Below are 43,403 nucleotides of genomic sequence, written 5' to 3'. Positions count from 1 at the left end.
GGGTGGGTGTGCGCTGTTGGGGCCGGGCCGCCCTCGGGCCGCTTTCCGGCGTTCGCCGGGGTGCGGATCCCGCGCCCCCGCAGCAGCCTGAAGTCATGGCACATCCACCGGAGCACCCGCACATCGTCGTCCACTCCCCCGCCCTCGACGGATCCCGCCGGGTCACCTCCGGCGACGAGACGCTCGGCGTCGCCTCGCACTCCGACGACGTCGCCGAGCTGCTGCGGCTGGCCGACCTGTACGTGACCGACGTCGAGGACAGCGAGATGGTCGAGTGGCAGGGCGGCGGCCCGGACGACTGGCCGGGGCTGCACGAACACCACGAGCACCACGACGGCTGAACGCGCGTAGGCGCCCTCCACAGCGGGCACAACCCGGGCAATACCGGGGCGCACGGGGGTGGTGTCATGGATGACGGATGGCGGGTCCAGCTCGAACCGCACGAGGTCGCGCTGCTGCGCGGCGGCCCCCGCGCCGCCGTGACGGTCGCCGTGGTGGACCTGTATCTGCGGGGCGCCGTCGACGCCGGCCCGGCAGGCACCGTACGGGCCCGGCGGTCGGAGCCGGGGACGGCCACGACCGCGCTCCCGCCGCTGGCGGAGGCGGTGCGGTGGACTCTCGACGAAGAGCCCCTCGGCATACGGAAGCTGACCCGGCACCCGGACGTCCGCCTGGCTGTGGCGCTGATGCGCATCCCCTTGGCGGAGGACGGGTTGCTGCGCTACCCGCTGCTCGGTCCGACCCGTGCCGCCCGCCGCCGGGTGCGGCTCCTGCGGGAGCTACACCCGCTGCCCGCGAGCCGGCGTGGTCTGACGGCCGAGGACAGACTCCTCGCCGTCGCGCTGCACGACGTGGCCGCCTTGCGTGTCCTCCTGCCCCGTTTCGCCCTGCGGGCCGGGCTCGTCGAACGGGTCGAGGTGGCCGACAAGGGCATGCTGAAGCACTCCCGGCGCGACGGACGCGGCGGCTCAGGAGGGGGCATGGCGTACTACTGCGGCGGTGGGGGCGGAGGCGGCGGCTCCGACTGAGCGGCGGACACGGCCCGACACACCGGAGAGCGGCCCGTCCTCGTGGGCACGGGCCGCTCTCGGCAGTCGGTGGATACGCGTCAGACCTTCAGCGGCCGGATCGCCGTCGGGGCGTGCCCGGGCTCGGTCGCGACCTCCTCGAACTCCACCACGTTGCCGATGTCGTTGGTGCCCGACATCGAGATGTTGGTGATTCGCTCCAGGATCGCCTCGACGACGACCGGCACCCGGTGCTCGGCGGCGAGCTTCTTGGCCTGCTCCAGCGCCGCGCCCAGCTCGTTCGGGTCGGTCACCCGGATCGCCTTGCAGCCCAGGCCCTCGGCGACCTTGACGTGGTCGACGCCGTAGACGCCCAGCTCGGGCGAGTTGATGTTCTCGAACTCCAGGTTGACCTGGAAGTCGATCTCGAACGCGCGCTGCGCCTGACGGATCAGGCCCAGGTAGGAGTTGTTGACCAGGACGTGCACGTACGGGATCTTGTGCTGCGCGCCGACGGCCAGTTCCTCGATCATGAACTGGAAGTCGTAGTCGCCGGAGAGCGCCACGACCTGGGCGTCGGGGTCGGCCTTGGCGACGCCGAGCGCGGCCGGGACGGTCCAGCCGAGCGGGCCGGCCTGGCCGCAGTTGATCCAGTGCCGCGGGCGGTAGACGTGCAGCATCTGGGCGCCGGCGATCTGGGAGAGGCCGATGGTGGAGACGTACCGGGTCTCCGGGCCGAAGGCCTTGTTCATCTCCTCGTAGACGCGCTGCGGCTTGATCGGGATGTCGTCGAAGTGCGTACGGCGCTGGAGCGTGGCCTTCTTCTCCTGCGCGGACGCGGCCCACGCGGAGCGGTCGGGCAGCTTGCCGGCCGCCTTCAGCTCCTTGGCCACCTCGACGAACAGCTCCAGCGCGGCCTTGGCGTCGGAGGCGATGCCGTAGTCCGGGGCGAAGATCTTGCCGATCTGGGTCGGCTCGACGTCGACGTGGACGAACTTCCGCCCCTCCGTGTAGACGTCGATCTTGCCGGTGTGGCGGTTGGCCCAGCGGTTGCCGACGCCGAGGACGAAGTCGGACTCCAGGAAGGTCGCGTTGCCGTAGCGGTGCGAGGTCTGCAGGCCGACCATGCCGGCGTTCAGCTCGTGGTCGTCGGGCAGCAGGCCCCAGCCCATCAGGGTCGGCACGACCGGGGTGCCGGTCAGCTCGGCGAACTCCACCAGCAGATCGGCGGCGTCGGCGTTGATGACACCGCCGCCGGCCACGATCAGCGGGCGCTCGGCGGCGTTGAGCATGCCGATCGCCTTCTCGACCTGGGCGCGGGTCGCGGCCGGCTTGTAGACCGGGAGCGGCTCGTAGGTCTCCGGGTCGAACTCGATCTCGGTCAGCTGGACGTCGATCGGCAGGTCGATCAGGACCGGGCCGGGGCGGCCGGAGCGCATCAGGTGGAACGCCTGCTGGAAGACGCCGGGGACCTGGGCGGCCTCCAGGACGGTGACGGCCATCTTGGTCACCGGCTTGGCGATGGAGGCGATGTCGACGGCCTGGAAGTCCTCCTTGTGGATCACCGCGGTCGGCGCCTGGCCGGTGATGCACAGAATCGGGATGGAGTCGCCGATCGCCGAGTACAGGCCGGTGATCATGTCGGTGCCGGCCGGTCCCGAGGTGCCGATGCAGACGCCGATGTTGCCGGGGTGGGTACGGGTGTAGCCCTCGGCCATGTGCGAGGCGCCCTCGACATGGCGGGCGAGGGTGTGCTGGACGCCGCCGGACGCCTTGAGCGCCGCGTAGAAGGGGTTGATCGCCGCGCCCGGCACACCGAACGCGTCGGTGACACCCTCGCGCTTGAGAATCTCAACTGCCGCTCGGGCAGCGGTCATACGAGCCATCGAGTACTCCTGCTCCGGCTGTCGGATTCGCACTCCCGTCGCGCCCCGCGGTGAGCTTCTTCCGTAGCAACTTCCGTATAGCGAAATTTGTTTTCTACGATCTGGAAGTAATGTAAGTGGGCAGCCGAGGGCAGTCAAGAGAGGACGATGGGGTCATGTCCGAGACCATCTCGGTGTGCTGCACGGCCTGCGGGCGTCGGCACCGCTACACGGCACCCTCGTATCCGTGCGCGTGCGGGGAGCCCGTCGCGCCCGCGCTCGATCCGCACGGGGCCGCGACCGCGGTCACCCACCGGGCGTGGGACGAGGAGTGGGTCGGCGTGCGCTGCGCGGCCTGCGGGGAACGCAGCCGGTGGCCGCGGCCGGAGCTGGGGTGCCCGTGCGGGACGGTGCTGTGCGTGCCGGTGGACGACGCGGCCCCGGGCCGGTCCGGGCGCGCCCCCGGGTCACGGGTCCCGGCCCACCGGGCGGTCCCGATCCGCACCGCGCGCGACGCGGTCACCGCGGCCGTGCTGTATCTGCGCGGGCTGGGGCACCGGGACGTCCGCCGCGCAGACCAGCGGCCGCTGTCCGGCATCGGGCTGGCCGCGGCCGGCCTCGTCGTCCAGGTGGATCCGACGGTGGGCCCGGCCTCGGTGCGGGACCTGGAGTGCCTGTGGCTGACGGGCATGGCGGAGTCCGCCCAGTGCGTCTACTTCTCGCTCGCCGGGTACGCCGAGGACGCGCGCGCCCGCGCCGATCTGCTGGGCGTCGCGCTCTTCGTCCTCGAGCCGACGGGTGTGCCGCGTCCGGATAACGCGCCGGCCGTGGCGCTGGACGCCACGGCCGACTGAGAGGTGCTGCTGGGGAGTACCGCGGTGACTACCTCGCCGCGTACCCGAAGGTGGTGCCGACGGCGGGGAGCCCGCCCTGTCCCGGCTGGTAGGCGGTGACGGCGGCGGTGGGCTCACCGAGGGTCACGTTGGACATCGGCAGGGCGTAGAGCGCGCCGCGGGCGCCCGGGCCGTAGGGCATGCCGACGTACAGGTGGGTGCCGGTGAAGTGGATGCTCGAACCCAGACGCTGGTTCGCCCCCGGGGCGCCGGGGATGCCGTCGCCGTCGCCGGACTCGATCCACTTGTCGTTGGCGCCGGGCGCGCCCAGCATCGAGAAGACGTGGACCGCGCCGGACGACTTCGCGGAGCCGATCGCCTCGTCCGGGACGCCGATGGCCATCCTCATGGTCGCCGCGGTACTCACGGCGCGCGGCGCCGTGTTGATCGCGGTCAGGGTGGAGCCGAAGTGGTCGCCGGCCTCGGAGGTGCCGGAGACGTCGTCGTCGGCGGTGCCCGAGGAGTACCCGTCGAGCTGGGTGTAGGCACCCGCGGCGGTGACCCGGAAGGTGATCACGCCGCCCGTCTGCGCCTTGCTGACGCCGTCCACGTTCAGCGCCTCGCCCGGCGAACCGACCGCGAGGATCGACTCGTTGGCCGTGGTCGCGCCGGAGGGACGGTACGGGGCCAGCGCCAGGGCCGCGCCGAAGCGGTCACCGGCCTCGGCACCGCCGGAGACGGTGTCCAGGTCCTGGTCGAGGCCGAAGATCGCGGTGGGCCGCTTCTCGCTGTTCAGTACGTGCGTGAAGACCGCCAGGTTGCCGGCCGTGTCGTCGCCGCCGATGTTCTCGTCGGGCGCGCCGATGGCGAGGTGGTTGCCGTCGGCGGCCAGTACGGCGCCGAAGCCGTCGCCCGCCTCCACACCACCCGGGACGCCCAGCTTGTCCTGGTGGACGGAGACGTTGGTGGTGCCGCGCACGTAGAACGCCTCGCCCGCCTTGGCGGCGTCGCCGAGGCCCTCACCGGGCGTGCCGATGACGACGAAGGGCTCACCGGCGGCGGTGGTGCCGGCCACCATGGCCTGCCCCATCAGGTCACCGCTCTCCGGGGTGGAGGCGCTGATCGAGCCGTTGCCCTCGGCCTGCTGGAAGTGCGTGTTCTTGGTGGCGCCGGTGCCGAGGCCGCCCGGGGCGCCGTACAGGAGGTCGGCCATGCCGGCGTCCGTGGCGTCGCCCAGGTTCTCGCCCGGGGTGCCGACGGCGAGGTCGGTGCAGCCGTCCTCGTTGTAGTCGACGGTGTCGATGGCCTGGCCGAAGAGGTCGTTGCCCTCGGCGCCGCCCGGGATCCAGTCGAGGTCCTGGTTGAGCTCGGCGGTGCCCTTGCCGCCGCCGTACACGACGCGGACGAGGCCCGCATTGGCGCTGCCGCCGACGGTCGCCTCGGGGTCGGCGACGGCGATGTCCGCCACGCCGTCGCAGTTGAAGTCGGTGATCCGGTTGGCGCCGGCCTTGGACGCCACCCAGGAGCCGAGGTCGTCGACGCGGGTGACGACGCCGCCGGTGCGGGTCTCGGCGGCGTCGATGCCGAAGCAACCGCCCTGGTAGGAGCGGCTGCCGAGGGCGGCCAGCTGCTTGGTGCCGTTCACCGTGCGGACCAGCGGGCCACCGGTGTCGCCCATGCACGCGGCGACACCGTCCTTGCCGGTCACGGTGGCGGTGGTGGCGGCGGCCGCGTCCACCGAGAAGACCCCGGTGTGCAGGTTCAGCGGCGCCCACTCGGTCTTGGAGCGGCCGTAGCCGGCGAGCGTCAGCTCCTCGCCCGCGGTGGGTGCGGCGGTGGCGAGCGCGATGGGGGTGACGTTCGTGACCGGGCGGTTCAGCCGGGCCAGGACCACGTCGCGGTCGGTGCGCGGGACCAGCTCCACGACCTGGCGGACCGCACCCCCGGTGCCGGTGAGGTCGGCGCGGCCGATGGTCGCGGTGGTGGTCTTGGCCGGCTTGCCCGCGGGCACGGCGAGGCTCTCGGCGGGCTTGTCGGCGAAGCAACTGGCCGCGGTGAGCAGCCACTCGGTGTCGACCAGGACGCCGGAGCAGCCGCGGTCGTGGTCGCCGACCACGATCTGCGCGGCGTAGGAGTGCGTGGTGTCGGAGGCGGAGGCGGCGGGTCCCGTCACGGCGCCCGCGGGCACGGCGGTCAGGACGAGGGGCCCCGCGGTCAGGGCTGCGGCCAGTGCGGCGAGGCGCACGGGTCTGGTGTGTCGCATGGTGGGGTTCCTTGGTGGCAGATCCGTCAAAGGCGTTCGGCTGGGCGCTACTTGGAGGTCCTGATCTCCACGAGCAGGTGCTCACGGTTCTGCTCGTCGGCGCTCTCGCCCACCGAGGTCCAGGTGTTCTTCTCGATGTCGAAGGACTTCTCCTCGTCCCCGACGGTCATGTCCACCTGCGTCGCGTAGTCGTTGCCCCGCATGACGTAGACGGCGGGGATCTCCAGGGTCAGCCAGCCCGAGTCGCCGACCGTCTTGAAGCAGATCGCCTGCGACTCACGGCGGGCCATGACCTGGAGGAGACCGGTGCCGCTGGAACAGTCGGCCAGCGTGATGTGGCCGTCTCCGCGCTTGAGGACGATGCCCTGCTCCTCAAGGATCTTGTCGGCCTGCGGGTAGGCGAAGTCCTCGACGGCGTAGCCGGGAGCCTCGTCCGCCACGGCCACCGCCGGGCCGTCGGCCGCCGGCCGGTCACCGGTCGCCAGCGCGGCCCAGGCCAGTCCGCCGGCGACCGCGGCGCCCAGCACACGCGCAATGGTGGTGCGTACCTTCATCGCAGTCCAAATCTTTTCTTTCGGCCGGACATCTGTCATCCGGCTCCCCTGAAAGGCATGAAGGCTCCGCAATTGAAAGAGGGCCCCCGAGCCCTCGCGGAAATGCAGAAGGGAGGTGTTCCACATTCCGCGTCCCCGCTTGAGCCTGTCCATGCCACCTCCATCTTCGATCACTGTCCACGTCATGAACTGCACTAAATCGGGCGCGAGTTGAAGATCCCGTGTGACTCTCGACACCTTACGGAAAGGTTGTACGAACAGCTGTGGAGAGCATGTGAAGAAGCAACCGGCCCGCGCAACAAGACATCTGGCAGACCATCAATTTTGCCCGGCGGCAACTCATTTAACGACCGGCACCCATTGATATGGTCACCTCCGGCTCTCATCCCTGCCTTTTTCTGTCGAACCGAACGCCAGGAGAAAACCCTTATGCAGACGTCGTTCTGGAGTCGCAGACGGCTCCTCGGCGCAGCGGCCGCCGTCACCGCTGTCGCCGCCACCCCGCTGTCGTTCACCCGCCCGGCGAGCGCCGCGGCCGGGGACGCGCCGGCCGACCCGCTCGCCCTGCCGGACACCGAGCGGGCCAAGGTCGTCCAGGCGTGGGCCACGGGCGGCAAGGCCACCAAGGCCGCCGCGGCCTATGTGCTGTACGGCACCGACGCCGAGGTGCGGACGTTCCTCGCCGAGACCCTCCCGAAGGTGACGGTCGAGGACAACCGGGTCGCCGTCGCCCGGTACCTCGCCCGCTCCGGCAAGGGCCTGCGCCGCGAGGCGGTCGCCGCTCTGGACAACGGGGACGCCGCCATCGCGGCCTTCCTGGCGGAGGGGTTCAAGCCCGCGCTGCTGGAGGACCTGAGCGTGGCGGCCTCCATCGTCTCCTCCACCGGCGACAAGGCCGTACGGCGCGACGCCTCCGCCGCCCTCGACACCGGCACCCAGGCTGCGCTGGAGACGTTCCTCACCGACGGGCAGTACGACGCCCGACTGGAGGACGCCAGGGTCCAGGTGTCCGCCATGCTGTTCGAGGCCGGGCCCGAGGTGCGGAAGTACGCGGACCGCGCCCTGAGCGGTACGGCCACGGAGGTGCAGTGGTTCCTCGACACCGGGCAGCACATCGCCCGGGCCCGGGACCAGGAGGCGGCGACCATCGCGGAACTCGTCGCGGTGGTCGAACGGGAGGGCAAGCGCGCCCAGGCCGAGACCGACCAGGCCGTGGAGGCGTCGGCGCGTGCCCAGACCGCCGCCGAGAAGGCCAAGGAGGCGGCCGAGAAGGCCGCCGCCGAAGCGGCGGCGGCCAAGGACGACGTGGCGAAGTCCGGTGCGGCGGCCCGCAAGGCCGCGAGCGCCGCCCAGGGCGCCGCGAAGGCCGCCCGCAGCGCCATCAGCGCCTCCCAGACCGCCGTCACCGCCTCGCGCCGCGCCTCGTTCGCCGCGGCCGCCGCCGCGCAGGCCGCGGCCACCGCGGGCAACGCGGCGGCCCGCGCGTACCACGCGGCGATCGCCGCTTCCAAGGACGCCACCAAGGCCAACGCGGCGAAGAACGCGGCCGTCGCGGCGCGCAACGGTGCCGCACGGGCCCGCACGGCGGCCAAGGCCGCCGACTACGCGGCCACCGCGGCCTCGCAGGCGGCCGGTGCCGGCTCCGCCGCCGCGTCCGCCGCGCGCAACGCGGCCTCCGCCGCCAACTCCGCGGCCCAGGCCGCCTCCGCGGCGGGCGCCGCCCAGTCCGAGGCCGCCGAGGCCCGCCGCCAGGCCGCGATCGCGAACAGCGCCGCCAACCGCGCCACCAACGCGGCCTCGACCGCACAGGCCCTGGCCAACAAGGCGGCGTCGGCCGCGCGCACCGCACGCGACGCCGCCAACTCCGCCGCGACACACGCCGACAAGGCCGCCGACGCGGCCGAGGAGGCGGTCAAGTACGCGGGTCAGGCCATCGACTACGCCAACAAGTCCACCGCGCACGCGGCCGAGGCGATCAAGGCCGCCGAGACCGCGACCAAGGCCGTCGAGGACGCCAGGGCGGTCGAGGAGGCGGCCCGGGCCGCGGAGACGGCGCGCCTGGAGGAGGACAGGAAGGACGGCCTGGAGGAAGCCAGGCTGCTCGCCCAGCTGGAGGCCGAGGACCGGGCCGCGCAGGCCAACCGGCGCACCCAGGACGAGCAGACCTCGCAGGACCTCAAGGACCGGATCGCGAGCGCCGAGCAGGCGCTGGCCGGCGGTGACCTGGGGCTGGCCGCGACGCTGGGCCGCAAGGCGGCCGTCGGCATGGCCGCCTCGAAGGGCGCCTGGGCGCGCGAGGCCGCCCAGTTCGCGCTGGCCGGCGCGGACGCGGACGTGCACGCCTGGATCGACGCCGACCGGGCGATCGCCGAGGAGCAGGACGACCGGGAGACGGCGCTGCACGTCGCGGAGGTGTCCTCGGCCACCGTCGGAGACGCCGTGCACGCGGCCCTGACGAGCGACCTGGCCGACGCCGTGAAGACCTTCCTGACCGACGGTCTGATCACGGCCTCGGCCGAGGACAGCCGGGTCAGCATCGCCTCCATCCTGTCCACCGAGCCCGGCCCGGCCGTCACCGCCGCGGCCAACGCCGCCCTGGACGCCAACACCCCCCAGGCGCTGCGGGACTTCTTCGACCGGGACTACGCCGAGGCGGTCCGGGACGACGACGGCGTCGCCACCGCCGCACTGCTCACCTCCGGCGGCATGTACACCAAGGCGTACGCGGAGGTCGCCCTGGAGGGTCCGACGTGGATGCGCCGGAACTTCATCACCCTCGTCCAGCACAAGGCGGCCCAGCTCGACCACGACTCGGCCACGCACATCGCGGCGGTCCGGGGTGCGATCGCCGCCGCCGCGAAGATCGCCTACAAGGCGCAGGAGGACGCGCAGCTCGCCTCGAAGGCGGCCGCGGAGGCGCGCAACGCGGCGGACAAGGCCAAGGAGTGGGCGGACAAGGCGCTCGCCTCCGCGAAGCAGGCGGACACCTACGCGGCGCAGGCCGACCAGAACGCCGACGACGCGGACAAGTCCGCCGCGGCCGCGCAGGCGTCCGCGAACCGGGCGAAGGCGGCGGCGGCGACCGCCCGCAAGGCGGGCCGTTCGGCCAACTACTCGGCGAACCGGGCCATCGACTCGGCCCGCAGCGCCATGCGCTCCTCCTACAGCGCCCAGTCCTCGGCGAACAGCGCGCGCCAGTCCGCGATCGCCGCGGGCAAGGACGCGCGGGAGGCGGCCGCGGCGGCCACCGACGCCCGCCGCATCGTCACCCAGAAGCGCAGGGCGGAGGCCGCGGAGGCGGCACGCAAGGCGGCCGAGGCGGCGCGCAGGGCCAAGGAGGAGGGGCGCAACCCCGCCGACAGCCCGACGCACGACAAGACCAACTCGGGCGGCTCCGCGGGCGACAAGGACGAGTGGTGGAACGACGCCCAGTTCTACGCCGACGCGTTCAACTGGATCAGCATCGGCTCCGGGTTCCTCGCCGCGGGCGCCGCCTTCATCGCGCCGTGGACCGGCCCGTTCGCACCGGCCGTCGCCGCGGCGGCGGGGGTGCTCGGCTGGGTCTCCCTGGGTTCGGCCGCGCTCAGCACGCTGTTCACGGGCATCGAGCACGGCTTCGGCAGCTCCGAGTTCGCGGGGTCCCTCGTCGGCACGAGCCTGGGGCTGCTCACGTTCGGTCAGTCCAAGTGGATCGGGGCCACACTGGAGGGCGTGGTGTCGCCGGTCGCCAAGCGGGTCACGCAGCTGGGCAGCGACATCATCTCGCCCATCACCGGTACGCTGAGTTCCCTTTTCGGGTGATCACGGGTTCCGGGTGATCACAGGATGACCGCAGACCGCTGATCCGACCGGGGTCGGGTACCGGACCGCCGAGGCCGGTGCCCGCCCCCGGGCAGGGGGACACCACCATGCTCACGTCCGTACCCCTCGTCTGGCTGGCGCTGCTCGCCGTGGCCGCCACCGCGCTGTCCAGCTGGCTGCTGGGCAGCTGGATCCCCTTCCGGAAGTTCCGCATCGCCTACCCGGTGACCATGGTCACCGGCGGCGTCCTCCTGGTCGTCGTCTGCCGCCTGAACGGCTTCGGCCTGAGCGAGGCGCTCGTCATGTACGCCTGCGCCCACATCGGCCTGACCCTCGGCATGCTCCCCCAGCGCAAGCTGTTCCGGGAGGTGCTGGAGCGGTGGCGCAGGGGCGAGGCGACGGACCACCTCACGCCCCCGCGCCGCCACCTCGCCTTCCTCGCCGTCAGCGTGGTCGGCGTCCTGTTCGCGGGCTTCGCCCTGACCCGCTGACCCGCTGACCCGCTGACGGCTGACGGCTGACGACGGCTGACGGCTGACGGCGAGGAGGGCCTACTCCCCGAGCAGGGTCCGCACCCGCTCCTGCCCCACCGCAAGCAGCAGCGTGGGCAGCCGCGGGCCGGTGTCGCGGCCCACGAGCAGGTGGTAGAGCAGCGCGAAGAACGTCCGCTGGGCGGTCTTGATCTCCGGCGGCAGTTCCTTGGGCGTGGCGTCCGCGGAGAACCCGGCCTGCACCTTGGGCACGCCGTAGACGAGGTGGGTGAGCCCGTCCAGGGACCACTGGCCGGCCAGCCCGTCGAGCAGCAGCCGCAGCGACTGCCGGCTCGGCTCGTCGAGCGACTTCAGCAGCTCGGCGTCGGGCTCCTCGCGCACGATGGTGCGCTGGTCGGCGGGGACGTGGGTGTTGATCCACGCCTCGGCCTTGTCGTAGCGCGGCCGGGCCTCCGCCAGCGTCGCCAGGGGGTCGGCCGGGTCCAGCTCGCTGAGGATGCGCAGCGCCTGGTCCTCGTGCCCGGCGGTGATGTCGGCCACCGAGGCGAGCGTGCGGTACGGCAGCGGCCTGGGCGTCCTCGGCAGCTCACCCGTGGCGGTGCCCACGGCACGCGCGTGCGCGGCGACGTCGGCGGGCAGCGCGCCGCCGTCGGCGACCTTGGCGTCGAGGCGGTCCCACTCGTCGTAGAGCCGCTGGATCTCCTGGTCGAAGGCGATCTTGAAGGACTGGTTCGGGCGGCGGCGGGCGTACAGCCAGCGCAGCAGCTGCGGCTCCATGATCTTGAGGGCGTCGGCCGGGGTGGGCACCCCGCCCTTCGACGAGGACATCTTCGCCATGCCGCTGATGCCGACGAACGCGTACATCGGCCCGATCGGCTGCTCGGCGCCGAAGATCCCGACGATCTGCCCGCCGACCTGGAACGACGACCCGGGCGAGGAGTGGTCGACGCCGCTGGGCTCGAAGACGACACCCTCGTACGCCCAGCGCATCGGCCAGTCGACCTTCCAGACCAGCTTGCCGCGGTTGAACTCGCTGAGCCGGACCGTCTCGGAGAAGCCGCACGCGGTGCAGGCGTAGGTCAGCTCGGTCGAGTCGTCGTCGTACGCCGTGACCGTGGTCAGGTCCTTCTCGCAGTTGCCGCAGTACGGCTTGTACGGGAAGTACCCCACGGAGCCCTGGCTGCCGTCGTCCTCGGCGGCGGCGCCGGAGCCCTCGGCGGCCTCCAGCTCGGCCTCGTCGACGGGCTTCTGCGACTTCTTGCCGCCGCCCGCGGTCTTCGGCTTGGTCCGGTACTGGGCGAGGATCGCGTCGATGTCCCGCCGGTGCTTCAGGGCGTGCAGGATCTGCTCGCGGTAGACCCCGGAGGTGTACTGCGCGGTCTGGCTGATCCCGTCGAACTCCACGCCCATCTCGGCGAGCGACTCGACCATCGCGGCCTTGAAGTGCTCGGCCCAGTTCGGGTACGGGGAGCCCTTCGGGGCGGGGACGGAGGTCAGCGGCTTGCCGATGTGCTCGGCCCAGGACTCGTCGACGCCCGCGATCCCGGCGGGGACCTTGCGGTAGCGGTCGTAGTCGTCCCAGGAGATCAGGTGCCGGACCTCGTGCCCGCGGCGGCGCACCTCGTCGCCGACCAGGTGCGGGGTCATGACCTCGCGGAGGTTGCCCAGGTGGATGGGTCCTGACGGGGAGAGCCCGGACGCGACGACGACAACCGGAGCGGTAGCGACTGATGTCTTCGCGCCCGGGGCACGGCGCTCCGACTCGGCGATGACCTCGTCCGCGAAACGGGAGACCCAGTCGGTGGTCTCTGTGCTCTGAGCCACGATCGGCACGTCCTCTTTCCCGAAGTTTGCTGAATTTCTGCTCGGCCGGCCGGTACGTCACACGGCTGACCGTTCCATTCTCCCAGCCCGGCCCGCATCCGCGAAAACCGCTTTTCACCGCGTGGGATACTCGGCTTCTGTACTACTCCACGAACCCGAGCAGAACGGCAGCCACTCCATGGCCTCGGTCACGTCCCTCAGCGACTCCGTCCAGCAGCACCTCGCGTCCGCCCTCACGGCCACCCGGCCGGAGGCCGCCGGCGTCGACCCGCTGCTGCGACGAAGCGACCGGGCGGACTACCAGGCCAACGGCATCCTCGCGCTGGCCAAGAAGGCCAAGGCGAACCCGCGGGAGCTGGCCACCGAGGTCGTCGCGCACATCACCACCGGCGACCTGATCAAGGACGTCGAGGTCTCCGGCCCCGGCTTCCTGAACATCACCGTCGGCGACCGGGCGATCACCGAGAACCTGGCCGCGCGGTACGCGGACGACACCGGCCGCCTCGGTGTCCCGCACGCCGAGCACCCCGGCACCACGGTCGTCGACTACGCCCAGCCGAACGTGGCGAAGGAGATGCACGTCGGTCACCTGCGCTCCGCGGTCATCGGCGACGCCCTGCGCGGCATGCTCGACTTCACCGGCGAGAAGACGGTCGGCCGGCACCACATCGGCGACTGGGGCACCCAGTTCGGCATGCTCATCCAGTACCTGTTCGAGCACCCCGGCGAGCTGGCCCCGGCCGAGGACGTCGACGGCGAGCAGGCCATGTCCAACCTGAACCGGGTGTACAAGGCGTCGCGTGCCGTCTTCGACTCGGACGACGAGTTCAAGGCGCGGGCCCGGGGGCGGGTCGTCGCCCTCCAGTCCGGTGACAAGGAGACGCTCGAGCTGTGGCAGCAGTTCGTGGACGAGTCGAAGGTCTACTTCTACTCCGTCTTCGAGAAGCTCGACATGGAGATCCGCGACGAGGAGATCGTCGGCGAGTCCGCGTACAACGAGGGCATGCCCGAGACCGCCCGCCTCCTGGAGGAGACGGGCGTCGCCGTGCGCTCCGAGGGCGCGCTCGTGGTGTTCTTCGACGAGATCCGCGGCAAGGACGACCAGCCGGTCCCGCTGATCGTGCAGAAGGCCGACGGCGGCTTCGGCTACGCGGCCTCCGACCTCACCGCGATCCGCAACCGGGTCGTCGACCTGCACGCGACCACGCTGCTGTACGTCGTCGACGTACGCCAGTCGCTCCACTTCAAGATGGTCTTCGAGACCGCCCGCCGGGCCGGCTGGCTGAACGACGACGTCACCGCGCACAACATGGGCTACGGCACGGTGCTCGGCGCGGACGGCAAGCCCTTCAAGACGCGTGGGGGCGAGACCGTGCGCCTTGAGGACCTGCTGGACGAGGCGGTGCAGCGCGCCGCGGAGGTCGTACGGGAGAAGGCGCGGGACCTCACCGAGGACGAGATCCAGGAGCGGGCCGCCCAGGTCGGCATCGGCGCCGTGAAGTACGCGGACCTGTCGACGTCGCCGAGCCGCGACTACAAGTTCGACCTGGACCAGATGGTCTCGCTCAACGGCGACACCAGCGTGTACCTCCAGTACGCCTACGCCCGTATCCGGTCCATCCTCCGCAAGGCCGGCGAGGTCCGTCCCGCGGCCCACCCGGAGCTGGACCTGCACGAGGCGGAGCGGGCGCTGGGCCTGCACCTGGACGCGTTCGGCGACACGGTCTTCGAGGCGGCCGCGGAGTACGCCCCGCACAGGCTGACGGCGTACCTGTACCAGGTGGCGTCGCTGTACACGTCCTTCTACGACAAGTGCCCGGTCCTGAAGGCCGAGACGCCGCAGCAGGTGGAGAACCGCCTCTTCCTGTGCGACATCACGGCCCGCACCCTGCACCAGGGCATGGCCCTGCTGGGCATCCGGACGCCCGAGCGCCTCTGACGACGCGTCAGGCGCAGGACGCCGGCCGGGCAGCCGTCAGTCGAGCAGCCGCAGGTCCTCGGGCGCGTCGATGCCGAAGTCCTCCGCCAGTACGCGGCGGGCCTCCGTCTCGTCGGCCGGTTTGTGTTCGGTGGCCGTGCCGTCGGTGCGGGTCGTGGTGACGCGGCCGGATTCGAGGAGCAGGTGGGCGTCCCGGGTGAGGCGCTGGACGTAGGGGCCGCGGGCGAACGGGGCGCGGGGGTTCGTGGCGACGTGCCAGTTGATGACCTCGTAGTCGGGCTGCTCGAAGGGCTCGACGGTGAAGGCGTACTGCGCCTCCCAGCCCCCGGCCCCGTGCGCCTCCAGCACCCACATCTCCAGTGGCCCCCGGTGCGGCGGGTGCACCAGCCGGTGCACGCGTCCGGCGTCGTGGAACTCGGTGTCCGCCGTCAGCGGCACCGGTTCCAGCAGGGAGCCGATGGCGCCGAAGCCGACGTCGGCCAGATACGCCTGCGGGTCGCCGGGGATCTCGACCAGCAGGGCCATGTGCGTGCGCGGGCGGTCCTCGAAGCGTTCGGCGCCGACGGCGACCCGCGCGGTGAGCCGGGTCACCCCGAAGCCCAGCGTCTCCAGGGCCGCCGCGAACAGCGTGTTGTGCTCGTAGCAGTAGCCGCCGCGCCGGCCGCCGCGCACCAGCTTGGCCATCAGGTCGGCGAGCCGGAGGGAGGGCGCCCTGCCGCCGAGGGCGTCGAGGTTCTCGAAGGGGATGGCCCGGAGGTGGGCGAGGTGCACCCCGCGGAGCGTGGCCGCGTCGGCCCGCCGCTCCCCCTCCCAGCCGATCCGGGCGAGGTACGCGTCGAGGTCGGACGGTGTCGTCGTCCGTGCGCTGTCAGCCATGACCTCACCGTACGGCCGGGTACGGCGCCACTGCCTCGGCTCCTGGTCCTAGGACCAGGGCCTACGCCCCCCGCAGCCCCGCCCCCAGTCTCCGCAGCCCCTCCGCGATCTCGTCCGGCGTCTGCGTGACGAAGCACAGCCGCAGGGTGGCACGGTCGGGGGTGCCCGCGTGGAAGGGGGCGCCGGGGACGTACGCCACGTCGTGCCGGACCACCTCGGGGAGCAGGGCGGCGGTGTCGTATCCCTCGGGCAGGCGGGCCCACAGGAACATGCCGCCCTCGGGACGGGTCCACACCGACCCCGCCGGGAGCGCGTCCGCGAGGCCCGCGAGCATGGCGTCCCGGCGGGCCCCGTAGGCGGCGGCGACGTGCGCGACGTGCGCGTCCAGGTCGCGGTCGGCCAGGTACCGGGCCGCGGCCAGCTGGTTGACGGTCGGGGTGTGCAGGTCGGCGGCCTGTTTGGCGACCGCGCAGGCCCGGAGCAGGTCGGCGGGCGCCCGCAGCCAGCCCAGGCGCAGGCCGGGTGCCATGACCTTGGAGAAGGAGCCGAGCAGCACGGTCCGGTCCCGGGCCCCGTCGCAGGAGGCGATCCACGGCACCCGCTCGCCCTCGAAGCGCAGTTCCCCGTACGGGTCGTCCTCGACGATCCACAGGCCGCACCGCCCGGCGACCTCGGCGACGGCGGCCCGGCGGGCGGCGGGCATGGTGCGCCCGGTCGGGTTCTGGAAGGTGGGGACCGTGTAGAGCAGCTTGGGGCGCTCGCGCACCACCAGCTCCTCCAGCGCCCCGGGGTCGATCCCGTCCTCGTCACCGGGGACGGCGACGACCCGGGCGCCCGCGAAGCCGAAGGCCTGGAGCGCGGCCAGGTAGCAGGGGCTCTCCTGCGCGCTGCCCCCGTACCCGGCGGCGCGGTTCGGCGAGGCCCAGTCGGTGCCGCCCGTCGCGGAGTCCAGCAAGCCGCAGTCGCTGACGACCCTGGCCCCCGGCGAGTCCGGCTACGCCGGCGTGCGGCTGTCGTCCGGCGACGGCAGCGGCGAGGGCGGCTACGACACCGAGACCCTCACCCTCCCCTTCGAGGACGGCTCCATCGCCCGGGTCACGCTGCCCTCGGGCGGCGTGTTCGTCGACAGCGCCCTGACGGTCACGTACTGGCAGACCAGCGCGGCGGACGCGCTCGAGTACTGAAGGGGTACGCGCACCCGCACCCCGTGCGTGAAGGGCCGGCACAGGTCGCTCAGCGCAGTGTGCGAGCGGCCTCGGTTGCCCAGTAGGTCAGGATGTTGCGGGCGCCCGCCCGCTTGATCCCGGTGAGCGACTCCAGGATGGCCCGGTCGCGGTCGATCCAGCCCTTCTCGGCGGCGGCCTCGATCATCGAGTACTCGCCGGAGATCTGGTAGGCGGCGACGGGCACGTCCGAGACCTCGGCGACCTTGGCGAGGATGTCGAGGTAGGGGCCGGCCGGCTTGACCATCACCATGTCGGCGCCCTCCTCCAGGTCGAGGGCCAGCTCGCGCATCGCGTCCCGCGCGTTGGCGGCGTCCTGCTGGTAGGTCTTCCGGTCCCCCTTCAGCGAGGATCCGACGGCCTCGCGGAAGGGCCCGTAGAAGGCGGAGGCGTACTTCACGGTGTACGCGAGGACGGCGACGTCCTCCCGCCCGATCTGGTCCAGCGCGTCCCGGATCACGCCGATCTGGCCGTCCATCATCCCGCTGGGGCCGACCACATGGGCGCCCGCGTCGGCCTGGACCTGGGCCATCTCGGCGTACCGCTCCAGGGTGGCGTCGTTGTCGACCCGCCCCTCGGCGTCGAGCACACCGCAGTGCCCGTGGTCGGTGAACTCGTCGAGGCAGAGGTCGGACATGACGAGCAGCTCGTCCCCGACCTCGGCCCGCACGTCACGCAGCGCGACCTGGAGAATCCCGTCCGGATCCGTCCCCGTCGTCCCGACGGCGTCCTTCTTCTCCTCCTCCGGCACGCCGAACAGCATGATCCCGGAGATCCCCGCCTCGACCGCCTCGGCGGCGGCCTTCTTGAGGGTGTCCCGGGTGTGCTGCACGACCCCGGGCATCGCCCCGATCGGCACCGGCTCCCGCACGCCCTCGCGCACGAAGGCGGGGAGGATGAGGTCGGCGGGGTGGAGCCGGGTCTCGGCGACCATCCGACGCATCACGGGGGTGCTCCGCAGCCGCCGGGGCCGGGTGCCGGGAAAGGATCCGTACGTCGTCATGACTCCTACGCTACGCCCGCCCCGCCCATGCCTTTGCCGACGGGGAGTCGGGCCGGGATCCACCAGGAAGGTGCTCCGGCGCCTGTCCGATTCGTTCAAGACCGCGGTGACGGCGGCCCGCTAGCGTCGCTGCCATGAACGGCACCGGCAGGCAATCGCGCCACGTCAGCATCCACATCGACCGCACCGTCGACGAGGTCTACGCCTACGCCTCGGACCCGGCCAACCTGCCCGCCTGGGCCCACGGTCTGGGCGGGTCCATGGAGCAGGTCGGGGCCCGGTGGGTCGCGGAGTCCTCCCCCATGGGACGGGTCGAGGTCGCCTTCGTCCCCCGCAACGAGCTGGGTGTACTCGACCACCACGTCACGCTGCCCTCCGGGGAGACCGTCTACAACCCGGTCCGCGTGATCGCCGACGGCACGGGCAGCGAGGTGGTGTTCACCATCCGCCGGCAGCCCGGGACCGGCGTCGCCGACTTCGAGCGTGACGCCTCCACGGTCGCCGCCGACCTGGCCCGCCTCAAGGGACTGCTGGAGTCGGTCTAGGGCGTGGCGGATGGCCCCACGGGCGGCCACGGCACGTCGGCCAGCAGCGGAAGCAGCACTTCCTCCTCGTAGTCGAGGTGTGCGTTCAGCTGTGCGGACATCTCCGCCAGTTCGGCCCGGAAGCGCAGTGGATCGGCGACGGCGATGTCGGCCAGCAGGTCCGCCAGCCCGCCCTGGATGCGGGCGACCGTGCGGTGCTCGTCGGCGAGCCGGTCGAAGACGTCGGCCAGGTGGGGATGGTGACGGGCGATCCCCGGGAACAGGTGCCCGTCCTCGCTCACGTGATGGAACTCCAGCGCCTGGCAGAACGCGAGGCAGCGCTGCCTGATCTGGAGCCCGAGCCCCGGCGGCGTACCGACCGGCCCCGGGGACGCGAAGTGCGCCTCGGCCTCGGTCCGTACCTGCCGCAACTGCCCCCGCAGCCAGGTGTGCACCTCCAGAAGCTTGTCGGCGAGGGTACGGACCTCTCCCGGCCCCTCCCACCCGTCGGGCTCGGCCCGCTCCAGCACGACCACCGGCAGCGCCCGGGCGGTCCGGGCCTGGTAGTCGCCGTAACCGGGTTCCGCCCGCACGACGTGCGCGAACAGTTCCTCGCGCCGGGGCCCCTCGGCGGGCACCGCGAGCGCCTCGAAGGAGCGGGAGCCGATCTCCACGCCGACGACGGGATGGGCGAGCAGGTTGTGGTACCAGCCGGGGTGGCGTGGCGAACCGAGGTTGGAGGCGACGACCAGGAGGGCGCCGCCGTGGCGGACGTAGCCGAGCGGGGTGGTACGCGGGCGTCCCGTCCGGGCGCCGGTGGTGGTGAGCAGGAGCAGGTTCCCGTCCTCGTGGGCGACGGGCTGCTGGAATGACGTGGGCATACGGTTCTCGGGTCTCCGGGAAAGTGCGAGAGGGACGACGACGTGCTGAGGCGCTACGTCGTGTCAGGGCGCGGAGTAGGAACGCATCACGGACCCTTTGAGTGAGGGCGCTCGCCCGATCGCCGGCCGGCCCACTGCTCTTTGACCGGCGCCACGCGGCACCACCCTCATTACACGCACCCGCCCCGCCGCCTGTCAACGCACCTCCAGGCGCCGCCGGTTGCCCTACGCGACCCGGACGACGTGCTTGCCGCGCACCCCGCCGGCCTTTAGGGCCCGGTGGTCGTCGGCGACACGGTCGAGCGGGTGGACGGTGTCGACGACGGGAACGACGTCACCGCGTTCGGCGAGGCGAGTGACCTCGGCCAGCAGCGCGCTGTCGGGATCGCCGCTGAAGGCGCGGATACGGCCCCTGCCGTGCACGGCGGACGCGAGGACGCCGGCGATCCCCGCGAGCGGCCGGTCGAAGTCGATGGTGACGGCGACCATGGCCGGGGTGCACCGGCCTGCGGGGCGTCCGTAGCCCTGCTCGGGCCGGGCGGCTCAGGCTGCCAGAAGTGCGTCGGCGTCCATGGGCCGGTAGGACCGGCAGTCGCGGCAGCGACCGGGTTGCGCGGCCCGGAAGGCCCGCTCACAACCGTCGCAGGTCTGAAAGGGGTCGGGCCCGCTCACGGCGGCGGCGGTCGGGCGCGGTGACGGTGTCCGGACGGCGGGAAGAGGCGGAGGCAGCAGTTCGCCCAGCCGATACGCGAGCACACCGGCCGCACGCCTCATGTCCACAGGCAGGTCGAAGGTCAGGACACGATGGATGACATCGGCCGTAGCCCCCCGTTCGAACCAACGGATGACACTCGGAGCCAGGGTGTTCACGTCTCGGGACGAGAGGGTGAGGCGGTCGTCGGTACGGCGCAGTCCCGTCAGGAGAGCGACTGCCTTGTCGTGGTGCCGGGACCCCCGCGACGCGGGAGGAACCGCCGCCCCCGCGCATCTGCGCAGCTCCGGGGCGACGGCGGGCCGCACCCTTGCAGCCACGGGCTCACCGCACTGAATCGGCGCCCGAGTCGACTCCTGGGCTTGGTCACCCTCCGGTGAGGGTTCATGCGCTCCGTCTGACGAGCGGGGAGCCACATCCCCGCCCTCCCGCACCACCGCCACGACGTGTCGACGTACGACGGGCGCGACCGCCCGCTCGGGCGTGTGGTGGGCGTACGTACGCGTGACCAGACGCCCCGTCTCCGAACGCTCACGCACCCGCTCCAGATAGCCGTGCTCCTCCAGCTCCCGCAGCCCGGAGGCGATTCGCTCACGCCCCTCCGGGAAGCGCTCGGCAAGGGAGCGGATGTCGACGAGGGCACTCTCCGGCAGCGACAGGATGTGTGTGGCCAGCCCGATCGCGGTCAGCGACAGCTGACGGTGCTGGGCGAGGTGATTACCGATGACGACGTACTGACCCGACTGGTACGTGCGTACGTGGATGACACCGGAGTGGGTGGTGGACCGGCGAACACCCTGACTCGGGCGCGCGGCAGCGTTAGTCTTCTGCTCAGCCATGGGGAAGGGTCGTCTTCCTTGTTGGTCAGGCCCTCGTCCTGGGATTGCCGTCCCGGCGGGGGCCGACGCATGTGCGTGGGATATTCCAGAGGCATGAAGCCCCCTCGTGCAGAGACTGCACGCAGCACTGGCCCCCGCGCCACCCATTCGGCCGCTTTTCACCCGCCCGTGTGATCGAGGCCGGGTTTGGTTGGTTGGGTAGGTAATTTCCCAGGGTTCTTAGGTCTTTTACCGCCCGAAGCCCCGGAGCCCGACCCACCGGGTCCCGTCTTCCCGGGCTCCGCTGTCGCGCCCGCCGGATCCGGGTGCCTACAGCGACCTACGTAGTCCCCTCGCGGCGGAACCTCTCCTGATCGCCCACTGCTACGGTCACGTGGCGCGAGCCTGGTGGGCCTGGAACCGTCCTGAGCAAACCGCCAGAGCTCTGCTGGACGCACACCGGGTCAGCCCCGGCGAGGTACGGGACCGACCTGCGATCCGCAGCATCGTGGCCGAACTGACCCAGCGACACCCGCGGGTCACCGGCGTGCGGGCACTGCACGTAGCCGTCACACGGGCCAGCTGACCCGACCCAAGTTGTCAGGGGGCAAGGTCCAGCTCGGCCCAGACGGTCTTCAACGGCCCCGGGCCGCACCGAACGCCCCAGCGGTCCGCCAGCTCCTCGACGAGAAGCAGCCCGTACCCCGACTCCGCGTGCGCGTCGACGGTCGTCCGAGGACTGACCGGCAGCCGGTCACCTCGGGTGTCGGTCACCTCGATACGGAGTGTGCCCGGCGGGATGACGGAGAGCGCGAGCCGGAAGCTCCGGCCGGGGACGCGGCCGTGGAGGGCGGCGTTCGTCGCGAGTTCGGCCACGATCAGCCGGGCCGGGTCCAACGGCAGCTCCCACGCGAGCAGTTTCTCGGTCGCGAGCAGCCGGGCAAGTCGCGCGCCACGGCGCGTCGCCGACAGGGGCACGAGAACTGGTGCAGCGGAACGCGCTGGGTGGAGATTCCCTGATTCATGTCACCCAGCGTGTTCAGGCGTGCATACGCTGTGAAGGCGGCTGTCCCGTGCGGTCGGTGTCTGTCCGTGGCGCGTCCGGTTCCGTCCGGGCTGCCCGGGGTGACCGATGGTGGGCGTCGGAGGTTGGTCCGGGGAAGGGCGCACGGCGGGAGGGCGACGGCATGGGTGAGTGGGAAGCGGGGCTGGACGACGAAGAGGCCGGGGCGGTGATGCGGACCGTCGTACGGCAACTGAAGCTGTGGCGTGAGTCGGCCGGCCTCACCCAGGCGGAGTTCGGGGTCGCCATCGGATACGGGGAGGAACTGGTCTCGTCGGTGGAGCGGGGGCGGCGGATTCCTCGGCCGGAGTATCTGGACCGCGCGGACGAGGCATTGGGCGCGGGCGGCAGGATCGCCACGATGAAGGGGGACGTGGCGGAAGCCCGGTACCCGAAGAAGGTCCGGGACGTGAAGCGCCTGGAGGCCGAAGCCGTCGAGATGTGCTCCTACAACAACTCCGTCATCGACGGACTGTTGCAGACTGAGGATTACGCGCGTGCCGTGTTCGGCTCCCGGCGACCACAGTTCGGTGAGGACGAGTTGGAGCAGAGGGTGGTCGCTCGACTGTCTCGTCAGGAGGTCCTCTGCTCCCCAACGGCGCGCCCGCTGCTCAGCTTTGTGCTGTGTGAAGCAACGCTACGTCGTTTGATCGGAGGCAGGACGGTCATGCGTGCTCAGCTCGAACGGTTGCTGGAGGTGGCTCAGCTGCGGAACGTGGATCTTCAGGTGCTGCCTCTGAGCCGGGAGGAGAATTCGGGCCTCGGCGGCCCCTTCCGACTGCTCAAGCTCAAGGATGGAGTATCCGTAGGCCTCAACGAGGTTCAGCTCACCAACCGCGTGATCACTGAGCCAAGAGAGACCACGGTCCTCGACATGCGCTATGGGATCATCCGGGCGCAGGCTCTCACACCGCGGGAGTCGCTGGCCCTCATCGAGAAAATGCTGGGAGAGTCATGACCCTCAAGCCCTCCGACGGAGCCGATGGCAAGCTGGAGTGGATAAAGAGCAGCTACAGCTCGGACGACGGGCCGTCCTGCGTCGAGGTCGCCGCCGCTCCGACAACCATTCATGTGCGCGACTCCAAGGTTCCTCACGGCCCCCGCCTCGCTCTCACCGCCACTACCTGGGCGTCCTTCCTGCCATACGCTTCCGAACGCTGACGGAGCGAGCCCACCTGGCCCACACCGAAACCAGAGGTGCGGGCCAGGCCTGCCTTCACTCGACGCCCGGAGTCGCCTCCGCCTCCGGGCGCTCACCCCGGGCCTGCTGCAACGTCTCCGCGATCGCGGCGAACTCCTCCAGCGCGACCTGAAGGTCCTCGACGATCTCCGCGGCCAGCACCTCGGGCACGTAGAGCTTGTGCGCGTCGTCCCAACTCGGAAATCCAGGTCACGGAGACAGGCAATGTCGGGGTTGGCCTTATCGAGAGCGACCGGCTCCTCGTACGTTGCCGCTGCCATGTCTCCCTCCAGATGGCCCTGGCTGTCGCGTCGACGCAAAGCTTTGCACCGCGGGCGCCACGTGAGCGCCCGTACGACACCCGCGCCCGCTTGATCTGTGGCCGACTCGATGAGGCTCAATGCCTTGATGAATCCCGGCGACACAGACGCCCCTCTGGATCCGCTGCACGTCCCGTTCCACTCTGCTACCTTGAACTGTCACATTGTCACTTGATGAGAGTAAAAGTTTGAGCCCCACGATCCGAGTGGACGACGAGGTGTACGAAGAGCTGCAGAAGCGAGCGAAGCCCTTCGTCGACACGCCGAACAGCACTCTCCGCCGAGTCCTCGGCCTCCCGGAAAGGGCAACGCAATCGGGAAACACAGCCGTCGCGTCCTCATCGCCGGAACCGGCGCTCCGTCCCCTCCTGGCGGACGGGCGGCTTCGCCCCGGGCAGCGGCTGGTGTGGCGGCGGCGAAACCTCAACCTGGTGCACTATGCCGAAGTGCTCGCGAACGGCACGCTCCGGCTGGAGGACGGTTCCGTGCATGACACCCCCTCGGGCGCGGCAACGGCGCTCGCGGGCAACTCCCAGAACGGCTGGAAGGCCTTCGCCACTGAGGGCGGCATCCTGTTGAGGGACATGCGATGAAAACGAGCACCGCGACCGCCCGCGCCTACGAAGGCACGACACTCGGAGGTGGATCATGGCAGGCGTGACCAAGCCCAAGGTCGGTCGTGTCGCGCCGCTGGATCTGGTCGAATGGGCCAAGAGCGGGCGCATTCGGATTCCGCGCTTCCAGCGTTCGTACCGTTGGGAAGCCTCCGACTCGGAGCGGCTCTTCGACAGCATCCTGCGTGGCTATCCCATCGGCAACCTGCTGATGTGGCGCAAGCCCGCACCAGCCGCCGAGATCACCTTGGGCGAACTCCGGTTCGACGCGCCGGAACGGTCCGACGCGTTGTGGGTGGTCGACGGACAGCAGCGTCTGACCACGCTCATCGGTGCGCTCACAGCATCCGAACAAACGGTGGACCGTCGGTTTCGCATCTTCTACGACCTCCGCGAGAAGGACGCCCGCAAACGGTTCCTGTCCGCGCCGCACTCTCAGAAGGTGCGTGATCACTGGTTGCCGGTCTGGGTCGCCGGCGACAACCGGCGGCTCATCGCCTGGCAACGTCAACGGTCGTGGCTCACCAGCGAGGAGTACGACCTCTGCGACTCGGTGGCGACTGCCATTCGCACCTACGAGATTCCCATGTACGAGATCGAGGGCGACGACGAGCAGGCGCTGCGCGAGATCTTCGACCGGATGAACACCTTCGGCAAGACTCTGAAGAAGGCCGAGATCTTCCAGGCGCTGCACTCCACTCCCCTCGACGTGCAGCCGTCCGATCTGGATGCGCTGCGCGAGCGGGTCGCAGCACTCGACTTCGGCGACTTCAGCCCTCAGTTGCTCATGCAAAGCGTGATGGCGACACGTGGCGGCAAGGTCGACCGCGACTTCCGCCAGGAGTTCAAGAACGACGAGGACCGGCAGCAGGCCTTCGCCCGGACCGAGAAGGCTCTTCGCCTGGTGGTCGACTGGTTGCGCAGCGAGGCCGGAATCCCTCACCTACGCTTGCTGCCGTACGCCCTTTACGTCCCCGTACTCACCCGTTACACCGCTCTGTTCGGCCACCCGACAGGCCGAGGCAGTGAGCTCTTGCGCCGCTGGGTATGGCGGGGAGCAGCGGTCGGCGCGGCCCCACAGGGAAACACCGTCGCTCTGCGGCGCAACGCCAGCGCTGTACATGACGATCCTGTCGCCAGTGCCACCCGGATACTGGGCCTGCTGCCGATCGGTGGAGAACTCTGGAAACCGGATCTGACCCAGACAGCGTTGAACCGGACACAGGCGAAGATTAACGTGCTCGGTCTCCTGTCGGCTCATCCTGTCCTCCTCGCGCAGGCCACGGACTCGGACGGGAACCACTACCCGACGGGCACACGGCTCGGCGACTCCCGACTGTTGGTGGACATGCTCAACAGCGGGCGTTCTCCGCTGCAGTCACTCGTCTCCGACCGAACCATGGCCGGCAAGGTGCTGCATCCTGCGAACAAAACGGGGTTCGGCTACTTCTCGGAGTGGTGGGACCCGGCTGTCCTTCGATCGCACTGCATGGACGAACGGTGTGCGGAGCTACTCAACCTGCATGACGCCGAAAGCACTGACGAATTCCTGACCCGCCGCGCCAAGATCATGACCACGGTCATCTCGGATCATGTGCAGCGCATGGCCTTGTTCGGATTCTCCGACGGACCGGAGGCCGAGGCCCTGTTCGACGAGAGCCTCTGGGGAGACACCACCGATGCAGCGTGATGTAACCGCGACGGTCTTCCTGGGGGACCGCCCTGTCGGCGTGCTGGGCTACCACAAGGGCAACACATGGTTCGAGTACACGGACCTGACTGCCGTTCACCCGATTCTCGGGCAAGGATTCGAACGTGATCCGCGCAAGCGCCGGACAGCGAGTGGCAGTGTGCCAGAGTGGTTCGCGAATCTGCTCCCTGAGCAGGGCAGCGGGCTCCGGCGTCTGGTGGCCGCCGAGTTGGGTAAGCAGCGGATCCACGACTTCGTACTGCTGAACCATCTCGGTGAGGATCTGCCCGGCGCGGTGCGCGTAGTACCGGACTCCCCGCTGGACGACCTCCCCGATCATGACCAGCCCGAAGCATGCAGCCATGACCACGCGCTGCGTTTCTCACTGGCTGGCGTGCAGCCCAAGTTCTCGATGCGTTTCGCAGGCAAGGCGCTGGTGCTTCCGACCACTGGGTCCGGCGGCGACTGGATCGTCAAACTCCCCGACGAACGCTTTCCCGCCGTCCCAGCCAACGAATACTCCATGCTGCACTGGGCAGCTCTGTCGGGCATTGACGTGCCCGAGGCCGCTCTCGTCCCCGGCTCAGCGGTCAACAACCTGCCCGATGGGCTGGCCGATCCCTCGGAGCCCGTACTCGCGGTCCGTCGCTTCGACCGGACAAGCGAGGGGCGGGTCCATCAAGAAGACTTCGCGCAAGTGCGTGAAGTCGCCGCAGACTCCAAATACGATCGCGCCAATTACGCTGGCCTCGGCCGTGTCGTCACCGCGGTCTGTCCGCCCGAGGACGTCGTCGAGTATGTACGTCGGCTCGTAGCCATGATCGTCATGGGAAACGCGGACGCACACCTGAAGAACTGGACATTGCGATACCCGACCGGAAGACAGGCCCGGCTTTCACCCGCATACGATCTGGTCTGCATCGCCGCCTACCCGAAGGCCGACCAGAAGCTGGCTTTCCCTCTGAGTGGAACCACCAACTGCGAACTCGTCAGTCTCGACAGCTTCCGCGCACTGTCACCGTCGCTGATGCTTCCCGAAGAACAGATCGCATCGACGGTGCGCGATAGCGTTGCAGCCCTGGCCACCTCCTGGCCTCAGGTGAAACAGGATTGCCCCGTCCCCGACATGGTCGCCACGGCAATCGACGAACGTCTCGAACGGCTTCCACTGATGCGCCCCTGATGTGACGACCACGGAGATCACGCGCGACGTGATCGGGATGTTGGAGGCAGACGAGGAGGGGCGCCCCCCAAGGGGACGCCCCGCCTCACCTCACGTAGAAGACCGCCGCCTCCGCGCCCCCGGACGCCGTTCGCTCGGACGGGTCACCGGGTCGCCCGCCTCCACGGCCGCCGCGCGGCGCCGGGCGCCGAAGTCGGCCAGGGCCTCCGCCAGCTTCAGGACCGACGGCTCCGGAGCCATGACGTCGACCCGCAGGCCGTGCTCCTCGGCCGTCTTGGCCGTCGCCGGGCCGATACACGCGATCACCGTGACGTTGTGCGGCTTGCCCGCGATGCCGACCAGGTTGCGGACCGTGGACGACGACGTGAAGAGCACCGCGTCGAAGCCGCCGCCCTTGATCGCCTCCCGGGTGGTGGCCGGCGGCGGTGAGGCGCGCACCGTGCGGTAGGCCGTGACGTCGTCGACCTCCCAGCCCAGCTCGATCAGCCCGGCGACCAGGGTCTCCGTGGCGATGTCGGCACGGGGGAGGAACACGCGGTCGATGGGGTCGAAGACCGGGTCGTAGGGGGGCCAGTCCTCCAGGAGACCGGCCGCCGACTGCTCGCCGCTCGGCACCAGGTCGGGCTTCACGCCGAAGGCGATCAGGGCGTTGGCCGTCTGCTCGCCCACCGCGGCGACCTTGATCCCGGCGAAGGCTCGGGCGTCGAGCCCGTACTCCTCGAACTTCTCCCGGACCGCCTTCACCGCGTTGACCGAGGTGAACGCGATCCACTCGTAGCGGCCCGTGACCAGGCCCTTGACCGCCCGCTCCATCTGCTGCGGGGTGCGCGGCGGCTCCACCGCGATGGTCGGGACCTCGTGCGGCACGGCGCCGTAGGACGTCAGCTGGTCGGAGAGCGACGCCGCCTGCTCCTTCGTCCGCGGTACGAGGACCTTCCAGCCGAACAGCGGCTTGGACTCGAACCACGACAACTGGTCGCGCCGGGCGGCGGCGGAACGCTCGCCGACCACGGCTATCACCGGGCGGCCACCGTCCGGGGACGGCAGCACCTTCGCCTGCTTCAGGGTCTGGGCCACTGTGCCGAGCGTCGCCGTCCAGGTGCGCTGCCGCGTCGTCGTACCGGCGATCGTCACCGTCAGCGGCGTGTCCGGCTTGCGGCCCGCCGACACCAGCTCGCCGGCGGCCGCGGCCACCGAGTCCAGCGTCGTCGAGACCACGACCGTGCCGTCCGAGGCACCGACCTCGGTCCAGCAGCGGCCGGAAGCCGTACGGGCGTCCACGAACCGCACGTCGGCGCCCTGGGCGTCGCGCAGCGGCACACCGGCGTACGCGGGCACGCCGACGGCGTTCGCGATACCGGGGACCACCTCGAAGGGCACCCCGGCCGCGGCGCACGCCAGCATCTCCTCGGCGGCGTACGCGTCGAGCCCGGGGTCCCCGGTCACCGCACGCACGACCCGCCTGCCGCCCCGCGCGGCCTCCATGACAAGATGTGCGGCATCCCGCACAGCGGGGACGCCCGAGGTCGTTGACGCTCCGTCAACTACCTTCAGCTGGGGCGCGCCTGTGCCCGGATCCGACGGATCGGCATCCGTGTGCACTTCGGCCACGCCCTGCCGCGCGTGCGTACGTACGACGTCGAGCACCTCGTGCTCGGCGACGAGAACGTCCGCGTGCGCCAGCGCCTCCACGGCGCGCAGAGTCAGCAGTCCCGGATCTCCGGGTCCGGCACCGAGGAAGGTGACGTGCCCGTGTTCCGGACCGGCGGGAAAGGCGGTGGGGCTCAATGTGCTCGCTCCCCCATCAGACCGGCCGCGCCCTGGGCGAGCATCTCGGTGGCGAGTTCGCGACCGAGTGCGAGTGCCGCCTCGTGCGTTTGGGGCACGGGACCGGTGGTGGACAGCTGCACCAGCGTCGAGCCGTCGGTCGTGCCGACGACGCCGCGCAGGCGCATCTCCTTGACAGTCTGCCCGTCGGCCAGAAGGTCGGCCAAGGCGCCCACAGGGGCGCTGCAGCCGGCCTCCAGGGCGGCGAGCAGTGACCGCTCGGCCGTTACGGCGACCCGCGTGAACGGGTCGTCGAGTTCGCCGAGCGCGGCGATCAGCGAGGCGTTGTCCGCCGCGCACTCGATCGCCAGTGCCCCCTGGCCGGGGGCGGGCAAAACCGTGTCGACCGACAGGAAGTCGGTCACCTCGTCGCTGCGGCCCACCCGGTTCAGTCCGGCGGCGGCCAGCACGACGGCGTCCAGCTCACCGCTGCGGACGTATCCGATGCGGGTGTCGACGTTGCCCCGGATCGGGACCGTCTCGATCTCCATCCCGTGGGTACGGGCGTACGCGTTGAGCTGCGCCATGCGGCGCGGCGCGCCGGTGCCTATGCGCGCCCCGCGCGGGAGGTCGGTCAGCTTGCGCGCGTCCCGGGCGACGACCACGTCCCGCGGGTCCTCGCGCTCCGGTACGGCGGCCACCACCAGGCCCTCGTGCTGCGCGGTGGGGAGGTCCTTGAGCGAGTGAACCGCGAAGTCCACCTCGCCCCGCAGCAACGCGTCGCGCAGCGCGGCGACGAACACGCCCGTGCCGCCGATCTGCGCCAGCTGTTCACGCGAGACGTCCCCGTACGTGGTGATCTCGACCAGCTCAACGGGCCGACCGGTCACCTGGCTCACGGCGTCCGCCACCTGCCCGGACTGGGCCATGGCGAGTTTGCTCCGCCTCGTCCCCAGCCTCAGTGCCTTCTCAGTCATGCCGGCCCTCGGTTCTTCTCAGTGCTGTTCTCGGCGCGGGAGACGGAGGCCACCGTCTCCTGGTCGAGGTCGAACAGGGTGCGCAGCGCGTCCGCGTACCCGGCACCGCCGGGCTCGGCCGCGAGCTGCTTGACCCGTACCGTCGGCGCGTGCAGCAGCTTGTCGACCACACGCTTGACGGTCTGGGTGATCTCGGCGCGGTGCTTGTCGTCGAGGCCCGGCAGCCGCCCGTCCAGCCGGGCGATCTCGCCCGCCACGACGTCGGCGGCCATGCTGCGCAGCGCGACGACGGTGGGCGTGATGTGCGCGGCCCGCTGGGCGGCGCCGAACGCCGTGACCTCGTCGGCGACGATGCGGCGGACCATGTCGACGTCGGCGGCCATCGGTGCGTCGGCGGAGGCGTCGGCGAGGGACTCGATGTCGACCAGGCGCACCCCGGCCAGCCGGTGCACGGCGGCGTCGATGTCGCGCGGCATGGCGAGGTCGAGGAGGAAGAGCACGGGCTGCGGGCGCGGCGGCTCGGCGACCGGCTCGGGCCGGCGGCGCTCGGGGATCCGGCCGACGCTGGCGGCGGTCGCGGCGAGCGCGCCGATCAGCTCGGCGTCCGCCTCCGGCCCCGGCCGCCCGGTCTCGCGCGGCCGGTCCACCGCCGCGCCGCCCGCGGCCCAGGCCCCGTGCTGTTCCAGCGTCGCGGCGTCCATGCCGGCCACGGCGGCCTCCCCCATGACGGAGAAGCCGGTCGGCACGGCGGACAGGTCGAGCGGACAGTTCTCGTCGGCCCCGGCGCCCGCCGACGAGCGCGGTGCTCCGGCGGCCTCCGGCTCGTCGCGTACGCCGGTGGGGCCGGCCTCGGCGGCGGGGGCGCCGGTGCGGCCCTCCACCGTCGCGGCGACGGAGCCGGCGGTGAGGACGAGACCGGTCGCGCCGGTGCAGGAGACGGCCACGTCGGCACGTGTCAGCTCGAACGGCACCGAATCCATCGGTACCGCGCGGGCCAGCACGTCCGTGTCGTCGCCCTCGGAGAGACGTTGTCCATATTGCTCTTCGAGCAGGAGTGCGAGGCGCTCGGCGCGCTCGAAGGTGCGGTTGGCGACCACGATCTCGGCGACCCCGGCCCGCGCCAGCGTCGCGGCGGCCAGCGACGACATCGAGCCGGCGCCGATGACCAGGGCCTTCTTGCCCCGCGCCCACGTCTGGGGGTCGGCCCCCGCGGATAGCTGCTCCAGGCCGAAGGTGACCAGGGACTGCCCGGCGCGGTCGATGCCGGTCTCGGAGTGGGCGCGCTTGCCGACCCTGAGGGCCTGCTGGAACAGGTCGTTCAGGAGGCGTCCGGCGGTGTGCAGGTCCTGGGCGCGGGCCAGGGAGTCCTTTATCTGGCCGAGGATCTGCCCCTCGCCGACCACCATCGAGTCGAGCCCGCAGGCCACCGAGAACAGGTGGTGGACTGCGCGGTCCTCGTAGTGCACGTACAGATAGGGAGTGAGCTCCTCCAGGCCGACCCCGCTGTGCTGGGCGAGCAGCGTGGACAGCTCGGCGACACCGGCGTGGAACTTGTCCACGTCGGCGTACAGCTCGATGCGGTTGCAGGTGGCCAGCACCGCGGCCTCGGCGGCCGGTTCGGCGGCGACCGTGTCGTGCAACAGCTTGAGCTGCGCGTCCTCGCCGAGTGACGCCCGCTCCAGGACGCTGACGGGGGCGCTGCGGTGGCTCAGCCCGACGACGAGGAGACTCATGCCGGCATCACGGCGGGTACGTCCCCGTCGGGTCCCTGATCGGTGGGGCGCTGCTTGCGGGCGACGGCGGGCGGTGCGACGCCGTCGGAGGCGGCCTCCTCGCCGGCCTTGCGCTGCTCGTGGAAGGCGAGGATCTGCAGCTCGATGGAGAGGTCGACCTTGCGCACGTCGACGCCCTCGGGGACGTTCAGCACGGTCGGCGCGAAGTTCAGGATGGAGGTGACACCGGCGGCCACGAGCCGTTCGCAGACCTGCTGGGCGGCACCGGCGGGGGTCGCGATCACGCCGATCGACACACCGTCGTCCTGGATGATCTTCTCCAGCTCGTCGGTGTGCTGCACCGGGATACCGGCGACGGGCTTTCCGGCCATTCCCGGATCGGCGTCGATGAGCGCGGCGACCCGGAAACCGCGGGAGGCGAACCCGCCGTAGTTGGCGAGCGCGGCGCCGAGGTTACCGATACCGACGATCACTACCGGCCAGTCCTGGGTGAGGCCGAGTTCGCGGGAGATCTGGTAGACGAGATACTCGACGTCGTACCCGACGCCCCGGGTCCCGTAGGAGCCCAGGTAGGAGAAGTCCTTGCGGAGCTTCGCGGAGTTGACCCCGGCCGCGGCCGCCAGCTCCTCGGAGGAGACCGTGGGTACCGAACGCTCGGAGAGCGCGGTGAGGGCGCGGAGGTACAGCGGAAGCCTGGCGACGGTGGCCTCGGGAATCCCTCGGCTGCGGGTCGCCGGTCGGTGTGTTCGGCCAGTTGCCACGGTGCTCCTGCGGGTAGAGCGGGGCTGTAGGCGGTCATACGTCCCTACATGACCGCCCCGTCGAATGCAGGCTATGTCTTTGTGAACGCGTGCACAAAGATGGTGTCCGATTTGCCCGGCCAACGTGACCGGGGTCACGCGCCCCCGGCGCACGGGACGGGAACCGGCGCATGCGCACCCTCGTTCCTCACTCATCGGGGGCAAAGCCGTACACGCTCCTCACGATCAACGCCCCCGAGACCTGGTCACCATCGATCCTAAGCGACCATACGGACTACTTGGACTGGTCGGTCAGTGCCTTGCGCAGCCGTTCCTCGTTCACACGCCAGAAGGTGTGCTGCCGGCCGTCGACCAGGACGACCGGGATCTGCTCCCAGTACTGGTCGTGGAGTTGGCGGTCCTGGGTGATGTCCTTCCCCTCCCAGGGGACACCGAGGTCGGCACAGACCTTCTCCACGACGAGCTGTGCGTCATCACACAGATGACAGCCGGGTTTGCGGATGAGGGTGACGAGATGGTTCTCGGAATGCTCAGGGGACTGGGCGGAGTGCGGGGCCCCCGGGGTCTGCGGGGCCTGCGCGGGCTTGCGGCGGAAGAGGGGACTCATGCCGGCCATTCTCCCGCGCCCTTTGACGAACCGGTCGCCCAGAGTTCACAGCCTGCGAACCTCTCGACTCCGAAGGCCCCGAACAGACTGGCTATGCTCACGGGCATGGCCGCTCTCGGATGGCTCTCTCCCCGTAGGCGCTCCGCCACGGCGCGGAGTGTGTTGGCAGGCGAGGCCTCGGCGGAGGCAGCCCGCAAGTCCGCGCAGTCCACACCGGAGACCGCGCCGCCCGACTCCGGCACGGAGCCGGAGTTCCCGGTCCACGGCGACGACCGGGCGGCGGCCTTCTTCGACCTCGACAACACCGTGATGCAGGGCGCCGCGATCTTCCACTTCGGCCGGGGCCTGTACAAGCGGAAGTTCTTCGAGACCCGCGACCTCGCCCGGTTCGCCTGGCAGCAGGCGTACTTCCGGCTGGCCGGGCTCGAGGACCCGGAGCACATGCAGGACGCCCGCGACTCCGCGCTCTCCATCGTCAAGGGCCACCGCGTCTCCGAGCTGAAGTCGATCGGCGAGGAGATCTACGACGAGTACATGGCCGAGCGGATCTGGCCCGGCACCCGCGCCCTCGCCCAGGCCCACCTGGACGCCGGACAGAAGGTCTGGCTGGTCACGGCGGCCCCGGTGGAGATCGCCCAGGTGATCGCCCGCCGCCTCGGCCTGACCGGCGCGCTCGGCACGGTGGCCGAGTCCGTCGGCGGCGTCTACACCGGCAAGCTGGTCGGCGAGCCCCTGCACGGCCCCGCGAAGGCGGAGGCGGTGCGGGCCCTGGCGACAGCGGAGGCCCTGGACCTGTCCCGCTGCGCCGCCTACAGCGACTCGCACAACGACATCCCGATGCTGTCCCTGGTCGGACACCCGTACGCGATCAACCCGGACTCCAAGCTGCGCAAGCACGCCCGCGAGCTGGAGTGGCGCCTCCGCGACTACCGCACCGGCCGCAAGGCGGCCAAGGTCGGCATCCCCGCGGCCGCGGGCGTCGGCGCGGTGGCGGGCGGCACCGCGGCGGCCATCGCGCTGCACCGCCGCCGCCGTTGACCCGAGCCATGTGACGTACCCGCCGGACGCCCTCTCCAGTCCCGGTTCCTCGCACTGCCTCACATCGGCCACAACACGCTCCGTAGCCACACGGAACCCGAACCGTTTCGGTCATTTACTGATCACTCTGCCGCATCTGATCGAGCGTCAATCGGGCACAGAAGCGACGTAATCGATGATTTGAGCAACTGGGCGTAGCAGCGCCTGCACGAAGCGTTATTCTCCTCAGACGCATTCCGGTACCCCACCTTCGCTACGACGGGTGAAAGGTTCCGAACTGCACGTGATGGAAGCTCTGCCTCTGGGAGTCCCGTGTACCCACACGTCGGGGTTGACACCTCGGGCCTGGCTACGCTGCGCGCAACGGTCAAATCAGCCCAAGACCTGTTGTGCGGCTTCGTCCCCACCGCGTATGCCGTCCCCGCCGTCTCCGCCCTCGCCGCCGCCGCCGCGCCCGCCGGTCCGTGCTACGCACTGGCCGAAGGAAGCGCGGTCGTCGGCAGACGCACGCGGTCGTCCTCGTCCGGGGCCGCCGCCACCACCCACCGCCGCCCCGCCGCGGACAGCGACAGCGCCCGCATGATGGACCTGGTCGAACGGGCCCAGGCCGGTGAGGCCGACGCCTTCGGGCGGCTCTACGACCAGTACAGCGACACCGTCTACCGGTACATCTACTACCGGGTGGGCGGCAAGGCGACCGCCGAGGACCTCACCAGCGAGACCTTTCTGCGGGCCCTGAGGCGCATCGGCACCTTCACCTGGCAGGGCCGTGACTTCGGCGCCTGGCTGGTGACCATCGCCCGCAACCTCGTCGCCGACCACTTCAAGTCCAGCCGCTTCCGGCTGGAGGTCACCACCGGCGAGATGCTCGACGCCAACGAGGTCGAGCGGTCCCCCGAGGACTCCGTCCTCGAATCGCTCTCCAACGCCGCCCTGCTGGAGGCGGTACGACGGCTCAACCCGCAGCAGCAGGAGTGCGTGACCCTGCGCTTCCTCCAGGGCCTCTCGGTCGCCGAGACCGCCCGCGTCATGGGCAAGAACGAGGGCGCCATCAAGACGCTCCAGTACCGGGCCGTGCGCACCCTCGCCCGGCTGCTCCCGGACGACGTCCGCTGACCCTCCGCGTTTCTCAAATCACCGTCGGTGAAAGTCTGTTGGGACAGCGGTCCGATCATCCACCGTCCGTAACCCATGTGCCGCGCCGCTCGTTGTGCGGGATGCAGGCTCCCTGTGGTCGCTCCCCGGCCGACTCCGATCACCCGATCGGATGGTTCCGATCGGGGCGTGCAACCCTCAGAACCCCCTGGGGAGTCGACCGTCATGACGAGAGGAGGTGCCGCCAGTGATCGCGAACGTATCGGCACACCGGCGGGCGAACGCCTTCGCCCAGGCTCTGGAGGAGCAGTCCGATCCCGGGGCGGCGGCCGAGCAGTCCGGAGGACCGGCAACCGCCGGGGCCACCGCGGATCCGACCGGGCAGGGTCATCTGGTGACCCTCGCCCACGGTCTGGAGACGCTGCCCCGGCCGCAGCTGGATCCCGAGGTCAAGGTCGTCCAGCGGGCCCAGCTGGTGGCCGCGTTCGAGGCCATGCTGCAGGAGGGCACCGCGGGCGGCGGGGCGGGGGACACATCGGTCCCGGAGCAACGCCGGGCGCGCGGCAGCCACCGGGCGGCGCCGCTGAGCAGGTTCCGGCCCCGTTCGCGGCTGGCCAAGGGCCTCACCGCGGGCGGACTGAGCGTGAGCGTGGCCGCGGGAGCCTTCGGCGGAGTCGCCGCAGCCAGTTCGGACGCCCTGCCCGGCGACTCCCTCTACGGCCTCAAGCGGGGCATAGAGGATTTCCGACTCGGCCTGGCCGACGGGAACGACGAGCGCGGCCGGGCCCACCTGGACCGGGCCTCGACCCGGCTCGGCGAGGCCCGACGGCTGATGGAGCGCGGCCGCAGCGGCCCCCTCGACCACGAGTCGCTCGGCGAGATCCGCCGCGCCCTCTCCGGCATGCGGCACGACGCCTCCGAGGGACACCGCCTGCTCAGCGCGGCCTACGCCCACGACCCCGACTCGCTGGCCCCCATGCAGGCCCTCTCCTCCTTCTCCCGTTCCCATCGGGAGACCTGGGGAGCGCTGCGCGAGCGGCTGCCCGTGCAGCTGGGGGACGTCAGTGAGCAGGTGTCGTCGGTGTTCGACGCCATAGACGACGACGTGGCCCCGCTGCAGTCCATGCTCCCGCGGCCGCCCTCGCAGGACGACGACCGCGGCACCGGCGGCCGGCCGGGCGGTTCGGGCCCGGCGACCACGGACACTCCCGGCACCGACCGCTCGTCGGCCCCGGGCACCGGCGACTCCGGCACGTCCGACCGCGGCCGCACCGACAGCCGCGGTCCCAGCGAGTCGTCCGACTCCGGCCGGGAGGACGACGGGCTCCTCGGCGGCGGCACCGGCGGCCTGCTCGACCCGCCCGAGGAGGACTCCGGCCCCGCCTCGCCGTCGACGGGCGACAACACCCCGCCCACCGAGCCGGACGTCACCCTCCCGCCCCTCCTCCCGGGCCTCCTGCCCGGCCTGGGCATCGAGGCGGAGGACGCGGACTGACACCCCGGGTACGGCGGTGGGGTGCCCCACCGCCGTACCCGGTCCAGTCTCAGAAGAACACCGACCGCCGCTGCACCAGCAGCCTCTCCCGTTTGCTGCCCTCGCACCGCTCCGCGGGCTTCGGACAGCTGCGCCGGACTCCGTCCGTCGGCTCACCTCACCCCACGCGTCGTACCGGCCTGTTGGAATCACGCGTCAGAAGAACACCGACCGCCGCTGCACGAGCAACTTGTACAGCGTGTGCTGAATCTGTTCCCTCACCTGGTCGGTCAGGTTGAACATCAGCATCGGATCCTCCGCCGCCTCCGGGGCGTACCCGTCCGTCGGGATCGGCTCGCCGAACTGGATCGTCCACTTCGTCGGCAGCGGCACCGCGCCCAGCGGCCCCAGCCACGGGAACGTCGGCGTGAGCGGGAAGTACGGGAAGCCCAGCAGCCGCGCCAGGGTCTTGGAGTTGCCGATCATCGGGTAGATCTCCTCCGCCCCGACGATCGAGCACGGAATGATCGGCGCCCCCTGCCGCAGAGCCGTGGAGACGAACCCGCCCCGCCCGAACCGCTGCAGCTTGTAGCGCTCGCCGAACGGCTTGCCGATGCCCTTGAAGCCCTCCGGCATCACCCCGACCAGCTCGCCCTGCGCCAGCAGGCGCTCGGCGTCCTCCGCGCAGGCCAGCGTGTGCCCGAGCTTGCGCGCCAGCTCGTTGACCACCGGCAGCACGAACACCAGGTCCGCCGCCAGCAGCCGCAGATGCCGGTCCGCCGGATGATGGTCGTGCACGGCGACCTGCATCATCAGCCCGTCCAGCGGCAACGTCCCGGAGTGGTTGGCGACGATCAGCGCACCGCCCTCGGCCGGGATGTTCTCGACGCCCTTCACCTCGACCCGGAAGTAGTTCTCGTACACCGGCCGCAGCAGCGACATCAGCACCTGGCCGGTCAGTTCGGCGTCGTACCCGAAGTCGTCGACCTCGTAGTCCCCGGTGAGACGGCGACGCAGGAAGGCCAGCCCACCCGCGATCCGCTGCTCCAGGCCGCCGTCCGCGTCCTCCTGAGGCACGGGGGCGTCGTCCTGCTCCGCGGCCCCCCGCACGGGCAGCGGCCGCACCTCCCGCACCGGCGCCGGCTCCGCCGTACCCTTGCGCCGGCTTCCCGCACCGCGGCGCCGCGCCGGGCGCGGTACCGCGTTACCGCCGCTCGCACCCCCCGCACCGCTCCCCCGCGACCGGTCGTCGTCGAACGGAATGACCTTGGCGTCCGCCATCGTTGATGCGCTCCTCAGTTGGCGCTCTGCGTCGGAAGGTGGCCGTTGTCCCGCCGGGACAACTCCGCGATCCGGTCGACGGCCCCCGCGAGGGCCTCCGGCGGCAGCAGCCCGGCACCGCGGCTGCGCGCGAAGTCCGCGAACGCCCCGGCCGTCGTGTACTTCGGCCGAAAACCCAGCGTCTCGCGCATCTGCGTGGTGTCCACCACCCGCCCGTGGGTGAGCAGCCGGATCTGCTCGGGGGAGAAGTCCGTCATCCCCAGCGTACGCACGAGCGTGCCCGCCCAGGTGACCGCCGGCAGCAGCAGCGGCACCGTGGGGCGCCCCAGCCGCCGCGAGCACTGGGACAGCAGCAGCACGCCGTCGCCGGCGATGTTGAAGGTTCCGCTGTTCAGCGTTCCCCGCCGCGGCTCGTGCGAGGAGATCCGCAGCACCTCGATCACGTCGTCCTCGTGCACGAACTGCAGCCGGGGGTCGTAGCCGAACACCGTCGGCAGCACCGGCAGCCCGAGGTACGAGGCGAGCGGCGTACCCGCGTCCGGGCCCAGGATGTTGGCGAACCGCAGCACGGTCACCGCCACGTCCGGCCGACGGCGCGCGAAGCCCCGCACATACCCCTCGACCTCGACCGCGTCCTTGGCGAAGCCGCCGCTGGGCAGGGACTTGGGCGCGGTGGTCTCGGTGCAGACGGCCGGGTCGCGCGGCGCGGACCCGTAGACGTTGGTGCTGGACTTCACCACCAGCCGCTGCACGGTCGGCGACTTCTGACAGGCACCGAGCAGCTGCATCGTGCCGATGACGTTGGTCTCCTTGACCGACGTACGGCTGCCGCTGACCAGCGGCGTGCCCGTGACGTCCATGTGCACGACCGTGTCGGCACCCGTCTCGGCCAGCACCCGCCCGATCGCCGACTGCCGGATGTCGGCCTGCACGAAGTCCGCGCCGCCCAGATGATGCTCCGGCGGAACGGCGTCCACACCCACGACCCGGTCCACGTCGGGATCCCGCTGGATACGCCGGACGAACCGGCCCCCGAGTTGCCGGGCCACTCCGGTCACGAGCACGACCTTGCCCAAGATCAGCGCCTTCCTTCCGCCCTACTGCGTACCCTGCCGCGTTCCCCGCCCGCCGGCCAACTTAGCCGGTCGGTGTTGCGCTGTGATGACCGCCGGATGCAGCAGGTGACGAGAATTCGCGGTACCGCCCCGCGCCGAGCGCCCAGGGACACAGGGACAGCGGGATACGACTGTGGCCCCCCACCGGATGAGGTGGGGGGCCACAGGACACGCTGACGGCGCAGCGTCGCTTACTTCTTGTTGCGACGCTGAACGCGCGTGCGCTTGAGCAGCTTGCGGTGCTTCTTCTTGGCCATCCGCTTGCGCCGCTTCTTGATAACAGAGCCCACGACTACCCTCGCTCACTTCTCATCACTCGGTTGGTGAGCGCCATGGGCCCACACGACCTACGAGGGGCCAGCCTACCCGCCCCAGCGCTGAGGTCGTAATCGAGGCCGTCAGGCCGTTTCCACCCCCACATAGCTCTCGCGGAGGTACTCATGAACCGCTTGCTCCGGGACGCGGAACGACCGTCCCACCCGGATCGCGGGCAGATGACCGCTGTGCACCAACCGGTACACGGTCATCTTGGACACGCGCATCACCGAGGCGACTTCCGCCACGGTAAGGAACTGAACCTCGTTCAGAGGCCTTTCGCCAGCTGCAGCCATGACACACCTGAACCTTCCGCACTCGACGGCCACCGGCTTCCCCTTCCGGTGACTCTTCGTCGCTGCGTGCTCACTCCCCAATGTAGGGGCGGGTGATGCGAATGGGGAAGAGGTGCACCCATCGCTTCCCTACCGTGACAGACACGCCCGATTGAGTACGTAGCGGGTGAGCGGTCGGTAGTACTCGGAGCGCACAGCGTCATCAAGTGGAACGACGACGGACACGAACCCCTCGGCCTGGCCGACGAAGAGCGCGGGATCGTCCGTATCGGCCGGCCCGATGGCCTCGAACCCCAGCTGACCTGCTCCGCAGACCCACCCGTGATCCCCGATCACCAACTCGGGCAGCGGCCCGCCCGCCTCGGCCGCGGCGGCCAGCGCGGTACGAACCGGGAGCGGCGAGTGGGTGTGCGCGCCCGGCTCACCACAGGCGCGACCGCGGCCGTCCTCTCGCACCAACGCGACGCCCCGGACGTAGTCGAGGCGGTACGTGCGTAGACCGAACCGGGTCGTTATGTCGACACAGCAACCCTGCGCCGGGGTGAGGACAGTACATCCCGCCGCCGACAACGCCTCGGCCAAGGCGGCGTAGAAACCGAGCAGTCGATGCGGGTGCCCGGTGCCGAGGAGCACCGGGGCGTGACGCTGAGCGACGGCCGCGAGCCGGCCGGCGAAGGCGTCCAGGGCCGCGAGGGTCCGCTCGGGGTCGATCACGTCCTGGCCCGAAGTATCCTGCGGATCGGCCGAGACCCCACACCTCTCCGCCATCAACGCGACCAGTTCCCGGTGCCCCCAGTCCCCCACCGGATCGATCCCGAGCAGCACCCGAGGATCCCGCGCGGCGAACAACCGGTAACTCCGCAGACTCGCCTCCCGAGCAGTCGCCACCACCCCGGCAAGCCGCACCTCCAACAGATGAGCCCGAACAGCTCCACGGGTCAGCACCCACCCGATGCTGCCGGGTCCGCCCTACCGGGAACCGAGGAACCCCGAAACTACGCACGGTCGGCGTAACCCCGCAACGCCGGGCTGCGCACCCACCCCCGGCCCACCCCCACGCAGGCCCACCGATCAGCGACCCCCCGTACCAACCCCCCTCACGCCAACAACCCCCGCAACGGAAACACCGCCCGCCGCGCCGCCACCACAGCCTGATCCAACCGATCCGCGGGGTCGTACCCCTCCCCCCACGAAGCCCACCCCACCGGCCACCGCCCATCAGTCATCCGCATCGGCCCCAGCTGCCGCGTCCGCGCGAACACCTCCTGCCGCCACCCCTCCGGAATCACCGTCTCCGGCTCCACCGGCCGCCCCGCCGCGATCCCCACCAGATGCGCCCACGACCGAGGCACCACATCCACCACGGCGTACCCGCCCCCACCTAGCGCCACCCAACGCCCCCCGGCGTACTCGTGCGCCAGCTCGTGGCACGCCACCTGCACCGCCCGCTGCGCGTCCAGCGACACCGCCAGATGCGCCAGCGGATCCTCGAAGTGCGTGTCCGCCCCGTGCTGCGTCACCAGCACCTGCGGCCGGAAGTCAGCCAGAACCTCCGGCACCACCGCGTGGAACGCCCGCACCCACCCCGCGTCCCCGGTCCCCGCCGGCAGGGCGATGTTCACCGCCGACCCCTCGGCGCACTCCGCGCCCGTCTCCTCGGGCCACCCGGTCTGCGGGAACAGCGTCCGCGGATGCTCGTGCAGCGACACCGTCAGAACCCGCGGGTCCTCCCAGAACGCCGCCTGCACCCCGTCCCCGTGGTGCACGTCCACATCGACGTACGCGACCCGCTCGACCCCCAGCTCCAGCAGCCGCGCGATCGCCAGCGCCGCGTCGTTGTACACGCAGAACCCGGAGGCCGCGCCCGGCATCGCATGGTGCAGCCCGCCCGCGAAGTTCACCACGTGCAGCGCCTCCCCGCGCCAGACCGACTCCGCCGCCCCCACCGACTGCCCGGCGATCAGCGCCGACACCTCGTGCATCCCCGCGAAGGCCGGGTCGTCGATGGTCCCCAGCCCGTACGACACGTCCGCCGCGCCCGGATCCGCCGACGCCGCCTTCACCGCGTCGATGTAGTCCTGCCGGTGCACGAGCCGCAGCGTCGACTCACCGGCCGACCGCGCCGCGACGACCTCCACCTCCCGGTCGAGCCCCAGGGCACCGACCAGACTTCGTGTCAGGGCCAGCCGGACCGGATCCATCGGATGCTCCGGCCCGAAGTCATAGCCCGTTACTGCCTCGTCCCACATCAGCTGTGCGCGGCCGCTCATGCCCGCCACCGTATCGGTCCGGTTGAGTCTCGAACGACCGGGCGTACAGGACCGTCACCAGCACCAACACCATCGGTACGAGCATCGCCCCGCGGTAGCTCCAAGCGTCCCCGAGCGCCCCCACCAACGGCGAACCGATCAGGAAGCCGACGTAGTTGAACACGTTGAGCCGCGCCACCGCCGCGTCCGACGCCCCGGGACCGTACTTGTCGGTGGCGAGCCGCCCCGCAGCGGCGAACGTCTGCGGCACCAGCACACACAACCCCAGCCCCAGCAGCGTGAACCCGAGCATCCCCACCCACGCCCCCGGCGCCCCCGCCACCACCGCGAACCCCACCGCCGCCACGACCGCCCCGCTCCGCACCACCGCCACGGCCCCGAACCGCCGCACCCCGACGTCCCCGACCGCCCGCCCGACCAGCGTGGTCACCATGTACACGTTGTACGGCACGGTGGCGAGCTGCTCCGAACCCCCCAGCACGTCCTGGAGGTACTTCGCGCCCCAGTTGGAGACGGTCGAGTCCCCGATGTACGCGAACGTCATCACCAGACACAACGGCAGGAGCAACTTGAAGCCGACCCCGGTACCGCCCCCGCCCTGCCCGGCCGCCTCCGCCGCACCACCCCGGTCCCCGTCGACGTACCATCGGCTCCCCACCAGCGCGGCCGGCAGCAGCACGACGACGACCGGCAGATACGACACCCACAACGCCAGATCCCAGTGCGCCCCCACCCACGCCAGCGAGGCCCCGAGAATCCCGCCCAGGCTGTACGCCGCGTGGAACCCGAGCATGATGCTGCGCCCGTACGCCCGTTGCAGACTCACCCCGAGCATGTTCATCGACGCGTCCAGCGCTCCCACGGCCAGCCCGAAGACGCCCAGCGCCACGGCCAGCACCACCATCCGGCCCCCCGCCCCGACGCCGAGCAGGGACAGCAGCACCACCGGCTGGGACCAGCGCAGCAGTCGGCTCGGCCGCACCCGGCGCACCAGACGCTCGGTCGCCACACTCCCGGCGCCGGCCAGGATCGGCACCGCGGCGAGGAACACCGGCAGCAGCGCGTCGGAGACGCCGTAGCGGTCCTGAATGGCCGGAATGCGGGTCACCAGCAAGGCGAAGGCGACGCCCTGGGCGAAGAAACCGAACGCGAGCGAAGCCCTACCGCGCCGCAGCACATCAGTCATGGCGGCGAGCGTAGGGCCCCGGCTTACCCGTGGGTAGATCCAGCCAAAGGTGAATTCTCCTCAGCTTCACGGAAGCTGTCAGCTCGCCAGCAGGTCGGCCAACTCCCCCATGTCGCCGAACAGCCGCCCGGCTCCGGTCAGCTTCGAGGCCGGCGTCATCGCGGTGAACCCGTACACGTCCATCCCGGCGGCGACGGCGGCCCGCACGCCCAGTGGACTGTCCTCGATCACGACACACCGCCCCGGCGCCACCCCCATCCGCGCCGCCGCGTGCAGGAACAGATCCGGCGCCGGCTTTCCCCGGCCCACGTCCTGGGAACTGAAGATCCGCTCGTCGTCGAACCACCGGTCAAGACCGGTCTTCCGGTGCCCCACCCGAATCCGCTCATGGCTCCCGGACGAGGCCACGCAGTACGCCACCCCGTCCGCCGCGAGCTTCTCCAGCACACCGACGGCCCCGGGCACGGGCCCCAGTTCACGCTCGAAGGCAGCGAACACCCGCCCGTGGAAAACGTCGTCGAAGTCCTCGGGCAGCCGCCGCCCCGTCCGCTCCAGCACCAGGTCGTGCACCCGGTGCATCGCGGCTCCCATGTAATCCCGGAGGGAGTCCTCGTACGACGTCGGGTGACCCAGCTCGGTCAGATAGCCGGCGAGGAGCCGGTTGGAGATCGGCTCACTGTCGACGAGGACGCCGTCGTTGTCGAAGATAACCAGGTCGTAGCGCATAGAAAGACCCTAAACGCAGAAAGCCCCGCACCGTTCCCGGTGCGGGGCTTTCATACAATGATTGTTCGGCGGCGTCCTACTCTCCCACAGGGTCCCCC

40 protein-coding genes and 2 pseudogenes are annotated in these 43,403 nt (G+C 71.0%); 17 read left to right on the top strand and 25 right to left on the bottom strand.

Annotated features, from left to right (window positions below):
* Positions 1 to 95 precede the first annotated feature (95 nt).
* Positions 96 to 341 carry a hypothetical protein gene (locus tag ACFWR9_RS34540; protein WP_383849303.1) on the top strand — a complete coding sequence of 82 codons (246 nt, stop codon included), beginning with the start codon at positions 96 to 98 and terminating at the stop codon, positions 339 to 341.
* Between the two features lie 66 nt (positions 342 to 407).
* Complete coding sequence (locus tag ACFWR9_RS34535) at positions 408 to 1,028, top strand: TIGR04222 domain-containing membrane protein (RefSeq protein ID WP_383849300.1); 621 nt, start codon at positions 408 to 410, stop codon at positions 1,026 to 1,028.
* Positions 1,029 to 1,108: 80 nt separating this feature from the next.
* On the opposite strand, the gene gcl is transcribed toward ACFWR9_RS34535, so the two are convergent.
* Positions 1,109 to 2,893 (bottom strand): glyoxylate carboligase, encoded by a 1,785-nt coding sequence (gcl, locus tag ACFWR9_RS34530; protein WP_383849297.1) that lies wholly within the window; start codon positions 2,891 to 2,893, stop codon positions 1,109 to 1,111.
* A gap of 155 nt (positions 2,894 to 3,048) precedes the next feature.
* Between gcl and ACFWR9_RS34525 the strand changes: the two genes are divergently transcribed.
* On the top strand, positions 3,049 to 3,726 hold the full coding sequence (locus ACFWR9_RS34525; protein ID WP_383849294.1) for a hypothetical protein: 678 nt from the start codon (positions 3,049 to 3,051) through the stop codon (positions 3,724 to 3,726).
* Between the two features lie 28 nt (positions 3,727 to 3,754).
* On the opposite strand, the gene ACFWR9_RS34520 is transcribed toward ACFWR9_RS34525, so the two are convergent.
* Both ACFWR9_RS34520 and ACFWR9_RS34515 read right to left on the bottom strand, forming a co-directional pair.
* Positions 3,755 to 5,968, bottom strand: a complete 2,214-nt coding sequence (locus ACFWR9_RS34520) for a trypsin-like serine protease (protein ID WP_383849291.1) — start codon at positions 5,966 to 5,968, stop codon at positions 3,755 to 3,757.
* Between the two features lie 47 nt (positions 5,969 to 6,015).
* Positions 6,016 to 6,522, bottom strand: a complete 507-nt coding sequence (locus tag ACFWR9_RS34515) for a hypothetical protein (RefSeq protein ID WP_383849289.1) — start codon at positions 6,520 to 6,522, stop codon at positions 6,016 to 6,018.
* A 429-nt stretch (positions 6,523 to 6,951) separates the two neighbouring features.
* On the opposite strand from ACFWR9_RS34515, the gene ACFWR9_RS34510 reads away from it, so the two are divergent.
* Positions 6,952 to 10,323: an ALF repeat-containing protein gene (locus ACFWR9_RS34510; protein ID WP_383849288.1), complete on the top strand. Its 3,372-nt coding sequence runs from the start codon at positions 6,952 to 6,954 to the stop codon at positions 10,321 to 10,323.
* A gap of 107 nt (positions 10,324 to 10,430) precedes the next feature.
* Positions 10,431 to 10,814 (top strand): hypothetical protein, encoded by a 384-nt coding sequence (locus tag ACFWR9_RS34505; protein ID WP_383849285.1) that lies wholly within the window; start codon positions 10,431 to 10,433, stop codon positions 10,812 to 10,814.
* Between the two features lie 60 nt (positions 10,815 to 10,874).
* Here ACFWR9_RS34505 and lysS read toward each other — a convergent pair whose 3' ends face one another.
* Positions 10,875 to 12,647 (bottom strand): lysine--tRNA ligase, encoded by a 1,773-nt coding sequence (gene lysS / locus ACFWR9_RS34500; RefSeq protein WP_383849282.1) that lies wholly within the window; start codon positions 12,645 to 12,647, stop codon positions 10,875 to 10,877.
* 169 nt (positions 12,648 to 12,816) lie between these two features.
* On the opposite strand from lysS, the gene argS reads away from it, so the two are divergent.
* Positions 12,817 to 14,577 carry an arginine--tRNA ligase gene (gene argS / locus ACFWR9_RS34495; RefSeq protein WP_383849280.1) on the top strand — a complete coding sequence of 587 codons (1,761 nt, stop codon included), beginning with the start codon at positions 12,817 to 12,819 and terminating at the stop codon, positions 14,575 to 14,577.
* Between the two features lie 36 nt (positions 14,578 to 14,613).
* Here the strand turns inward: argS and ACFWR9_RS34490 are convergent, their stop codons facing one another.
* Positions 14,614 to 15,453: an arylamine N-acetyltransferase gene (locus tag ACFWR9_RS34490; RefSeq protein ID WP_383849278.1), complete on the bottom strand. Its 840-nt coding sequence runs from the start codon at positions 15,451 to 15,453 to the stop codon at positions 14,614 to 14,616.
* A 61-nt stretch (positions 15,454 to 15,514) separates the two neighbouring features.
* Positions 15,515 to 16,333: pseudogene (locus tag ACFWR9_RS34485) on the bottom strand (PLP-dependent aminotransferase family protein); the annotation flags it as partial.
* Between the two features lie 49 nt (positions 16,334 to 16,382).
* On the opposite strand from ACFWR9_RS34485, the gene ACFWR9_RS34480 reads away from it, so the two are divergent.
* On the top strand, positions 16,383 to 16,637 hold the full coding sequence (locus ACFWR9_RS34480; RefSeq protein ID WP_383849275.1) for a DUF4232 domain-containing protein: 255 nt from the start codon (positions 16,383 to 16,385) through the stop codon (positions 16,635 to 16,637).
* A 49-nt stretch (positions 16,638 to 16,686) separates the two neighbouring features.
* Here ACFWR9_RS34480 and hemB read toward each other — a convergent pair whose 3' ends face one another.
* Positions 16,687 to 17,679: a porphobilinogen synthase gene (gene hemB / locus ACFWR9_RS34475; RefSeq protein ID WP_383849273.1), complete on the bottom strand. Its 993-nt coding sequence runs from the start codon at positions 17,677 to 17,679 to the stop codon at positions 16,687 to 16,689.
* A gap of 134 nt (positions 17,680 to 17,813) precedes the next feature.
* Here hemB and ACFWR9_RS34470 point away from each other — a divergent pair, with 134 nt between their 5' ends.
* A complete protein-coding gene (locus ACFWR9_RS34470) occupies positions 17,814 to 18,224 on the top strand; it encodes an SRPBCC family protein (protein WP_383849270.1) in 411 nt (136 codons plus the stop codon).
* Here ACFWR9_RS34470 and ACFWR9_RS34465 read toward each other — a convergent pair.
* The 3 genes from ACFWR9_RS34465 to ACFWR9_RS34455 form a co-directional block, all read right to left on the bottom strand.
* The gene (locus ACFWR9_RS34465; protein WP_383849267.1) at positions 18,221 to 19,084 is read right to left on the bottom strand and encodes a nitroreductase/quinone reductase family protein; all 864 of its coding nucleotides are present in this window, start codon (positions 19,082 to 19,084) and stop codon (positions 18,221 to 18,223) included. The genes ACFWR9_RS34470 and ACFWR9_RS34465 overlap by 4 nt on opposite strands.
* 225 nt (positions 19,085 to 19,309) lie before the next feature.
* Positions 19,310 to 19,573, bottom strand: coding sequence for a zinc-binding dehydrogenase (locus tag ACFWR9_RS34460; protein ID WP_383849264.1), 264 nt, complete (start codon positions 19,571 to 19,573; stop codon positions 19,310 to 19,312).
* A gap of 54 nt (positions 19,574 to 19,627) precedes the next feature.
* Positions 19,628 to 20,635: a helix-turn-helix domain-containing protein gene (locus ACFWR9_RS34455; protein WP_383849263.1), complete on the bottom strand. Its 1,008-nt coding sequence runs from the start codon at positions 20,633 to 20,635 to the stop codon at positions 19,628 to 19,630.
* Positions 20,636 to 21,008: 373 nt separating this feature from the next.
* On the opposite strand from ACFWR9_RS34455, the pseudogene ACFWR9_RS34450 reads away from it, so the two are divergent.
* Positions 21,009 to 21,200, top strand: a pseudogene (locus tag ACFWR9_RS34450) (transcriptional regulator); the annotation flags it as partial.
* Positions 21,201 to 21,214: 14 nt separating this feature from the next.
* Here ACFWR9_RS34450 and ACFWR9_RS34445 read toward each other — a convergent pair.
* Positions 21,215 to 21,592, bottom strand: a complete 378-nt coding sequence (locus tag ACFWR9_RS34445; RefSeq protein WP_383849260.1) for an ATP-binding protein — start codon at positions 21,590 to 21,592, stop codon at positions 21,215 to 21,217.
* Between the two features lie 209 nt (positions 21,593 to 21,801).
* Here ACFWR9_RS34445 and ACFWR9_RS34440 point away from each other — a divergent pair, with 209 nt between their 5' ends.
* Both ACFWR9_RS34440 and ACFWR9_RS34435 read left to right on the top strand, forming a co-directional pair.
* Positions 21,802 to 22,635 carry a helix-turn-helix transcriptional regulator gene (locus ACFWR9_RS34440; protein WP_383849258.1) on the top strand — a complete coding sequence of 278 codons (834 nt, stop codon included), beginning with the start codon at positions 21,802 to 21,804 and terminating at the stop codon, positions 22,633 to 22,635.
* Positions 22,632 to 22,838 carry a DUF397 domain-containing protein gene (locus ACFWR9_RS34435; protein WP_383849255.1) on the top strand — a complete coding sequence of 69 codons (207 nt, stop codon included), beginning with the start codon at positions 22,632 to 22,634 and terminating at the stop codon, positions 22,836 to 22,838. Before ACFWR9_RS34440 ends, ACFWR9_RS34435 begins: the two co-directional genes overlap by 4 nt.
* 55 nt (positions 22,839 to 22,893) lie before the next feature.
* Here the strand turns inward: ACFWR9_RS34435 and ACFWR9_RS34430 are convergent, their stop codons facing one another.
* The gene (locus tag ACFWR9_RS34430; protein ID WP_383849252.1) at positions 22,894 to 23,028 is read right to left on the bottom strand and encodes a hypothetical protein; all 135 of its coding nucleotides are present in this window, start codon (positions 23,026 to 23,028) and stop codon (positions 22,894 to 22,896) included.
* A gap of 355 nt (positions 23,029 to 23,383) precedes the next feature.
* Between ACFWR9_RS34430 and ACFWR9_RS34425 the strand changes: the two genes are divergently transcribed.
* From ACFWR9_RS34425 to ACFWR9_RS34415, 3 genes are read left to right on the top strand one after another with little or no spacing between them, the layout of a single operon-like run.
* Entirely contained in the window at positions 23,384 to 23,770 is a 387-nt protein-coding gene (locus tag ACFWR9_RS34425) for a hypothetical protein (protein WP_383849249.1), read from the top strand.
* Between the two features lie 55 nt (positions 23,771 to 23,825).
* On the top strand, positions 23,826 to 25,481 hold the full coding sequence (locus ACFWR9_RS34420; RefSeq protein ID WP_383849247.1) for a DUF262 domain-containing protein: 1,656 nt from the start codon (positions 23,826 to 23,828) through the stop codon (positions 25,479 to 25,481).
* Complete coding sequence (locus ACFWR9_RS34415) at positions 25,471 to 26,664, top strand: type II toxin-antitoxin system HipA family toxin (protein ID WP_383849244.1); 1,194 nt, start codon at positions 25,471 to 25,473, stop codon at positions 26,662 to 26,664. Before ACFWR9_RS34420 ends, ACFWR9_RS34415 begins: the two co-directional genes overlap by 11 nt.
* A gap of 90 nt (positions 26,665 to 26,754) precedes the next feature.
* Here the strand turns inward: ACFWR9_RS34415 and ACFWR9_RS34410 are convergent, their stop codons facing one another.
* The 5 genes from ACFWR9_RS34410 to ACFWR9_RS34390 all read right to left on the bottom strand — a co-directional run bounded on the left by ACFWR9_RS34410 (position 26,755) and on the right by ACFWR9_RS34390 (position 32,518).
* Positions 26,755 to 28,452: a uroporphyrinogen-III synthase gene (locus ACFWR9_RS34410; protein ID WP_383849242.1), complete on the bottom strand. Its 1,698-nt coding sequence runs from the start codon at positions 28,450 to 28,452 to the stop codon at positions 26,755 to 26,757.
* Positions 28,449 to 29,408, bottom strand: coding sequence for a hydroxymethylbilane synthase (gene hemC, locus ACFWR9_RS34405; RefSeq protein ID WP_383849239.1), 960 nt, complete (start codon positions 29,406 to 29,408; stop codon positions 28,449 to 28,451). The genes ACFWR9_RS34410 and hemC overlap by 4 nt, the downstream gene beginning before the upstream one ends.
* The gene (locus tag ACFWR9_RS34400) at positions 29,405 to 31,141 is read right to left on the bottom strand and encodes a glutamyl-tRNA reductase (RefSeq protein ID WP_383849237.1); all 1,737 of its coding nucleotides are present in this window, start codon (positions 31,139 to 31,141) and stop codon (positions 29,405 to 29,407) included. Before ACFWR9_RS34400 ends, hemC begins: the two co-directional genes overlap by 4 nt.
* Positions 31,138 to 31,902: a redox-sensing transcriptional repressor Rex gene (locus ACFWR9_RS34395; protein ID WP_383849234.1), complete on the bottom strand. Its 765-nt coding sequence runs from the start codon at positions 31,900 to 31,902 to the stop codon at positions 31,138 to 31,140. The genes ACFWR9_RS34400 and ACFWR9_RS34395 overlap by 4 nt, the downstream gene beginning before the upstream one ends.
* A 274-nt stretch (positions 31,903 to 32,176) precedes the next feature.
* Positions 32,177 to 32,518: a glutaredoxin family protein gene (locus tag ACFWR9_RS34390; protein ID WP_307014221.1), complete on the bottom strand. Its 342-nt coding sequence runs from the start codon at positions 32,516 to 32,518 to the stop codon at positions 32,177 to 32,179.
* Between the two features lie 96 nt (positions 32,519 to 32,614).
* On the opposite strand from ACFWR9_RS34390, the gene ACFWR9_RS34385 reads away from it, so the two are divergent.
* The 3 genes from ACFWR9_RS34385 to ACFWR9_RS34375 all read left to right on the top strand — a co-directional run bounded on the left by ACFWR9_RS34385 (position 32,615) and on the right by ACFWR9_RS34375 (position 36,137).
* Positions 32,615 to 33,547, top strand: a complete 933-nt coding sequence (locus ACFWR9_RS34385) for an HAD family hydrolase (RefSeq protein WP_383849230.1) — start codon at positions 32,615 to 32,617, stop codon at positions 33,545 to 33,547.
* Between the two features lie 312 nt (positions 33,548 to 33,859).
* Complete coding sequence (locus tag ACFWR9_RS34380; protein WP_383849227.1) at positions 33,860 to 34,663, top strand: ECF subfamily RNA polymerase sigma factor, BldN family; 804 nt, start codon at positions 33,860 to 33,862, stop codon at positions 34,661 to 34,663.
* Between the two features lie 226 nt (positions 34,664 to 34,889).
* A complete protein-coding gene (locus ACFWR9_RS34375; RefSeq protein ID WP_383849224.1) occupies positions 34,890 to 36,137 on the top strand; it encodes a DUF5667 domain-containing protein in 1,248 nt (415 codons plus the stop codon).
* 195 nt (positions 36,138 to 36,332) lie between these two features.
* On the opposite strand, the gene ACFWR9_RS34370 is transcribed toward ACFWR9_RS34375, so the two are convergent.
* The 8 genes from ACFWR9_RS34370 to ACFWR9_RS34335 all read right to left on the bottom strand — a co-directional run bounded on the left by ACFWR9_RS34370 (position 36,333) and on the right by ACFWR9_RS34335 (position 43,305).
* Positions 36,333 to 37,397, bottom strand: coding sequence for a lysophospholipid acyltransferase family protein (locus ACFWR9_RS34370; RefSeq protein ID WP_383849221.1), 1,065 nt, complete (start codon positions 37,395 to 37,397; stop codon positions 36,333 to 36,335).
* Positions 37,398 to 37,411: 14 nt separating this feature from the next.
* Positions 37,412 to 38,473, bottom strand: a complete 1,062-nt coding sequence (locus tag ACFWR9_RS34365; protein WP_383849219.1) for an NAD-dependent epimerase/dehydratase family protein — start codon at positions 38,471 to 38,473, stop codon at positions 37,412 to 37,414.
* 230 nt (positions 38,474 to 38,703) lie between these two features.
* Complete coding sequence (locus ACFWR9_RS34360) at positions 38,704 to 38,802, bottom strand: 30S ribosomal protein bS22 (RefSeq protein WP_003948845.1); 99 nt, start codon at positions 38,800 to 38,802, stop codon at positions 38,704 to 38,706.
* Between the two features lie 108 nt (positions 38,803 to 38,910).
* The gene (locus ACFWR9_RS34355; protein ID WP_004984898.1) at positions 38,911 to 39,123 is read right to left on the bottom strand and encodes a helix-turn-helix domain-containing protein; all 213 of its coding nucleotides are present in this window, start codon (positions 39,121 to 39,123) and stop codon (positions 38,911 to 38,913) included.
* Positions 39,124 to 39,252: 129 nt separating this feature from the next.
* Positions 39,253 to 40,068: a phosphatase gene (locus tag ACFWR9_RS34350; protein ID WP_383849216.1), complete on the bottom strand. Its 816-nt coding sequence runs from the start codon at positions 40,066 to 40,068 to the stop codon at positions 39,253 to 39,255.
* A 152-nt stretch (positions 40,069 to 40,220) separates the two neighbouring features.
* Positions 40,221 to 41,393: an acetoin utilization protein AcuC gene (locus ACFWR9_RS34345; RefSeq protein WP_383849213.1), complete on the bottom strand. Its 1,173-nt coding sequence runs from the start codon at positions 41,391 to 41,393 to the stop codon at positions 40,221 to 40,223.
* Positions 41,344 to 42,579 (bottom strand): MFS transporter, encoded by a 1,236-nt coding sequence (locus ACFWR9_RS34340; RefSeq protein WP_383849211.1) that lies wholly within the window; start codon positions 42,577 to 42,579, stop codon positions 41,344 to 41,346. The genes ACFWR9_RS34345 and ACFWR9_RS34340 overlap by 50 nt, the downstream gene beginning before the upstream one ends.
* A gap of 78 nt (positions 42,580 to 42,657) precedes the next feature.
* Positions 42,658 to 43,305: an HAD family hydrolase gene (locus ACFWR9_RS34335; protein ID WP_383849209.1), complete on the bottom strand. Its 648-nt coding sequence runs from the start codon at positions 43,303 to 43,305 to the stop codon at positions 42,658 to 42,660.
* Between the last annotated feature and the right edge of the window lie 98 nt (positions 43,306 to 43,403).

The organism is Streptomyces sp. NPDC058534, assembly GCF_042717365.1.
In the GTDB taxonomy this organism is placed as follows: domain Bacteria; phylum Actinomycetota; class Actinomycetes; order Streptomycetales; family Streptomycetaceae; genus Streptomyces.
The sequence above is the reverse complement of the archived record's forward strand: the minus strand, read 5'-3'. Positions and strand labels throughout refer to the sequence as shown.

Coding starts and splice junctions, on each gene's coding strand:
- ACFWR9_RS34540 (WP_383849303.1), top strand. CDS start 96: ATGGCACATCCACCGGAGCACCCGCACATCGTCGTCCACTCCCCCGCC.
- ACFWR9_RS34535 (WP_383849300.1), top strand. CDS start 408: ATGGATGACGGATGGCGGGTCCAGCTCGAACCGCACGAGGTCGCGCTG.
- gcl (WP_383849297.1), bottom strand. CDS start 2,893: ATGGCTCGTATGACCGCTGCCCGAGCGGCAGTTGAGATTCTCAAGCGC.
- ACFWR9_RS34525 (WP_383849294.1), top strand. CDS start 3,049: ATGTCCGAGACCATCTCGGTGTGCTGCACGGCCTGCGGGCGTCGGCAC.
- ACFWR9_RS34520 (WP_383849291.1), bottom strand. CDS start 5,968: ATGCGACACACCAGACCCGTGCGCCTCGCCGCACTGGCCGCAGCCCTG.
- ACFWR9_RS34515 (WP_383849289.1), bottom strand. CDS start 6,522: ATGAAGGTACGCACCACCATTGCGCGTGTGCTGGGCGCCGCGGTCGCC.
- ACFWR9_RS34510 (WP_383849288.1), top strand. CDS start 6,952: ATGCAGACGTCGTTCTGGAGTCGCAGACGGCTCCTCGGCGCAGCGGCC.
- ACFWR9_RS34505 (WP_383849285.1), top strand. CDS start 10,431: ATGCTCACGTCCGTACCCCTCGTCTGGCTGGCGCTGCTCGCCGTGGCC.
- argS (WP_383849280.1), top strand. CDS start 12,817: ATGGCCTCGGTCACGTCCCTCAGCGACTCCGTCCAGCAGCACCTCGCG.
- ACFWR9_RS34490 (WP_383849278.1), bottom strand. CDS start 15,453: ATGGCTGACAGCGCACGGACGACGACACCGTCCGACCTCGACGCGTAC.
- hemB (WP_383849273.1), bottom strand. CDS start 17,679: ATGACGACGTACGGATCCTTTCCCGGCACCCGGCCCCGGCGGCTGCGG.
- ACFWR9_RS34470 (WP_383849270.1), top strand. CDS start 17,814: ATGAACGGCACCGGCAGGCAATCGCGCCACGTCAGCATCCACATCGAC.
- ACFWR9_RS34465 (WP_383849267.1), bottom strand. CDS start 19,084: ATGCCCACGTCATTCCAGCAGCCCGTCGCCCACGAGGACGGGAACCTG.
- ACFWR9_RS34460 (WP_383849264.1), bottom strand. CDS start 19,573: ATGGTCGCCGTCACCATCGACTTCGACCGGCCGCTCGCGGGGATCGCC.
- ACFWR9_RS34455 (WP_383849263.1), bottom strand. CDS start 20,635: ATGGCTGAGCAGAAGACTAACGCTGCCGCGCGCCCGAGTCAGGGTGTT.
- ACFWR9_RS34440 (WP_383849258.1), top strand. CDS start 21,802: ATGGGTGAGTGGGAAGCGGGGCTGGACGACGAAGAGGCCGGGGCGGTG.
- ACFWR9_RS34435 (WP_383849255.1), top strand. CDS start 22,632: ATGACCCTCAAGCCCTCCGACGGAGCCGATGGCAAGCTGGAGTGGATA.
- ACFWR9_RS34420 (WP_383849247.1), top strand. CDS start 23,826: ATGGCAGGCGTGACCAAGCCCAAGGTCGGTCGTGTCGCGCCGCTGGAT.
- ACFWR9_RS34415 (WP_383849244.1), top strand. CDS start 25,471: ATGCAGCGTGATGTAACCGCGACGGTCTTCCTGGGGGACCGCCCTGTC.
- hemC (WP_383849239.1), bottom strand. CDS start 29,408: ATGACTGAGAAGGCACTGAGGCTGGGGACGAGGCGGAGCAAACTCGCC.
- ACFWR9_RS34400 (WP_383849237.1), bottom strand. CDS start 31,141: ATGAGTCTCCTCGTCGTCGGGCTGAGCCACCGCAGCGCCCCCGTCAGC.
- ACFWR9_RS34390 (WP_307014221.1), bottom strand. CDS start 32,518: ATGGCCGGCATGAGTCCCCTCTTCCGCCGCAAGCCCGCGCAGGCCCCG.
- ACFWR9_RS34385 (WP_383849230.1), top strand. CDS start 32,615: ATGGCCGCTCTCGGATGGCTCTCTCCCCGTAGGCGCTCCGCCACGGCG.
- ACFWR9_RS34370 (WP_383849221.1), bottom strand. CDS start 37,397: ATGGCGGACGCCAAGGTCATTCCGTTCGACGACGACCGGTCGCGGGGG.
- ACFWR9_RS34355 (WP_004984898.1), bottom strand. CDS start 39,123: ATGGCTGCAGCTGGCGAAAGGCCTCTGAACGAGGTTCAGTTCCTTACC.
- ACFWR9_RS34345 (WP_383849213.1), bottom strand. CDS start 41,393: ATGAGCGGCCGCGCACAGCTGATGTGGGACGAGGCAGTAACGGGCTAT.
- ACFWR9_RS34340 (WP_383849211.1), bottom strand. CDS start 42,579: ATGACTGATGTGCTGCGGCGCGGTAGGGCTTCGCTCGCGTTCGGTTTC.
- ACFWR9_RS34335 (WP_383849209.1), bottom strand. CDS start 43,305: ATGCGCTACGACCTGGTTATCTTCGACAACGACGGCGTCCTCGTCGAC.